This is a genomic window from Kribbella sp. NBC_01505 (assembly GCF_045040285.1).
Lineage (GTDB): Bacteria > Actinomycetota > Actinomycetes > Propionibacteriales > Kribbellaceae > Kribbella.
Genome location: NZ_CP109425.1, coordinates 8,709,039 through 8,765,977, shown reverse-complemented (window position 1 = coordinate 8,765,977; position 56,939 = coordinate 8,709,039). Strand labels below are relative to the sequence as shown.

57 protein-coding genes (1 of these 57 only partly in view) are annotated in these 56,939 nt (G+C 66.2%); 41 read left to right on the top strand and 16 right to left on the bottom strand.

Features of this window, described 5'->3' with window-relative positions:
- A protein-coding gene (locus OG474_RS41205) for a hypothetical protein (RefSeq protein ID WP_405059099.1) crosses the window boundary here: on the bottom strand, positions 1–332 show its 5' portion. It extends 259 nt beyond the left edge of the window; 332 of the gene's 591 nt are visible here — the first part of the coding sequence; its start codon is at positions 330–332; the stop codon falls past the left edge of the window.
- 207 nt (positions 333–539) lie between these two features.
- Here OG474_RS41205 and OG474_RS41200 point away from each other — a divergent pair, with 207 nt between their 5' ends.
- The 5 genes from OG474_RS41200 (at position 540) to OG474_RS41180 (ending at position 6,388) form a co-directional block, all read left to right on the top strand.
- Positions 540–3,116: an ATP-binding protein gene (locus OG474_RS41200; RefSeq protein ID WP_405059098.1), complete on the top strand. Its 2,577-nt coding sequence runs from the start codon at positions 540–542 to the stop codon at positions 3,114–3,116.
- 231 nt (positions 3,117–3,347) lie between these two features.
- Positions 3,348–3,899: an RICIN domain-containing protein gene (locus OG474_RS41195; RefSeq protein ID WP_405059097.1), complete on the top strand. Its 552-nt coding sequence runs from the start codon at positions 3,348–3,350 to the stop codon at positions 3,897–3,899.
- Between the two features lie 104 nt (positions 3,900–4,003).
- Entirely contained in the window at positions 4,004–4,489 is a 486-nt protein-coding gene (locus OG474_RS41190) for an RICIN domain-containing protein (RefSeq protein ID WP_405059096.1), read from the top strand.
- 180 nt (positions 4,490–4,669) lie between these two features.
- Entirely contained in the window at positions 4,670–6,127 is a 1,458-nt protein-coding gene (locus tag OG474_RS41185) for a flavin monoamine oxidase family protein (protein ID WP_405059095.1), read from the top strand.
- Between the two features lie 21 nt (positions 6,128–6,148).
- Positions 6,149–6,388, top strand: coding sequence for a phenolic acid decarboxylase (locus OG474_RS41180; RefSeq protein ID WP_405059094.1), 240 nt, complete (start codon positions 6,149–6,151; stop codon positions 6,386–6,388).
- 8 nt (positions 6,389–6,396) lie between these two features.
- Here the strand turns inward: OG474_RS41180 and OG474_RS41175 are convergent, their stop codons facing one another.
- The gene (locus tag OG474_RS41175; RefSeq protein WP_405059093.1) at positions 6,397–6,735 is read right to left on the bottom strand and encodes a hypothetical protein; all 339 of its coding nucleotides are present in this window, start codon (positions 6,733–6,735) and stop codon (positions 6,397–6,399) included.
- Between the two features lie 504 nt (positions 6,736–7,239).
- Between OG474_RS41175 and OG474_RS41170 the strand changes: the two genes are divergently transcribed.
- From OG474_RS41170 to OG474_RS41160, 3 genes are read left to right on the top strand one after another with little or no spacing between them, the layout of a single operon-like run.
- The gene (locus OG474_RS41170) at positions 7,240–7,551 is read left to right on the top strand and encodes a hypothetical protein (protein WP_405059092.1); all 312 of its coding nucleotides are present in this window, start codon (positions 7,240–7,242) and stop codon (positions 7,549–7,551) included.
- 58 nt (positions 7,552–7,609) lie between these two features.
- Positions 7,610–8,638, top strand: a complete 1,029-nt coding sequence (locus OG474_RS41165; protein ID WP_405059091.1) for a phosphotransferase — start codon at positions 7,610–7,612, stop codon at positions 8,636–8,638.
- 35 nt (positions 8,639–8,673) lie between these two features.
- Complete coding sequence (locus OG474_RS41160) at positions 8,674–10,701, top strand: DUF4157 domain-containing protein (protein ID WP_405059090.1); 2,028 nt, start codon at positions 8,674–8,676, stop codon at positions 10,699–10,701.
- 12 nt (positions 10,702–10,713) lie between these two features.
- Here the strand turns inward: OG474_RS41160 and OG474_RS41155 are convergent, their stop codons facing one another.
- The gene (locus OG474_RS41155) at positions 10,714–11,331 is read right to left on the bottom strand and encodes a hypothetical protein (protein WP_405059089.1); all 618 of its coding nucleotides are present in this window, start codon (positions 11,329–11,331) and stop codon (positions 10,714–10,716) included.
- A 396-nt stretch (positions 11,332–11,727) separates the two neighbouring features.
- On the opposite strand from OG474_RS41155, the gene OG474_RS41150 reads away from it, so the two are divergent.
- The 14 genes from OG474_RS41150 (at position 11,728) to OG474_RS41085 (ending at position 24,454) form a co-directional block, all read left to right on the top strand.
- Positions 11,728–12,324, top strand: coding sequence for a DUF4255 domain-containing protein (locus OG474_RS41150; RefSeq protein WP_405059088.1), 597 nt, complete (start codon positions 11,728–11,730; stop codon positions 12,322–12,324).
- A 123-nt stretch (positions 12,325–12,447) separates the two neighbouring features.
- Positions 12,448–14,004, top strand: coding sequence for a phage tail sheath family protein (locus tag OG474_RS41145; RefSeq protein WP_405059087.1), 1,557 nt, complete (start codon positions 12,448–12,450; stop codon positions 14,002–14,004).
- 29 nt (positions 14,005–14,033) lie between these two features.
- The gene (locus OG474_RS41140) at positions 14,034–14,486 is read left to right on the top strand and encodes a phage tail protein (protein ID WP_405059086.1); all 453 of its coding nucleotides are present in this window, start codon (positions 14,034–14,036) and stop codon (positions 14,484–14,486) included.
- Positions 14,486–14,926, top strand: a complete 441-nt coding sequence (locus OG474_RS41135) for a hypothetical protein (RefSeq protein WP_405059085.1) — start codon at positions 14,486–14,488, stop codon at positions 14,924–14,926. Before OG474_RS41140 ends, OG474_RS41135 begins: the two co-directional genes overlap by 1 nt.
- Positions 14,923–15,081: a DUF6760 family protein gene (locus tag OG474_RS41130; protein WP_405059084.1), complete on the top strand. Its 159-nt coding sequence runs from the start codon at positions 14,923–14,925 to the stop codon at positions 15,079–15,081. Before OG474_RS41135 ends, OG474_RS41130 begins: the two co-directional genes overlap by 4 nt.
- 1,836 nt (positions 15,082–16,917) lie before the next feature.
- Complete coding sequence (locus OG474_RS41125; RefSeq protein WP_405059083.1) at positions 16,918–17,241, top strand: hypothetical protein; 324 nt, start codon at positions 16,918–16,920, stop codon at positions 17,239–17,241.
- Positions 17,242–17,245: 4 nt separating this feature from the next.
- Positions 17,246–17,677 carry a phage tail protein gene (locus OG474_RS41120; RefSeq protein ID WP_405059082.1) on the top strand — a complete coding sequence of 144 codons (432 nt, stop codon included), beginning with the start codon at positions 17,246–17,248 and terminating at the stop codon, positions 17,675–17,677.
- 10 nt (positions 17,678–17,687) lie between these two features.
- Entirely contained in the window at positions 17,688–18,419 is a 732-nt protein-coding gene (locus OG474_RS41115) for a peptidase M23 (RefSeq protein WP_405059081.1), read from the top strand.
- Complete coding sequence (locus OG474_RS41110) at positions 18,419–20,227, top strand: VgrG-related protein (RefSeq protein WP_405059080.1); 1,809 nt, start codon at positions 18,419–18,421, stop codon at positions 20,225–20,227. The genes OG474_RS41115 and OG474_RS41110 overlap by 1 nt, the downstream gene beginning before the upstream one ends.
- Positions 20,227–20,511, top strand: coding sequence for a PAAR domain-containing protein (locus OG474_RS41105; RefSeq protein WP_405059079.1), 285 nt, complete (start codon positions 20,227–20,229; stop codon positions 20,509–20,511). Before OG474_RS41110 ends, OG474_RS41105 begins: the two co-directional genes overlap by 1 nt.
- Before the next feature lie 34 nt (positions 20,512–20,545).
- Complete coding sequence (locus tag OG474_RS41100) at positions 20,546–20,959, top strand: GPW/gp25 family protein (protein ID WP_405059078.1); 414 nt, start codon at positions 20,546–20,548, stop codon at positions 20,957–20,959.
- Positions 20,956–22,905, top strand: a complete 1,950-nt coding sequence (locus tag OG474_RS41095) for a putative baseplate assembly protein (RefSeq protein ID WP_405059077.1) — start codon at positions 20,956–20,958, stop codon at positions 22,903–22,905. The genes OG474_RS41100 and OG474_RS41095 overlap by 4 nt, the downstream gene beginning before the upstream one ends.
- Positions 22,902–23,459 (top strand): phage tail protein, encoded by a 558-nt coding sequence (locus OG474_RS41090; RefSeq protein WP_405059076.1) that lies wholly within the window; start codon positions 22,902–22,904, stop codon positions 23,457–23,459. Before OG474_RS41095 ends, OG474_RS41090 begins: the two co-directional genes overlap by 4 nt.
- Positions 23,456–24,454, top strand: a complete 999-nt coding sequence (locus OG474_RS41085; RefSeq protein ID WP_405059075.1) for a discoidin domain-containing protein — start codon at positions 23,456–23,458, stop codon at positions 24,452–24,454. The genes OG474_RS41090 and OG474_RS41085 overlap by 4 nt, the downstream gene beginning before the upstream one ends.
- Here OG474_RS41085 and OG474_RS41080 read toward each other — a convergent pair.
- On the bottom strand, positions 24,423–25,220 hold the full coding sequence (locus OG474_RS41080) for a BTAD domain-containing putative transcriptional regulator (RefSeq protein ID WP_405059074.1): 798 nt from the start codon (positions 25,218–25,220) through the stop codon (positions 24,423–24,425). The two genes, OG474_RS41085 and OG474_RS41080, sit on opposite strands and share 32 nt — an antisense overlap.
- Positions 25,221–25,398: 178 nt before the next feature.
- Between OG474_RS41080 and OG474_RS41075 the strand changes: the two genes are divergently transcribed.
- The 3 genes from OG474_RS41075 to OG474_RS41065 all read left to right on the top strand — a co-directional run bounded on the left by OG474_RS41075 (position 25,399) and on the right by OG474_RS41065 (position 30,925).
- Positions 25,399–27,474, top strand: coding sequence for an ATP-binding protein (locus tag OG474_RS41075; RefSeq protein WP_405059073.1), 2,076 nt, complete (start codon positions 25,399–25,401; stop codon positions 27,472–27,474).
- Positions 27,475–28,247: 773 nt separating this feature from the next.
- Positions 28,248–30,257 carry a hypothetical protein gene (locus OG474_RS41070; protein WP_405059072.1) on the top strand — a complete coding sequence of 670 codons (2,010 nt, stop codon included), beginning with the start codon at positions 28,248–28,250 and terminating at the stop codon, positions 30,255–30,257.
- Complete coding sequence (locus OG474_RS41065; RefSeq protein ID WP_405059071.1) at positions 30,254–30,925, top strand: hypothetical protein; 672 nt, start codon at positions 30,254–30,256, stop codon at positions 30,923–30,925. The genes OG474_RS41070 and OG474_RS41065 overlap by 4 nt, the downstream gene beginning before the upstream one ends.
- Here the strand turns inward: OG474_RS41065 and OG474_RS41060 are convergent.
- A complete protein-coding gene (locus OG474_RS41060; protein ID WP_405059070.1) occupies positions 30,918–31,553 on the bottom strand; it encodes a response regulator transcription factor in 636 nt (211 codons plus the stop codon). The genes OG474_RS41065 and OG474_RS41060 overlap by 8 nt on opposite strands.
- A 183-nt stretch (positions 31,554–31,736) precedes the next feature.
- Between OG474_RS41060 and OG474_RS41055 the strand changes: the two genes are divergently transcribed.
- Complete coding sequence (locus OG474_RS41055; protein ID WP_405059069.1) at positions 31,737–33,101, top strand: hypothetical protein; 1,365 nt, start codon at positions 31,737–31,739, stop codon at positions 33,099–33,101.
- A 60-nt stretch (positions 33,102–33,161) separates the two neighbouring features.
- Here the strand turns inward: OG474_RS41055 and OG474_RS41050 are convergent, their stop codons facing one another.
- Together OG474_RS41050 and OG474_RS41045 are read right to left on the bottom strand one after the other, a co-directional pair.
- Complete coding sequence (locus OG474_RS41050) at positions 33,162–36,161, bottom strand: choice-of-anchor D domain-containing protein (protein ID WP_405059068.1); 3,000 nt, start codon at positions 36,159–36,161, stop codon at positions 33,162–33,164.
- Positions 36,158–36,664, bottom strand: coding sequence for a VOC family protein (locus OG474_RS41045; RefSeq protein WP_405059067.1), 507 nt, complete (start codon positions 36,662–36,664; stop codon positions 36,158–36,160). The genes OG474_RS41050 and OG474_RS41045 overlap by 4 nt, the downstream gene beginning before the upstream one ends.
- 395 nt (positions 36,665–37,059) lie before the next feature.
- Between OG474_RS41045 and OG474_RS41040 the strand changes: the two genes are divergently transcribed.
- Positions 37,060–37,725 carry a class F sortase gene (locus OG474_RS41040; protein WP_405059066.1) on the top strand — a complete coding sequence of 222 codons (666 nt, stop codon included), beginning with the start codon at positions 37,060–37,062 and terminating at the stop codon, positions 37,723–37,725.
- 57 nt (positions 37,726–37,782) lie between these two features.
- Here OG474_RS41040 and OG474_RS41035 read toward each other — a convergent pair whose 3' ends face one another.
- The 3 genes from OG474_RS41035 to OG474_RS41025 all read right to left on the bottom strand — a co-directional run bounded on the left by OG474_RS41035 (position 37,783) and on the right by OG474_RS41025 (position 40,340).
- A complete protein-coding gene (locus OG474_RS41035; RefSeq protein WP_405059065.1) occupies positions 37,783–38,586 on the bottom strand; it encodes a hypothetical protein in 804 nt (267 codons plus the stop codon).
- Positions 38,587–38,785: 199 nt separating this feature from the next.
- Positions 38,786–39,742: an alpha/beta fold hydrolase gene (locus OG474_RS41030; protein WP_405059064.1), complete on the bottom strand. Its 957-nt coding sequence runs from the start codon at positions 39,740–39,742 to the stop codon at positions 38,786–38,788.
- Entirely contained in the window at positions 39,645–40,340 is a 696-nt protein-coding gene (locus OG474_RS41025) for a hypothetical protein (RefSeq protein ID WP_405059063.1), read from the bottom strand. The genes OG474_RS41030 and OG474_RS41025 overlap by 98 nt, the downstream gene beginning before the upstream one ends.
- Positions 40,341–40,386: 46 nt before the next feature.
- On the opposite strand from OG474_RS41025, the gene OG474_RS41020 reads away from it, so the two are divergent.
- Positions 40,387–40,947, top strand: a complete 561-nt coding sequence (locus OG474_RS41020) for an SRPBCC family protein (protein WP_405059062.1) — start codon at positions 40,387–40,389, stop codon at positions 40,945–40,947.
- 8 nt (positions 40,948–40,955) lie between these two features.
- A complete protein-coding gene (locus OG474_RS41015; RefSeq protein WP_405059061.1) occupies positions 40,956–41,246 on the top strand; it encodes a DUF1330 domain-containing protein in 291 nt (96 codons plus the stop codon).
- On the opposite strand, the gene OG474_RS41010 is transcribed toward OG474_RS41015, so the two are convergent.
- Complete coding sequence (locus OG474_RS41010) at positions 41,231–42,190, bottom strand: DMT family transporter (RefSeq protein WP_405059060.1); 960 nt, start codon at positions 42,188–42,190, stop codon at positions 41,231–41,233. The two genes, OG474_RS41015 and OG474_RS41010, sit on opposite strands and share 16 nt — an antisense overlap.
- Positions 42,191–42,374: 184 nt before the next feature.
- Here OG474_RS41010 and OG474_RS41005 point away from each other — a divergent pair, with 184 nt between their 5' ends.
- The 3 genes from OG474_RS41005 (at position 42,375) to OG474_RS40995 (ending at position 44,155) form a co-directional block, all read left to right on the top strand.
- Entirely contained in the window at positions 42,375–42,986 is a 612-nt protein-coding gene (locus OG474_RS41005) for a DUF6529 family protein (protein ID WP_405059059.1), read from the top strand.
- 74 nt (positions 42,987–43,060) lie between these two features.
- Positions 43,061–43,555 carry a Rieske (2Fe-2S) protein gene (locus OG474_RS41000; RefSeq protein ID WP_405059058.1) on the top strand — a complete coding sequence of 165 codons (495 nt, stop codon included), beginning with the start codon at positions 43,061–43,063 and terminating at the stop codon, positions 43,553–43,555.
- 9 nt (positions 43,556–43,564) lie between these two features.
- Positions 43,565–44,155: a hypothetical protein gene (locus tag OG474_RS40995; RefSeq protein ID WP_405059057.1), complete on the top strand. Its 591-nt coding sequence runs from the start codon at positions 43,565–43,567 to the stop codon at positions 44,153–44,155.
- A 54-nt stretch (positions 44,156–44,209) separates the two neighbouring features.
- On the opposite strand, the gene OG474_RS40990 is transcribed toward OG474_RS40995, so the two are convergent.
- Positions 44,210–44,851: a fibronectin type III domain-containing protein gene (locus OG474_RS40990; protein ID WP_405059056.1), complete on the bottom strand. Its 642-nt coding sequence runs from the start codon at positions 44,849–44,851 to the stop codon at positions 44,210–44,212.
- Positions 44,852–44,934: 83 nt separating this feature from the next.
- Positions 44,935–45,261, bottom strand: a complete 327-nt coding sequence (locus OG474_RS40985) for an acyl-CoA thioesterase (protein ID WP_405059055.1) — start codon at positions 45,259–45,261, stop codon at positions 44,935–44,937.
- A gap of 223 nt (positions 45,262–45,484) precedes the next feature.
- Here OG474_RS40985 and OG474_RS40980 point away from each other — a divergent pair, with 223 nt between their 5' ends.
- The 5 genes from OG474_RS40980 to OG474_RS40960 all read left to right on the top strand — a co-directional run bounded on the left by OG474_RS40980 (position 45,485) and on the right by OG474_RS40960 (position 50,044).
- Complete coding sequence (locus tag OG474_RS40980) at positions 45,485–46,234, top strand: class I SAM-dependent methyltransferase (protein ID WP_405059054.1); 750 nt, start codon at positions 45,485–45,487, stop codon at positions 46,232–46,234.
- A 199-nt stretch (positions 46,235–46,433) separates the two neighbouring features.
- Positions 46,434–47,951, top strand: coding sequence for an alpha/beta hydrolase (locus OG474_RS40975; protein ID WP_405059053.1), 1,518 nt, complete (start codon positions 46,434–46,436; stop codon positions 47,949–47,951).
- A gap of 12 nt (positions 47,952–47,963) precedes the next feature.
- Positions 47,964–48,590 (top strand): anti-sigma factor, encoded by a 627-nt coding sequence (locus OG474_RS40970; protein ID WP_405059052.1) that lies wholly within the window; start codon positions 47,964–47,966, stop codon positions 48,588–48,590.
- Between the two features lie 332 nt (positions 48,591–48,922).
- Positions 48,923–49,114: a sigma-70 family RNA polymerase sigma factor gene (locus OG474_RS40965; RefSeq protein ID WP_405059051.1), complete on the top strand. Its 192-nt coding sequence runs from the start codon at positions 48,923–48,925 to the stop codon at positions 49,112–49,114.
- Between the two features lie 342 nt (positions 49,115–49,456).
- Positions 49,457–50,044 (top strand): hypothetical protein, encoded by a 588-nt coding sequence (locus OG474_RS40960; protein WP_405059050.1) that lies wholly within the window; start codon positions 49,457–49,459, stop codon positions 50,042–50,044.
- A gap of 80 nt (positions 50,045–50,124) precedes the next feature.
- On the opposite strand, the gene OG474_RS40955 is transcribed toward OG474_RS40960, so the two are convergent.
- Positions 50,125–51,117, bottom strand: a complete 993-nt coding sequence (locus OG474_RS40955; RefSeq protein ID WP_405059049.1) for a methyltransferase — start codon at positions 51,115–51,117, stop codon at positions 50,125–50,127.
- A 55-nt stretch (positions 51,118–51,172) separates the two neighbouring features.
- Between OG474_RS40955 and OG474_RS40950 the strand changes: the two genes are divergently transcribed.
- Complete coding sequence (locus OG474_RS40950) at positions 51,173–51,676, top strand: MarR family winged helix-turn-helix transcriptional regulator (RefSeq protein ID WP_405059048.1); 504 nt, start codon at positions 51,173–51,175, stop codon at positions 51,674–51,676.
- Positions 51,677–51,681: 5 nt separating this feature from the next.
- Here the strand turns inward: OG474_RS40950 and OG474_RS40945 are convergent, their stop codons facing one another.
- Positions 51,682–52,389: a hypothetical protein gene (locus OG474_RS40945; protein WP_405059047.1), complete on the bottom strand. Its 708-nt coding sequence runs from the start codon at positions 52,387–52,389 to the stop codon at positions 51,682–51,684.
- Positions 52,390–52,546: 157 nt separating this feature from the next.
- Here OG474_RS40945 and OG474_RS40940 point away from each other — a divergent pair, with 157 nt between their 5' ends.
- The 3 genes from OG474_RS40940 (at position 52,547) to OG474_RS40930 (ending at position 55,739) form a co-directional block, all read left to right on the top strand.
- Positions 52,547–54,514, top strand: coding sequence for a histidine kinase (locus OG474_RS40940; RefSeq protein WP_405059046.1), 1,968 nt, complete (start codon positions 52,547–52,549; stop codon positions 54,512–54,514).
- Positions 54,511–55,152, top strand: coding sequence for a response regulator (locus tag OG474_RS40935; RefSeq protein ID WP_405059045.1), 642 nt, complete (start codon positions 54,511–54,513; stop codon positions 55,150–55,152). Before OG474_RS40940 ends, OG474_RS40935 begins: the two co-directional genes overlap by 4 nt.
- 89 nt (positions 55,153–55,241) lie before the next feature.
- The gene (locus OG474_RS40930) at positions 55,242–55,739 is read left to right on the top strand and encodes a hypothetical protein (RefSeq protein WP_405059044.1); all 498 of its coding nucleotides are present in this window, start codon (positions 55,242–55,244) and stop codon (positions 55,737–55,739) included.
- Between the two features lie 152 nt (positions 55,740–55,891).
- Here OG474_RS40930 and OG474_RS40925 read toward each other — a convergent pair whose 3' ends face one another.
- Entirely contained in the window at positions 55,892–56,866 is a 975-nt protein-coding gene (locus OG474_RS40925; RefSeq protein ID WP_405059043.1) for a hypothetical protein, read from the bottom strand.
- Positions 56,867–56,939: the final 73 nt, after the last annotated feature.

Below are 56,939 nucleotides of genomic sequence, written 5' to 3'. Positions count from 1 at the left end.
AACTCGTCGAAGCCGGCCTTGATCTCCACATTCTCGATGTAGACAACGGGATCGGTGCCCTCGCACAGGGGTTGCCCCAAGTCGTCGATCGCAGGATGGAGCCGCCATCTCTCGTCGCCCGACACGCCGTCCCACTTCGAGCCGCGAGTCACCGAGAACTGGCCCGAGATCTGTCTCTTGAGGAGAGCGGATGCGTCGCTCTCCGGTGTGATCGTATAGAAGATCGCAGTGTCGCCCGGCAGCGGACATCCTGACTGTGCCGTCGCAGCCAGGGAATCCGCTGCCGGCCAAGTCGTAGTCGCGGTGACTCCTATCGCAACGGTGGCTGCCACGAGTGAACGGCGAATCATCTTCCATGTAGACAAGGTCGCTGCCTCCTCGGACTAGTCCTAGGGATAGCTCATGGATCCGAGCATCCCATCGCACTACGCGTCACTGTCGCTGGTCGGTTCGATCCGCCAGGCGAATAGCCAGGTTGACGATCGGGGCACTTATGATTGGGTCGGCGAATTGCCCATGGCAAGGAGGTCGGCCGGACGATGGAGAGAATGCTGCTCGAACGATCGGCCGAGGTCGATCGGCTGGTCCACGCCGTACAGGAGGCGGCGAGTGGCAAAGGCTCGGTCTGTCTGGTTCATGGCGAAGCCGGCATCGGCAAGTCCAGTCTGATCGACGCGGCTCTGGCCCGGATCGGCAGTCAGGTACGGACCTTTCGCGGGCACTGCGACGACCTGTTTGCGCCGGCCGCCATGGGCCCGCTCCGAGAGGCGTTCCGTGGCACCGCATCGTCGCTGAAGGTTGCACTGGACAACAGTGTGATCAGCGACGTGTTGCTCGAACTGCCGTCCGAGCTCGACCAGGAGCTGGTCTCCGTCCTTGTCATCGAGGATCTCCACTGGGCCGACGACGCGACACTCGACGTACTGCGATTCCTCGGCCGGCGCATCGACACGCTGCGGGCAGTACTTGTGCTCAGCTACCGCGACGACACCATCGACGCACGTCATCCACTGCGCCGCCTGCTGTCCGCGGTGACCGCAACCCGGCTACACCGGATCTCCCCGGCCCCGTTGTCTCTTGATGCAGTTGGCGAGATCGCCGAGGGCTCGGGGTGGGAGGCTGCCGAACTTTATGCGCTGACCGCCGGGAATCCGTTCTACATCTGCGAGTTGGTCCCTGAGTCCGGGCGTATCACGGCCAGCGTCACAGACGCGGTACTGGCGCGACTCGTCCCCCTGCAGGCCACCGAAGTGGACGCACTCGAACAGCTGGCGGTTATTCCAGGCCGGGCCGAGATCTCATTTGTGGAGGTCTTGGTGCCGGATCACGACGCGTTGGTGGCGGCAGAGAGCCATGGCTTCGTGGTTACCGGAGGCAGTTCGCTAGGATTCCGGCATGAGATCGTCCGGCGGGCGATCGAGCAGAGTGTCCCGATCACCCGTCGGCGACAGCTGAACAGGGCCGTGCTGCGGCAGCTGGAAACCGATGCCGGAGCGCCCTTGTCCGCCCTCGTTCATCATGCGGTGAGCGCTGGGGACGCGCGGGCGGTGTTGACCTACAGTCCCGGCCTGGCTCGTGCGGCGACGTCCTCCGGGTCACATCGGCAGGCCCTGGCGGCGTACCAGGCAGCACTGCCCTATGCCGGCCAGCTCGCTCCTGCTGAACGGGCGACCTTGTACGAGAGCTGCGCCTCGGAGCTACTCATCGCGGGGCAACTGACCGATGCCGTCGAGCTCGGAGATGAGGCTGTCGATCTCCGCACGCGCGCGGACGAGCCCTCGGCCCTGCTCGGCACGTTACTCAGGCAAGCGCGATTCCTCCAGTTCTTCGGCGACCTCGCCGCTGCCGGCAAGGTGGTCGATCGGGCCGAAGCGGTGGCCTCCTCGCTGGACTCGAAGGCCGCGGCTGCTGTTGCGATCCATCGGGCGATGGTGCTGATCCACGCCGGCCAGGTCGAGGACGGCATCGGTATTCTGCGCCGGGAACGAGCGGGCCTCGATACGTCGCGCAGTGCGGCCGCGGTCAAGGTGAGCCCGTACTACGAGGGCCTGGGCCGGTGTCTGGACGGGGACCTCGGCGGCCTCGACCAGATGCGACAGGGCATCGCGAGTGCCTCACTGGGCGGCGAACACGATGCCATGGTGCGTGGGCAGACCACCTTCGCCGAGGTGCTGTACTTTCTGCAGCGATGGTCCGAGCTCCGCGATTTTCTGGAGACGGCCAGGCGAGTGTCGGTCGATCAGCGCTATTGGTCACGGCTATACACGATCGAGGTGCTGCAGTCATGCCTGGAAGCGCGGGAAGGGCAATGGGAGGTGGCCGAGCAGCGTCTTCGCCGCCTGACCGAGACGTCTGAGGATCCCGCTCTGTTGGCGATCACCTGTTATCCGATCCTCGGACGCATCCTCGCTCGCCGCGGATCAGCAGACGCGGAGCTGATGCTCAAGAGCGCATGGGACCGGCTCGGCGCCTCGCCGCGGCTACTCGTGCTGGTTCACATCGCGACGTCGTACCTGGAGTGGGCCTGGCTGAATGGCCGGACCGACGTGATCGTGACGATCCGCGAGCGGGTTGTACGTGAGATCCCGTCAGCCACCGGCCCGCTGTTCAGCGAGCTTCGCAGGTATCTCGCCCGAACGACAGGTGAGGCAACGACGGGAGTTGAGGCTGATCCGGCCAGCGGCTTCGTACTCGGATTGCAGGGCAACTGGCAGGACGCGGCGCAGTACTGGGACGACCGGTCAGACGACTACGAACGAGCACTCGAGCTCCTTGAGTCCCATGACGAGGCATCGCTGCTCACGGCGCTCGGTCTGTTGGAAGCTCTCGGCGCCGTACCAGCCGCGAACCTGGTCCGGCGCCGCATGCGTGATCTCGGAATGCGGCAGGTGCCGACCCGTGCGACGCTGCGGAACGACAGTACGACGGGCCTCACCCGACGCCAGTCCGAAGTCCTCGACCTGGTGACCGAAGGCCTCACCAACGCCGAGATCGCCGACCGCCTCGTCCTGTCCGTCCGTACGGTCGATCACCATGTCGCCGCCGTACTGGCCAAACTCGGTGCCTCCAACCGCCGCGAAGCCAAAACCATCGCCCGCGCGAATGGAGTCTCGTAGGTCCATCTGCCGTGCTGGGCTTGAGGTTGAGGGATGAGTGGCCGGATGGGTGATTTCGCCCTGCCATCTCCCTCTCCGGCGGATGGATGCGGCGAGCCTGCCAGGGCGCCTGGCACCCGGGGGAGGTGGTCATCACCCACAGTTCCACCCAACATCGCTTCCTGGCGCCGGTGATCCGCTCAGGCCGGATAGTCCGTATCCCAGTCAAACAAACGACTTGAGGAGTCGGCGATGAAGTTCCGACGGGTGGCAACGGTCTTGACGATGCTGGCGACGGCGGCGGCCGCTGCACTGGTGCCGGTTCCTGCCCAGGCTGCGATAGAGCCTGGCTATGCCTTCGTGGTGCGTTCCACCGGGAGTGTGCTGACCGTGGGGCCGGGGTTCACCGCAGCGGTGGACATGATCCAGCGCGCGGATCTCAGCCTGGCAGGTCAGCGGTACGTCTTCATCCATCGAGGCAACGGCTACATCAGCATCCAGGACCGCAATTGGTGGAACGGCTGCGTTGCCGTGGCCTTCCAATCGGCGACGGCCGGGGCCGGGCTCAAGTCGACGGCCTGCAGCCCCGACGACCTGAGCCAGCTGTGGGACCTGGAGGACTATCCGGAGGATCCGACGTACTTCCGTCTGGTCAACGTCAACTCGAACCTCGTCGCCTCCCTGGAGTACCTCTCGATCAACGATGGGGTGAGGTTCGTCCTTCGCCCCCGGACCTCCGGCTCGTGGAGCCAGCTCTTCACCCTTCGCCTCAAAGTCCAAAGCTCAGCGAGGAGTTTCTCTTGATGTCAGCCAGAAGCCCGCTCCTGAGGCGGGCCTTGACGCTTACGGTCGCTGCCGTCTTCAGCGTCAGCGCTGCGGTTACCGCGGTTCGGCCCGCTGCGGCGACTATGGAGCAGCCGCTACCCGATGGAACGTACAAGCTCAACAGCTATCTGCGCGCATTCGTCCTCCAGGCTGGTGTTGCTGTCCCTGGCACTGTGAGCGCCTGGACCACGACCGAGCGCGAGTCCGTGTCGCCCGTGCCGGCCAACCAGCGTTGGCAGGTGTTCAAGGCTCCGACGGGCGTTTACATCTGCAGCCACAGCGTTGGCAGCGGTTTTTCGATCGGGTGTCTGGACGTCTTGCAAAGGTCGACCCAACCTCAGGCGCCGATCGTGGTCCGGGCGTTTGATGGAAGCAGCTCACAGCAGTGGACGCTCCAGCAGACATCAACCACCACGCCTGGGCCATGGAGACTCTTCACTGTGCTGAAGAACGTTCACAGCGGTCTGGTCATGGAGGCGCCGTCGGCGGAGCACGGGCTCGCACGGCAGATGCCCATGAGCAGCGCCAAGCGGCATGTCCAGGAATGGATTCCGACCGTCGTTCACTGACGGCCCGAACAGGCTGCTGGAAGATGGGCTGAATACTCGTGTATTCAGCCCATCTTCCGTTGCCTGCTGAGCTGAAGTGGCGGGCGATTTAGGTAGGCGTCGCCCATGCACCGTGCGTCGGCCTCGCGGCACAGTCGAGGAGCGTTGATCAAACCGCTCTTTCTGTCGCTGGAGGTTCTTGTGCCCACTCGTCGCAAACTGCTCGGTCTCGCCGCCGCGGGCGGTGTCGCCGCCATCGGTGTGTCGCCGCGGCCGGCTCTCGCCCGTCCGAAGCCGAGTCGGGGGAGTGTCGTGGTTCTCGGTGCGGGGCTTGCCGGGTTGGCTGCCGCACATCGGCTGGTAAGGCGCGGGTACGACGTCACCGTGCTGGAGGCGTCTGGCCGCCCCGGTGGCCGCGTTCACACCGTCCACTCGCCGTTCCGTGGCACGGGATACGCGGAGCTGGGAGCTGTTCGGATCCCCGACGTGCATCAGCACACGATGTCGTACGTGCACGAGTTCGGCCTCGCCGGCAAGCTTTTCGAGTACGACGAGCCCGAGAATCGTCTGTGGGTGCTGGACGGACACCGTTTCGCTACGCCGCCGAGCGGGCAGGACTGGCCGTTGCCGCTGATGTCCCCGCAGGAGCGCGAGGACCCGGCCGCCGCGTACTCGACGTACCTGAGTCCCGCGGTTGAGCGCGCCGGCGATGCGGCCTCGCCGCAGTGGCCGAACAGTGGCGGGGATCTCGCCCTCGACAACGACGACTGGGGTTCGTATCCGCGGCGCCAGGGAGCGACACGGGCGTGGAACCGTTTCAGCATCGCGGATGGCGGCAACGCGCTGGGCTACAGCATGCTCGCGATCGCCGGCGACGAGGCGGCGAACACGGGATGGAACAAGACCTACGGCATCCGCGGCGGTAACGACCAGTTGCCGACCGCAATGGCAGCGACCCTGCGCACACAGATCCGGTACGGCGCTCGCGTCTGCCGCATCGAGCGTCGTACCGATCGGGTCGAGGTGGACTACCGCGACGATCGAGGCCGATACCGTCAGATCGTCGCCGACCATTGTGTGTGCACGATTCCCTTCCCTGTACTGCGCAAGCTGGAGCTGCACGGTTTCAGCCCGTGGAAGAAGGATGCGGTTCGGTCGTACGATCTCTACCCGGCGGCGCGCGCGTACCTGCAGACGAGTTCGCAGTTCTGGAAGCACGACGAGGTCGGCAAGCTCGGCGGGCTGCGGATGGTGGGTACCGACACCGTCATCGAACGGATGTGGAACACCAGCCTCGCGATGGGTGGCGGGAACGGTCGCGGCATGCTGCAGGCATATATGTGGGGCGACAATGCGCTCGCCCTCGGGTCGGTGCCGTGCCATCGCAGGCTCGACTGGATCATCGGGCGGGTCGCGAAGCTTCTTCCTGGTATCGAGAAGGAGGTCGTCGGCAGCTATGTGAAGGTCTGGCAAGAAGATCCTCTCGCAGGAGGTGGTTTCGGGATCCTTCGCCCAGGGCAGCTGCACGGGACGTTCCAAGACGCTCGCAGGCCCGATGGACGCGTGCACTTCGCAGGTGAACACACGTCGGTGTCTTCAGGCTGGATGACCGGTGCCCTGGCTTCAGGTGAACGCGCCGCCGACGAGATCAGCACCTGAGCGCGGTCATGGTCAGCGCACATGCGCCATCGTCGTCAACGCGGCGCGGTTCACGAGCACCCGGCCCGCACAGTTCTCTTCCAGAACGAGCATCTGCCACTGATGGAGGCCTACCGCGACGAAGGTCCGACGTACCCGATCGACGTCGTGCCGGAGTTCGCCGAGATCACCTATCTGGAGTACTGCGGACCGCGCGATGACTCCGTCAGTGCCTGTCCACCGTCGCTGCTGCCCGTTGGCTACGTGGAGCGGCGGAACTGACGGTTCCGTCAGATGCGAGCGACGGCCCACTCGTCGTCTGACCGTACGGGCCGCGGTCGTTTTGGGAAGTAGAGGGGCCGACCGTCGTAGGTCAGTTGGAGATAGCCGTCGGCTCGGACGGTGGACGTGACCCTGGCGGAGTCCAGGCCGGAGAGTTCGAGGGCGGGTCCCTTGGTCACTGCAGGCTGCCAGTCCGCGGCACAGGCATCGAAGCAGCGGACCTCGGCGGGGCTATGGCCGTCACCGCGGTAGGTGTAGGCCGGCTGGCCGTCGACCAGGAGAATCGCGGTCTTGCGACCGGACAGATCAACCTGGCCGGCGGCCAGAGCGAACGATCGAGGAGTCACCTGCTCGACCGGACGGTAGGCGGAGGACGTGGGTGTGGGCGACCGCACCGGAATCGTTGCCTGTGACAGCGTCGGTGCCCCGGCCAAACCTGATGCGCTCGGCTCAGCTGCGCATCCTGCCGCGAGGGTGGAGAGTGCTGCCGTCGCCAACAGACCTTGCCATGCTTGGCGACTGGGATTCCGCAGTGCTGTCACATGCAGCGTTACGTTCTGACGGGCCGTGGTGGATCGGTGACAGACACACCACGAACTCGCCCAGCGTCTCCGGTTTCGCTGCGCGAGAAGCCCGAGAACCGATAGATCGCTGAGAGTCGTAGTAATGAATTGGATCCCAGGTCGGGTTGCCCACAGTAGGAGCTGAATGGTGTCAGGATCGGTGGCCGGCGAGATTGTCGACGAGAATCGGCGACGGCTCAGCCGCGAGGAGTCTGTTGCCTTGCTCTCGCGTCCGCTGGTGGGTGTCTTCTCGTCTCTCAGCGCTGGGGCTGGATTCATTCGGTTCCGGTGCACTTCCGCTACGTCGAGGATGAGATCCGGGTTCTCGTGGGCATTGACGCGGTGAAGACCCGCAATGTGATGCAGACCAAGCAGGCGACGTTGTGCGTTGAGGTCACCGAAGGTCCGGTCCGTTCCTTCGTCAGCGTGTCGGGATCGGTAGTGCTGCGCCAGCCTCCGCTGACGGCGGATCTGGTCGCGCTGGATCAGCGCTATTCGCGGACCGATTTCGCCTCTGATTGGGACGAAGCCTCAGCGGCGGCTGCGGCGATGCTGTCGCTGCGACCGCAACGATGGATCGCCTGGGCGGATTGGGACTGATGGCTGGGACGAGGGGCTGAGGATGATCGATTTGCGGGTATTCGCGAGGCTCAGGGACATGTTCGGGCCTGGGCATCTCAGCGATGTCGAGTACGACGCCAACTCGCCGACGACCGCGGGCCTGTATCGGTACCGGACCTCGACGGAGTCGCACTTCGTGAAGGTCATCAACTCGTACCGGCGGTGGCCGATGATCGAGTTCATCGCTGAGGGGTTCCGTCGGATGGCCTTGGAAACCGACCTGTGGCGCTACGAGGCCGACGCCCACCTCAGTGACCTCCGCAGCTCGCTGCCGCGTGGCTTGCGGCTGCCGGAGCTGCACAGCGTCGAGATGCTCGACGACGACCATCTTCTGCTCGTGGTTGAGGACGTACAGATCGTCGACTTTCCCTGGGACGCCGATCGCTACGGCCACGCTGCTGAACTCCTTGGCCGGTTGGCGGCCCGGATCACCCGCGACGACGTCCTCCCGGCGACCGCCTTCCGTACGCCGGGACGCATGACCCCGCTGATGTATGAGGGTTTCGTCAAGGGAGTCGCGATTCCGGCCGTCCTCGATCCGACGGCGTGGGCGCACCCGTTGCTCGCCGGCACCACCGATCTCCACGAGGATCTGCTGACGCTCATTGCCAAGATCCCAGCACTACTTGACGATCTGATCCAGCGCCCGCAGCTGATGGGTCACGGCGACGCTTGCCCGCAGAATCTCTTGGTCGATTCTCCTGACACCTTTGTCGGGATCGACTGGACCCCGAGCGGCCTGGTCGCGGCCGGGGATGATCTCGGCCAGCTACTGATCGGCCGGGCGCACTCGGGGGAACTCGATGTGGCCGGGGTCGCCAACCTGCGCGAGCTGGTGATCGGCCGGTACCACGCGGGCCTGGTCGCCGAAGGACGCTCCGATATCACCGCGGACGACGTACGGGCCGGGATGGACGGAGCACTGGTGATCCGGAGCGCGTTCCTGTCCCTCCCAGTCGACCGACTCACCGAGCCGGTCACGCCCGAGCTGACACAGTTCGTCATCGGCCGGATCGCCCTGACCCGGTACCTGGTCGGGCTCGGGACCGCCAGCCTGACTGCGTAATCGAACGGTTCGTTCGCGGAAGAGGAGGTCAATTGATGCCTTGGCGCAGAACCCAACGGTCGGACGAGGCCGAGCTGAGTTCGGACGAGAAGACCCGCCTGAGCCGGCGCCAGTTTGCGGATGCCGATCAAGAGCTGGCCGGGCTTGATACAGGCTCCCCTGAGGACGCTGTGCGTGAACTCGGCGGGCGGTTCGGCAACGCAGCCGTGGCCAGCGCGCTCAGGGCACGCGAACAGGTCCAGGCGGTTACGGGGTTCGATCTGTCCGGCGCGGATGTCCACGTCGGTAGCGACCTACCGGCGCGCGTCGGCGTCGACGGCCTGACTGTTGGCAATGACGTCCACCTCGCCCCAGGCGTCTCACCGGAAAGCGAGCACGGCCGTCACGTGCTCGCGCACGAGTACGCCCACGTCGTACAACAGGCGACCGGTTCCGATGTGCGGCACGGTAGACAGTTCGAAGCCGACGCGGAACGGGTTGCGCATGAGCAGTCGGCCGATCAGCAGACCGCACTGGCTCCGCTGCCGTCACCGCGCAGTGCCGCCGTCCAGCTCTTCGACCCGCGCTACCACCGAACGTCGGTCGTCCAGGGGCTAGACCATTCAGGCTTCACCCCGGATGAGATAGGACGGATCTACGCAGCGAACTGGGAGCGCGACCTCTCCCAGGTCCCGCCGCAACTAGGTGCGGTGATCCTCACGTGGAAGTCGGTCAAGCTTGCAGCCTACGAACAGCGCCTGACCGCCGGCGAAATCTCGGCATTTCAGGGTGCGTGCCAGAGCGTTCTCGACGGGGCGCTGGCCAATCCCTTCGGATACTTCGACGCGCATTCGTACGGCGGTTACCAGTTCTATGAGCACATGGACAACCCCGGTAAGGCTGAGATCCCGCGACTCAGCTTGGTGGTGGGCAAGCAGAACCACAGCGGACTGCCCGATCACATCTACGTCACTCGTGAGTACATCAAGGAGATGCTGTTCGAGGCATCGGCCCTTTCCCATCCCGATCTCGGTGGTCAATCGGCTGCCGTTGCCAACAACTCGGCGATGATGCGAAGGATGCTCGGAGCAGACCCGGCCGAGGTCATGTCCGGCGGCTTGCCGACCACAGCGATCGCCGCCGAGACCTCTCTTGAGGCCCGGGCCGCCACTCCGGCAGCTCCGGGCGGCGGTGCGGCACTCGATCCACGGGTCTATGACCTGATAGGTCGCGCCTCGCATGCGCTGGAGGACTTCTGGTCCCACTCGAACTTCGTCGAGATCGCGATCGGTGATCCCGAGTTCCAGCTGGAGGGCCTGACAACAGCGACCTTCGGCGACGACGACAAGACCCATGCTCTGGCGCACAAGGTCCGAGCCATGGCTGACGAGATCGATGCGGAGATGCCGCTGATCGATCGGATGACGCAGCGCAGAGTCAACGACGTCGCGCCGTCGGAGGTTCATGTCGGGGACGAGGATCCGGTGCGTCACGAGGATGACTTCACTGACCGAGTCCGGTCGGACGCGGCTGTCCCGTTCATTGCTGCGTCTCTGCCGGGCAATGTGTTCGCGGGTGCTGTCCGTGGATATGAACGAGGCAGCCGAGCAGGTGTTCTGAGAGGCGTCCAGGGTGCTGTGGAAGGTGCGGCCCTCGGTGGCGCGTTGAGCGTCGTCGGCAGCCGTTCTGGCGTCTTTGCGCTGCGGCAGCTCGCCGAGTTCATGGATGAGTCGACCAACAAGAAGCAAGAGGAGAAAGGCGACTTCAAGGCACATGGTCTGCTCGCGAAGGATCAGCCGGGGCATGACGACGATGCCGCGGGTGCGTTGAAGACCGCGAAGTTCGAGTTGGCGCACGCGTTGTCGGTTGCTGCTGACCGGATGGTCACCGCACGGTTGAAGGCTGTGGCAGAAGCTCCGGACGGCGCTGCCGCGGATTCCCTGCTACAGCAGATCTTCGCCGACCTGGATCGCCTGATAGCGGCGCCGAACCCAGGACATCCCTTGTGGTCGATCGTCGAAGCACACCGGGCCTCAGCCGAGAACGCCTTGAACACCGCGATCTGGACGAAACCGCTCAGCTGAGTCGCGATCCGGTCAGGGCTGGGTTCGGCGGGTTGCCAGGGACCCCGCGCATCCGGCGTAGGCGAGGAGTTGAAGGACGTACGCTCCGGTGACGAGCGGCTTGACGGCCGTCGCCGTACCGAGGAACTGCAGAATGGGCCAGGCTATGAGCAGGGCACCGATCCACACCGAGGCCACCCGCCGCCGAATCACCTGGATGCCCAGGACAACGAGGCCGGCCAACTGCAGCAGGAGACCGCCAAACAGGCTGATGGTCATCGGTGCGGATCCAAAGAAGCCGTCGACAGCAGCAATGTCGTTCGCCTCGGCCGCCTGGACGAGGACCACATCGCCGGCCAGCGGTGGTACCTGTAGCAGGCATCCCAGGAACAGCAGTCCAGTACCGACAGCAACGGCGGTGCGAGTCTGCGAGCCGAGCGCCTTTCCGACAAAGAGCCCTGCAGGGATCAGAAGCAGAATGCCCAGATCGACCCAGAGCCCCAGCCTGGCGGCTGGAAGGTGCTGTCTCATCGTCTCCAAGGTGGCATCCGTCGGCTGTCCGGGCAGTACTGGCCAAACGATGGACGACACCAGCTGTGCAAGTGCGCCCCCGACCAACGTGATCACGCCGGCGACAACCACCAATCTCATGTCCCCAACATTCCTGTTGGAGCTACCTGCCGCAGCGCGGCCCTTCGAAGCAATTTGATTCATGGGAGTGACTACGGAAGCGCACAGAAACCCGGATCCCGAGGCCGACTTCGGAGTTGGGTGATCCGTTCAGAGATTGGCGGCCGTATTCATGACAACTCCTTCGTGTGGGTGCGTCTGGCGCTGTACGACGGAGACCATGGATCGTGCCCGCCGTGATTTTCTCCCCCCACCACGGCTGTGAGCTGATCCGATGGGCGTCCGCCACCCGGTCCCACCGATTCCGGGCCGGGTGGCGGACGCAGCAGGGCAGATGCCCGAAAGGGCGGTGGTGGTTCATCCCCGGTTGCCCGATCGGACGGCGAGATCGGAGCCGACGCCGACCATCCTGCGGAGATGATTCCGGAGATCGACGCGGCCCTGAGTGGGCTACTCACTCGTGATGTTCTCGGCAGTTCGCAGGTGTCGGTGACCCTGGATCCGCCGACGAAGGAGTGGGCCGCGCATCGCTCCGGACCGACGATGAATGTGTTCCTCTACGACATCCGCGAGGACATGCGCCGTCGTGGCGCCGGCATGCAGGCCGCGTTCGACGAACGCGGGCGGCCTACGTCGCGGCGACCGCTGCCGCGAGTCTTCAGATTCTCTTATCTGATTACCGCTTGGACGCAGCGACCCGAGGATGAACACCGGTTGCTGTCGACCGCGTTGCGGACACTCCTGCGATACGACGTACTCCCAGCGGACCTGCTTCCCGACGGGCCCCCGGTCAGCCTGACAGTTGGTCTACCTCCTGGTGAGGATCGCTCGTTCGCCGATGTCTGGTCAGCCCTTGGTGGCGAGATGCGGGCCTCGATCGATGTCGTGCTCAGTACCGCGTACGAGACCGGCGTACCGGAGCCTGTCGACACCTTGGTGACCGGTCCGATCCAGGTCGACACCGGATTCCTCGGTGAGGATGCCGTCGGCAACGGTCACGCATCGGTCCGGTAGGGGACATTCGGGCAGCACCATGGTGCACCGGACATTCCCGGTGCTGCGGCCGGTCGGCCATGGTTGCCCACGGCATCGGATCGGCAAGCTGGCACGGCTCAGTAGCGAAGCCGAAGGAGAATCATGCCGACGTACCTGTCGCCCGGTGTCTACGTCGAGGAGGTGGAGGCGGGCTCGCGGCCCATCGAGGGAGTGGGGACGTCGACCGCCGCCTTCGTCGGATTCGCCGCCAAGGGACCCGTCAACACCCCGACCCTGGTCACCAACTGGACCCAGTTCACGCAGGTCTTCGGCGATTTCGTCGAAGGCTCGTACCTGGCACATGCGGTCTACGGGTATATGACCAACGGAGGCTCGGCCTGCTACGTCGTCCGGATCGGGAGCGGCGGTGACAACAAGAGCGTCGGCCAGCGCAGCAAGCAGGTCAGCGCGCCGGCCGAGACCACACTCGGCAGCTACCGGGTCACGGCGATCGGCCGCGGTGCGGCAGCCGGTGAGCTGTCTGTGCAGATTGCTGACAGTACGGCGGCGGAGGCCCCCGAAGGTGCGGTGAAGCTGATCGTCGAGTCTGCGGGGAAGCCTGCCGAGGAGTTCGACCCGGTGGTCTTCGACGGGGCCGGACCGATCAATGTCGCGACTGTCGTGAACGCGAAGTCGAAGCTGATCCGGCTGGAGGAGCAGCAGACAAGCTCCCAGGCTCTGGCCAAGATCGAGAAGGGTGTCAAGGAGCTTGAGGTTCCGGCTCCCTCGTCACCTGCGCAGGCCGGCACGGTCGGGGCGGAGGACTACGTCGGCGACGCCGCACAGCGCACCGGGTTCTCCGGGCTGGAGGCGATCGATGACATCACGATGGTCGCGGTACCGGACCTGATGAGTGCTTACCAGCAAGGCGCGATCGACCTCGAGACCGTGCAGGCGGTGCAGACCGCGGTGATCAACCATTGCGAGTTGATGGGTGATCGGATGGCGATCCTCGACCCGCCGCCGGGGCTGAACGCCCAGCAGATCAAGAGCTGGCGGATGGAGACCACCGGGTACGACTCGAAGTACGCGACCTTGTACTGGCCCTGGGCGAAGGTGCACGATCCCGCGACCGGGCGGAATCTGCAGGTGCCGCCGTCCGGGCATGTCGCCGGTGTCTGGGCCCGGACCGACCAGGAGCGCGGTGTCCACAAGGCCCCGGCCAACGAGGTACTGCGGGGTGCGATCGATCTTGAGACGACGATCACCAAGGCCGAGCACGATCTGCTGAACCCGGTCGGCGTCAACTGCATCCGCGCATTCCCCGGCCGCGGGATCCGGATCTGGGGTGCGCGCACGTTGTCGTCGGACCCGGCGTGGCGGTACGTGAACGTCCGCCGGTTGTTCAACTACCTCGAGGAATCCGTGCTGCAAGGCACGCAGTGGGTTGTCTTCGAGCCGAACGACGACGCGCTGTGGGCCCGGATCCGCCGAACCATCAATGCGTTCCTCGTCAACGAGTGGCGCAAGGGCGCGCTGTTCGGGCTCACCCCGGACGAGGCGTTCTACGTGAAATGCGACCGGGAGACCAACCCGGCCGAGGCGATCGATGCGGGCCAGGTCACCTGCCAGGTGGGGATCGCGCCGGTCAAGCCGGCCGAGTTCGTGGTCTTCCAGCTGTCGCAGATCTCCGGCGGCACCAGCCTCGTCAACGAGTGATCACCCGAGCGGAAAGGTACTGACACACCATGCCACCCCTTGCGGACGCCATGGACATGGCCACCGCGTATGCGTTCAGTGTCGCCATCGACGGCGTACAGATCCCGTACGTCACCGAGGTCACCGGTCTGAAGACCGAGGTCGACATGGTGACCTACCAGGAGCAGACCCAGGACGGGAAGTACGTCGCCCGTCAGGTGATGGGTCGCCCGAAGCCGGGACAGTTCACCGTGACCCGCGGCCTGACCGAGTCCACCACGGTCACCGACTGGCTGAAGTCCGTCATGCAAGGCGACCTGAAGGGCGCCCGGAAGACTGCCGAGGTCTGCGTCTACACCTCGGACGGTCAGCAGCTGAAGAGGATGAACTTCCGCGGTGTCTGGATCAAGGACATCGAGATCGGCTCGTCGTTGAAGGCCGGCTCGACCGATCCGCTGACCGAGAAGTTCACCGTGTGCTGGGACGAGATGGAGTACGCCTGATGCGCCGCACTGTCGCCCGGCCGGTCGGTGAGGCCGAGCAGCCGGTGCCTGGTGAGACAGCGGCACCGGCGCTGCGCACGGAGTTCGACTTCGTGCTTCCGCGCGGCTTCTTGGATGCGGACGGCGTCATGCACCGGGAAGGGAGCATGCGGCTGGCGACAGCGCGCGACGAACTCCTGCCGTTGTACGACGCTCGGGTCCAGGACAACGCGGCGTTCACGACCGTTGTGCTGCTGGCGCGGGTGATCACCCGGCTCGGGTCGGTGGCGCGGATCGACGCGCAGGTCGTGGAGAACATGTTCGCCGCCGATGTCGCGTACCTGCAGGATCTCTACCGCCGGATCAACACCGAGGGGCACACCCGCGCCGGTGTCAGCTGCCCGTCGTGCGGCCACGGCTTCACTGTCGATGTCGCCGGTGGCCGCCTGGGGGAATCGTGACGTACGCGGCCGCCCGGTTGCACGAAGAGGTCGCGTACGTCGCCTATCACTTCCACTGGCCCTTCGACGACATCCTCGACCTGGAACACCCGCTCCGCCGCCGCTACGTGACCGAGATCGCGCGGATCAACGAGCGCATGACCGAAGGCGTCTGAATGCCGGTCTCACCTGCTCACCTGCGTGGCCTCGCGGCTCCCGTCGTCGACGGTGACCCGGGGCCGTCGGGCGTGCCGCCGTTGCCGTCGACCGTCGGCACGATGCCCCGTGCTCTCGGCGACCCCGGCGACTGGATCGGCAGCTGGAAGTCCCCAGGCCTGATGAGCGGACCGCGTCCGATCGTGTCGCCGGACATGCCGACCTCGCTGGCGGGCTCCGATCTGCTCGGCGCACCCGCAGAGCGCTCGGAGTCCGGTGGGCTGCCACTGGCCCGTGCTGCCCGTACGTCGCGTGCCCAACCCGTCACGTGGTCCGACGAGCACGCAGTGGGCGCGGCAGGTGCAAGTCACGAACCCGCTGGTGAGGCAGGTGCACTTGGCGCCGCGCGACCGAATTGGCGTCAGCGTCTTCGCCGTCGCCTGGGCGGGCGGCGGGCTGATCCAACCTCGCTCGTTGCTGGTGCAGAATCGTCCGCTCCGACCGCCGAGGCGTCTGCGGCGTCGGCCGGCGATCGCGTTGTCCGGATGGGACATCTGCCGGCCTTCCCGGGCGTCGGAGCGGCCTCGCTCGCTGCCCTGCGCACCGGGCAGACGCCGCAGCCGCTGAGCTCCGACCGCGCCGCGTCGCCGTCGGCCGAGCCGACTCGATCAGCGCCTGAGCCAGCCTCCGCTCTCTCCTCGCTTCCGGCGACTGCTCCTACTTCTCTTCCCGCGGCTGAGTCAGCGAGTGCTCCCACGCTTCGACCGACTTTCGCGCCTGCCGCCGACGATCCCTCTCAGACCGACGCCGCTCTCAGTGCGGATGCTGCGACCGCGGATGTCGCCGGTACTTCGCTGGACGCGGACACCGTCGGCACGGAGGGCGCCGCGACTGCGGCGGTTGCCGGCCTCGGCCAGCTGACGGACTCTGGCACCCCCGCCGCCGCGAGTGTCGCTGGCGAGGCGAGGGGCGACGGGGAGTCCGTGCCTCAGGCCGAGCTCTCGACGCAGATCGATCCCAGGGGCCCGCTCGATATCCCGACCCAGCTTGATGCGGTCCGTGCGGACCGCGGATCAGTGTCGCCGGACCTAGGTCTCCCCATCGGTCCGCCGCCGGACCAGCTGGACCTTGCGATCCGAGCCGAGCTCCCTCTTGCACCCGACCTGGTGAGCCGGTCCGGGACCACGCGCGAGCCCGAGCTTGTCCCGGACGCCGACGAGGCCGAGGCCGCCAGCCAGCCGGAGAACGGTCGGCCCAGTGCAGACGAGCCATTCGGCCCAACGGGCTCCTGGCCGGTAGCGCAGCCGCCGCTGGCACTGGAGCGGCCACTCAATCGACGCCCGGTCCGCGACGCTCCGGTCCGCGACGCCCCGGCCCCTGAAGCACCGGGCTTTGAGCCACCGGGATCCGGGCCGGCCCCCATCCTTGAAGCCCCACAGGCCTTGCCATTCCGCAGCGCCCCAGATCTGCCGCCGACCACGACACCCACAAACAGTCCATCACCGGAACCATCCGCTGACGCATCAGCCGCCTCCGCGGACGTGATCAGCCTCAGCGGCTACCGATCTCGCCGTACTCCGGCAGCCGAGCCCAGCGGTCCTTCGGAGAGCTCATCGGCTTTGCCGCTCGCAGTTGGCATCCCGCCGATCGCCCGGACCGCCATCGCAGGTCACCGGGCGGCCTTGGCCGCGACGGACGGCCTCCCGCTGGCTGTTGGATTCGGCGCGCTCCCGCAAACAGCGCCCGCTCCGCTTCCGGAGATCCGCCCGATCGAAGCCAGGGCTCTCGCCATCGTCCCGCAGCGCATGAGGAAGCCGGCCACAAGTTCCCCTGAACAATCCACGGAGGTGCCCCGGATGGCTCAATCGGACTCGGCGATGCCCGTTGTCCCGGCCGGAGTCGGCCGGTCGACCTCGGCCCTTTCGGATGCGCCAGACGCCAGTACGACGGCATCGGCAGCACCGGTCCAGTCCGTGCCCGACCAGATCAGCGGCCCGGCGGCCGCCGTACCGGCGATGGCAAGCGCAGCGGCAGCCGCCGCCGTACCGGGTGCAGGCCTGGATGCGGCGGCGCTGGATGCGTTGGCCCGGCAGTTGTACGAGCCGCTGGTACGCCGGTTGCGCGCGGAACTGCGGCTGGATCGCGAGCGCGAGGGCACGCTGATGGACCGGCCGTGGTGACGCGATGACGGTGGAGCAGGTACCGGCGTTCGGCGTTCGGTTCCGCGTGCAGATCGACGACGTCGAACTCGGTTTGTTCACGAGTTGCGAAGGGCTGGGAGTCCAGGTGGTGATGGAGCAGCGGCAGGAGGGCGGGAACAACGGCCTGGTCTGGCAACTGCCGTCGCGAGTCACGTACCCAACGATCAAGCTCACCCGCCCGCTGACCCGCGACACCGAACGGGTAGCGCGCTGGATCGGTGGCCTCGCGACCGGCGTCCGTCGATGCACCGGTCAGATCACCGCGATGTCGACCGACGGAACCGAGGTGGCGAAGTGGAGCCTGCTCGACGTCGTCCCGGTGCGCTGGACCGGACCGTCGATCGCGCCGAACACCAACGCCGTACTGACCGAGACCGTCGAGATCGCCCACCACGGCTTTCTCGCCGCGAACTGAGGGGGGAGAGATGTCGAGAGCGCAGCTCGGCGGTTCGCTGGCGAAGGCGTACCTGGCAGTGCACGAGGCGATGGCGGCTGCCGGTGCGGGCGCCAAGGTGGGTGCCGAGACCGGACGGATCGAGTTCCAGTTCAATCCGAACGAGTTGACGATCGCCAAGGCTGCGAGCTGGAAGTCGGAGCCGGCGCGTGGTGCGAAGAAGGCCGGCCCGCCGGAGTTCCAGGGAGCCGAGCCGGGGGAGTTGAGCCTGGAGATGTTCCTGGACTCGACCGCCACGATGGCCGACGACGTCGCGAAGATCGTGCAGCGGCTGATGGACTGTTGTGTGCCGACCGAGGGCAGTCTGGGCAAGAACAAACCGACTCCGCCACTCGTCGTCTTCCACTGGGGATCGCTGACGAGCTTTCCGGCGTACATCCAGCAGGTCTCGGCGAAGTACACGCTGTTCACGCCCGAAGGGACGCCGGTGCGGGCGGTGTGCACCGTCAAGCTCAAGGAGATGCCGACCGAACCGGCCAAGCAGAATCCGACCTCTGGTGGTCTACGTCCGCACCGGGTCCGGACGGTCCGGACCGGTGAGTCGCTGGCCACCGTCGCCTACCACGAGTACGGCGATGCCGCGTTGTGGCGGAAGCTTGCCCAGGTCAACGAAATCGACGACCCGCTCCGTATGCGTCCCGGAACGACACTGCTGTTGCCGTCCGCCGACGAGCTCGCGATGTGGTCGGCGGAGGCGGTCTGATGGCGGCACCGAGTATCAGCAGCGGTCTGCGCCTGAGCGTCGACGGAGCGCCGTTCCCGGAGGACTCTCTGCAGTTGCTGGCCGATGGCTTCGTCGATGACAACCTGCACCTGCCGGACATGTTCCTGCTCCGCTTCCGCGATCCGGACCGGCTGCTCCTGAGCCGCTGCGGCGTGCGGATCGGCAGCACGATCGTCGTGACCGCGCTGGCCGCCGACAGCGGGACGGCAGTGCCGTTGATGACCGGCGAAGTGACCGCGCTCGAGGCCGAGATCGACGGCAGTGGCACCTTCACGGTCATTCGCGGATTCGACGCCGGCCACCGGCTGCTGCGCGGTACGCGAACCGCCGGCTATCGTCAGGTCACGTACGCCGACATCGCGCGAACCGTTGCCAGTCGCAACGGTATTGCCGTGGACCGGATCGACCCGACTCCCACCGTGCACGAGACGGTGACCCAGGCGAACTGCTCGGACTGGGACTTCCTCCGCGGTCTGGCCGCCGAGGTCGGGTACGACGTGATTGTCGAGAAGGGCAAGCTGAGTTTCTGTGCGCCGACCGAGGCGGCGTCTCAGAGTGCTGGTGACAGTTCGCATTCGCATGTCCTCGAACTCGGCGCTGATCTGCGTCGCCTCCGGGTTTCGGTGACAGCTGGTGGTCAGGTGCCTGAGGTTGAGGTGCGTGGTTGGGACGACCAGACCCAGCGGGCGGTGGTGGCTCGTCGTCCGGCGGAGACCGCGGGCGCGCGGATCGGCGTACAGCCTGCCGATTTGGCACGACAGTTCTCCGCACCAACCTTGGTGACGCCGCACCCCTCGCATCACTTGCAATCGAGTGTCGACCAAGCGGCGACCGCCCTGGCCGATCGGCTGGCCGGCACGTTTGCCGAACTGGAAGGTGTTGCCCGCGGCAACGCGGCCCTTCAGGCAGGGCATGCGGTCACGATCGCCAACCTAGGGACGCCGTTCGACGGTAGCTACGTGCTGACCCGGGCCCGCCATGTCTTCCGGGCCGATGCAGGCTATTCGACCGAGATCACCGTGTCCGGAAAGCAGCAGCGATCCCTGCTGGGGTTGGTGACCGGCGCGATGGGTGCTAGCAGCAACGGTGGTTTGGCGACGGCCGTCGTCGATGACGTCCGGGATCCGGAGCAGCTAGGGCGGGTCCGGTTGCGACTGCCCTGGCTGGATGACACGTTCACCACGCCTTGGGCGAGGGTCGCGCAGAGTGGTGCGGGACCCGATCGCGGGGCAGTCGTCGTACCGGAGTCCGGTGACGAAGTGCTGGTCGGGTTCGCGCACGGCGACCTGTCGCGGCCGTTCGTGATCGGAGGCCTGTACAGCATGACGCGTAAGGCGACGCCCGGTGCGGTGCCGGATATCGACAGTGGCACGGGCGAAGTGACCCGGCGAGCGTTCGTCAGCCGCACGGGGCACCGGCTGGAGTTCCTGGACGGTAAGGATCCGGCCGGGATCCGGATGCGCTCGGCCGGTGACAAGTTGGTCGTCTCGCTCGACGCCGCGGCGACGACGCTGACCCTGCACAGCGATGGCAGGGTGCAGGTCTCTGCGAGCTCCGGCGTTTCGATCGACGCCGGCAGCGGTGGTGTGACGGTTGATGGTGGGCAACGGATCGAGCTGCGGGCCAAGGCCGGTCTCACGTTGGACGGCGGATCGGGGGACGTCGTTGTCAAGGGAAGCAAAGTCGACGTATCCGGGACGACCGAGACGACGATCAGCGCGCCCAACGTCGCTCTGGCCGGTCAAAGCCAGTGCAGCATCCAGGCTCCGATGGTCCGGATCAACTGATGCCACCAGCGGCGCGGGTTGGCGACCCGACAGCACATCCTGGGCTACTGGCCGGCCCAGGGGTCGTCACGGTGCTGATCGAGGGCAGGCCTGCCGCGACTGTCGGGACCCTGCACACCTGCATGTTCCCGCCTCCGGGCGGCCCACATCCGCCGAGCCCGGTGCTACCGCCAGGCTGTCCGACCGTGCTGATCGGCGGTCAGCCGGCCGCCCGGATCGGCGACTTGTCGGCGTGCGGCGCACCGATCCTGGCTGGCGCCGTCAGCGTACTGATCGGCGGCTGAATTCGATGACGTGTAACGAAGAAGGAGGTTCGCGGTGGCGGAAGAATTCGTGGGAGCCGGTTGGGCGTTCCCGCTCCGGACGGATGCGACCGGCTCGATCGCACTGGTTCGTGACGAGCGCGAGATCGCCGAGAGCATCCGTCTGATCCTCGGCACCGCGCCCGGCGAGCGACGGATGCGCCCGGAGTTCGGTTGCGGGATCCACGACCACGTCTTCGCCCCGGCCGATGCGACGACGGCGGGTGCGATCGCCGCCGAGGTGCGGACCGCCCTCGATCGGTGGGAGCCCAGGATCACGGTGCTTGCGGTCGACGTACTGCTGCACGAGGCCGGTCGCGGCATCTTGTACGTCGACCTGCAGTACGCGATCCGCGGTACCAACGATCCGCGCAACCTGGTCTTCCCGTTCTACGTGATTCCGGACCACGCACCGGTGGTGAACAGATGAGCCTGCAGGCGCCACACCTGGACGATCGCGAGTTCCAGGATCTGGTCGACGAGGCCAAGCGTTTCGTGCAGCGCCGGTGCCCGGAATGGACGGATCACAACGTCTCGGATCCGGGCGTGACGCTGATCGAGGCCTTCGCGACGATGGTCGATCAGCTGATCTACCGGCTGAACAGGGTTCCGGAGCGGCACTATCTGCGGTTCCTCGATCTGGCCGGCGTACGGCTCTATGCACCGACCGCGGCGCGAACGCGGGTCACGTTCTGGTTGTCCACGCCACAGCCGGACCCAGTCGCGATCCGGGCTGGGACCGAGGTCGCGACCGTGCGGGACGACGCGACCCGGCCGGTCGTGTTCAGCACGGTCGAGGATCTGGAGGTGCCGCCGGCGAAGCTGGCCGCTGCGGCGACCCAGGCCGCCGGAGCAGCCCCGGCTGATCACACGATGGAGGTGCTCGACGAGCGCCCGTTCGACTGTTTCGCACCCGAGCCGCGGTCGGGCGATGCCTTCTACGTCGGTCTCGACCACCCCGTGCCGTCGTGTGCGGTGCTGCTGCGGTTCGACTGTCAGGTCCGCGGTATCGGCGTCGATCCGACCGATCCGCCGATCAGATGGGATGCCTGGACGGGAGACAGTTGGACCCCGTGCGTCCTCGAGCACGACCAGACCGGTGGCCTGAACCGGTCGGGCGATGTCGTCGTTCACGTGCCGCCCGGCCACCAGAGCTCGGTCATCGCACAGCAGGCGGCGTCCTGGCTGCGCTGCAGCATCGTCGAGTCCGAACCCCAGCAGACCTTCTACAGCCGCTCTCCGCGGATCGAAGGGCTCTACGCGGCCACAGTCGGTGGTAGCACGACCGCCGTACATGCCGAGCTCGTGGAGTCCGAGGAGCTCGGCCAGAGCGACGGCAGTCCTGGCCAGGTGCTCGACCTGAATCGCCCGCCTGTCGTCCGGGTTGATGCCGATGAGGTTCTCGAGGTCGCGGACAGCTCCGGATGGCAAACCTGGACACAGGTCGAGAGCTTCACCGAGTCGACCGCCGCTGACCGGCATTTCGTCCTCGACCGGCATCGTGGGCAGGTAGTGCTCGGCCCGGCGGTCCGGCTGGCCGACGGCAACCTGCAGCAGTACGGCGCGACGCCGCCGAAGGGTGCCACCCTGCGGATCAGCCGCTACCACACCGGCGGTGGGGTCGTCGGCAATGTCGCGGCCAGAACGCTGCAGGTGCTGAAGAGTTCGATCCCGCACGTTGCGACCGTCGGCAACCGGGATCCCGCGGTCGGCGGTGTCAACGGTGAATCGGTGGCCGACGCGATGGTGCGCGGGCCGCTCGAGTTCCGGACGCGGGATCGCGCGGTGACCGCCGCGGACTACGAGTTGCTTGCCCGGAAGGCAGCCCCGGAGCTGGCCCGGGTGCATTGTGTTCCGGCTGGCGTCGGGCAGGGCGAAGCCGGGTTGGCGAGGTTGCTCGTCATACCGAAGCTGACTCATGACCCGGACGCACAGCTAGAGTTCGTGCAGCTGCGGCCGTCCGACGAGGTCCTGGCGCGAGTGGCCGACTTCCTGGAGGAACGTCGCACCCTCGGGACCCGGTTGCTGGTTGAGCCGCCGTTCTTCCGCGGAATCACTGTCGTGGCGCGGTTGACGGCGCAGCGCAACGTGTCGGCCCGCCGGTTGCGCGCGGCCGCGGCTGAGGCGGTGTATCGCTTCCTGGACCCCCTGTACGGCGGATCGCGGGAGACCGGTTGGCCGTTGGGGACCGATGTTCGGGTGGCCGATCTGCACGCCTGTTTCGGTCGGCTGGAGGGCGTTGAATCTGTCGACGACGTCCGGCTGTTCGTCGCGGATCCGGTGCTTGGAACCCGGCAGGCCGAACCTGTGCAGCGGCTCGAACTCGGTCCGACCGAGCTGCCGTTCTCCTACGAGCACCAGGTGCAGGTCCAATGAGTCGCAGAGTGATCGAAGGACTGGCGAGCCCCTATCCGATGCTCGATCTGCTGCCGGGGATCTACGCCGAGGACCGGCTGACCGCCGGTCTGCTGGCCGCGCTCGATGAGGTACTCGCGCCGATCGTGCTCACGCTGGACAACCTGCCGGCGTACCTGGACCCGGCGCTGACTCCTGCTGACTTCCTGCCGGTCCTGGCGTCCTGGGTGGCTGCGTTCAACGATCCGGATCTCGAGGATCACTTCGAGCGGGATCTGGTCACCGGTGCGATCACCATGCACCGCAAGCGCGGGACGGCCGACGGGTTGGCCGGGACCATCGAGCTGGCCTGCGGGATTCGGCCGGAGATCGAGGAGTCCGGCGGTACGGCGTGGTCCGCGGAGCCGGGCGCCGAACCGCCGGGCAGTTCCGAGCCGCGTCTGGTCGTGCGGCTCCAGGTCCCGGAGACCGTTGCCCCAGGCCCTGATCTCGGTGACGTGGTGACCCGGATCGTCGAAGGACTCCGGCCGGCCAATCTACCGGCCCGGGTCGAACTCAGCGGAGGAACCCGATGATCGTCTGTACCCGATGTGGCGAGCACAACGAGGAGGCCGGTACGGCGTTCTGCACCCGCTGCGGCGTCTTCCTCGAATGGGAGGGGGAGACCGCGGTTGCCACACCGACCGTCGACCAGCCCGATTCACCGGTCGTCGCTTTGCCAAAGGCCGAACGGCCCGCCGATATCCAGGGCGACGCGCGGCAGCCGCAGGAGGCGAAGACCCGCCGATCGCCAAGGATCCGGCCGCCGGTCGAAGCGCCGACCGGATCGCAGATCTGTGGCGGCTGCGGGATGCCGAACCAGCCGGATCGGCATTTCTGCGCAGGCTGTGGCTATTCGCTCGCCGAGGCCACCGTCGTCACTCGTCCGGCTTGGTGGCGCCGGATGCTCGGTCGCGAACGCCGCTATGACGTCGGCGCCCGGCTGTCCTCGCCCGGCCGTGTCACGCGGAGGCTTCGAACTGTCTTCCGCGCGGTCCTGGCCGGTGGTGTGATCGCAGGGATCGGCGCCCTCGCGGGCCCGTACCGGAGTGTGGTCGTCAACAGCTATCACTCCGTCCAGAACTCCCTGAGTGGTCCGCAGGTCGTGCGTCCGCAGCAGACCTCGGCGAATTCCACCCGCAAAGGACATCCGGCGAGCTTCGCCTTCGACGGCGCGACCACGACGTACTGGGCGCCGGACAAGGCCAAGGGTCCGGCGGTTCCGTGGGTCCGTGGTGTCTTCGCGAAGCCGGTCAAACTGGTTGCTGTCGGCATCACTCCGGGCGTCTCCGTGCAGACCCCGGTGTTCGTCGCCGCGACCCGGCCGGCCGAGATCGAGGTCATCGTCGCCACGGACGGCGGGGGGAGCGTCGTACGGAAGTTCACGTTGGTCGATGCGGCAGGCTTCCAGCGCCTCGAACTCAAGGTGCCGGCGGCCAAGTCTGTTCAGGTCGCCGTGGTCTCAAGCCTGGGCAAGAGCCCCACCGTGGTGACCGCGATCACCGAGCTCGAGTTCTTCGCGGAGCGCTGACGCCGAGATCGGCCAGGATGTCGGCGTAGCGCTGCCGGGCTTGTGTCTCGGCAGCTGCGTCCGACAGTGACTGGTGCGCCGCGATCAGCAGCCGCCACCCCTGATCCCGGTACGGGTCGGTGTGGACCGCCCGTTCGGCGGCCGCCGCGGCTGCGACACCGTCGCCGGCCCGCAGCTCGAGCTCGGCCAAGCCGATCGCGATCCGGGCGGCCTCACCCGTGAACCAGCTCCGCTCGTCGAGCACCCAGTCGGCCGGGCCGTCGCCCGGCAACAGCTCGCCGCCGTATGTGTCGAGCGCCGTACGCATCAGTCTTCGCCGCTCGTGCAACGGGCCGTCGGAGCGGCGGCGGAGTTGCGTGGCGGCATCACGAAAGACCCTGGTGTCGCAGTAGCTTCCAGCCGGGGCATCGAAGACGTACGCCGAACCTGTCCGGCGGACCAGCTGTGATTGCCCACGGCCCGCATCGGGCTCGAGCAGCTTGCGTACCGTCGAAACGGCGACCTGCAGACTCCGCCGCGCGGCCTCTGGCCGCAACGTCGGCCAGAGCGATTCCATCAGGATCTCTTCGTGCACAGGTCTCCCGGCGTGCGCGGCCAGCAACCGCAACAACTCCCGCGCCTTCGGCCGGATCCCGCTCAACTCGACCGGTGCACCGGCCATCGCGATCCGGAACTCGCCGAGGCAATGCACCTCTACCGGTGGAACCGCACTACTCGAACGCAAGAGAAACACCAGCTCCGAAGACGTCACCTGGGGGGCGGTCATGGTTCCGTCGATCCAATCTCCGGCGAAGCCGGCTCATCAAATCCACCAACACCGACTACTACGTCAAGCGGCCGCTTGACGGTTCCCGCTCACCCCGTCCAACCGGGCAACTCCGTTGCCCCAGACACCGTCCAATGTCCCCTCCGCTGCACACGGTTCCCACCTCGATGCTGTCCCCATGACCGCGTCCACCAGATCGGCCGCCGGTGACGCGTCGACCACCCACTTGCTGCGCCGGATCGAGATCGTCGCCGCCCGGGCCGTGGAATGGGTCTCTGACCGTCGGATGGACGACCCGCGCAGAGACGACCTGATGCGGGGCCTATATCTGACACGGGAGGACGTCCTGCACGTTTCGGAACAGTCGCCGTACCCACCGTCGTTCGCGCAAAGTGGTCGGTCACTCGACGCTCAGTTGGCACGAGTCGAGGCAGAGGCAGACACGCTGGAGGCGGCTGGCGAGGCCCTCCGCATCCGGGGACTGAGCCGGACGTTCGGACTGTCCGCGAGTGAGTGCGACCTGCTGATGATCGTCCTTGCGCCGGAGCTCGATCGGCGCCTGGAGCCATGCTTCGGCTACCTGAACGACGATGTCGGGCGCAGACGGGCAACTCCTTCACTGGCCCTGCCGCTTGCCGGCCTCTCGCTGATTGAGGATCGCGGGCTCTTGGCCCCGGACAGCGCGCTGCTCTCTGGGGGACTGATCGTCATGGAGGACTCTGGCCGGCCGTTCCTGAGTCGGGAGATGAGAGTGCCGGATCGTGTCTGCCGGCATCTGCTCGGAGACGATCGTCCCGAAGCGGCGGTTGCGGATCTCCTGTCCACTGAGCTACCCCACCTCGTCGGTGATTCCTCGTCGCTGGCGCAGATCCTCGGAAATACCTCTCGGCTGTGCTATCTGCGGGGGGAGTTCAGCGCCGGAAGTGGATGGGCGCGGGCCGCGTTTGCGGCCCTAGGCTCTCCCGCCTTGGTACTTGACCTCGGACGGTCGAGCAGTCTGGCGGGGATCGACGAGATCGCATCAGCAGCACTGCTGGAAGCGCGTCTGTCGGCACGCGGGCTTGTCGTAGGTCCGATCGACGGCCTTGAGTCGCCTGCAGCCGTGCGGAAGATCGCTGAGCTGCCCTGGCCAGTTGTTCTCCTGGGCAGCAGATCCTGGGATTCACGGTGGGCCCGCGACACCCCGTTGGTTCTCGATGTGCCTCCTTTGGTCGAGGAGACCCGACGCAACTTGTGGCGGACGTTGCTCGCTGGTCGTTGTGCCGACGATGTCGATCCCGGCCTGGCGGCCGACATGTTCGCGCTAAGCCCTGATGGCGTGGCGCGGGCAGCGCTCGGGGCCTGGCTCAGAGCGTCCTTCGACGGACGGCTCGTCGAATCTGAGGATGTGAGACACGGCGCCCGGAGCCAGAACAGCTCCGGACTGGAGCAACTTGCCTACCGGATCACGCCCGAGGTTTCTTTGGCCGAGCTCGTGCTGCCGGACGAGGAACGCGACCTGGTGGCCGAACTGGTGATCCGAGCGCGGCAACGCTCGACCGTCCTCGACAACTGGGGCCTGCGGCAGACCGGGCGCCGCGGCGACGGAATTTCGGCGTTGTTCTCCGGACCACCCGGCACCGGGAAGACCATGGCGGCGGAAGCGGTAGCCGGCGAGCTGGGACTCGAGCTGTACGCGGTCGAGCTCGCGACCGTGGTTGACAAGTACATCGGCGAGACCGAGAAGAACCTCGAAAGAATCTTCCAGCAGGCCCAGAGTGTTAACGGGATCCTCTTGTTCGACGAGGCCGATGCTCTGTTCGGCAAGCGGTCCGAGGTGAACGATGCCCGCGACCGTTACGCCAACGTGGAGGTTGCCTACCTCCTGCAACGCATGGAAGCCTTCGACGGCCTTGCAATCCTCGCGACCAACTTGCGGATGAATCTCGACGAGGCATTCACTCGCCGCCTCGACGTCATCGTCGACTTCCCCCTGCCCGATGTCGACCAACGACTGCGCCTGTGGAGGCGCAGTTTCGGCACGGCCACGCCCCTGGCAGCGGACGTCGATCTCGAATACTGTGCGGCCACATTCGAATTGTCCGGTGGCGACATCCGGAATGTAACGCTTTCTGCCGCCTACCTGGCGGCTGATGCGCGACGTTCGGTGCTCATGAGCGACATACAGCGAGCGGTCGAGCGGGAGTACCGCAAGCTGGGACGGCTGTTCATCGCCGCCGACGTGCACGCGGACCCGGCCTTGGTACGTGGTTGATGTCCGAACCAGCGCTCGATCAGGCGAAGCAGAGAGCAGAACGTGCTAAGGAGAGGGCGGGCACGGCGTCGCAGGTCCAGTCGGGGACCGCCGCACCCGCCGGCCAGTTGCGCAGCTTGCAGTCCACCGCGGGCAATGCCGCCGTAACCTCGGCCATGGATGCTCGGTGGGATGGTGAACTCGACGGCGGGATGTCTGGCGGGGACGACTTCGTCGGACCGGACCCGGACCTGGCCCCGACTGCCAGCCAACCAAGCGGCAACGAATCTGGCGCCGAGTCGTTCCCAGACCCCGCTGCGGCGACTGGACGGGATGTCACCGCCCCTGCCGGTCTCAATCCCCCGTCGGGGTCACCGCCTGACGGTTCGGCGATGTCGACCGATCCAGGGAATACCGGTCCGGGAGCGACCTCGTCGGTCGAGTCTGCCGTGACTTCATCAGGTCCGGACAGCAGCGCCGCAACGGACTCCGCGGCGCCTGGTCCGCAGACGAGTGTCGAGGACCCAGCGTTGAGTTCGAGCGATGCCGGTGCGGGCTCCGCTGCAGACGCGGTGTCGGTCCTGTTGGAGCTGGACGAGCATCAACGATGGGGTGCAGCGGCGCAGGAAGTCGGTGCCGCTGGATCGGCGTCGCGAGCTGCGTTTGTCGGCAAGGCCATTTTCGGATCCGATGGATTGTCAGGCGGTCTCCTTGAAGGCGCAGCGGGCGGCGCGGCACTGACTCTGGGTTCTCGGGTTTTGATCCGGCTCCTCTCCCGCAAGGTTCCGGTCGACGTGATCCAATCATTGATCGGTGGCACGCTGGGGCTGGTCGGCACCGGTCAGGGAATCTTCGGCTCTGAGGTTGCCGACAAACTGTCTGGCATGGGCAAGGGCGAGGGATACGACTACGCCGCGAACATCGTCGAGGGTCTGGTGTCGATACTCGACATGGCCGGCAACCTGTCCGATGTGGTCGGCCTGGTGGCGGCGGCCATCGCAGCGATCGCCTGGGCGTCTGCGCCGCCGACGTTCGGTGGGACCGCGCCCGGTGCGGCCGGTGCGACCTCAGTGATGACAACAGCCGGCACAGTCTCAGCTGTGCTCGGGCTGGCGAAGATGGCACTCACACCGGTGGCCGCCGTACTGCGGGCATTGCACACCTTCACCGATACGTCTGACCCGCGCAGCGTTCAGGCGAAGGGAGCCCAGTTGTCCAACGCGGCGAAGGGTGTCGGCAGCATCCTCGGCAGCCTCGCCGGGACCAAGGCCGCGGGTAAACTCGCCGACGTTACCCCGGCGGGCAGGAATAAGAAGTTCGTGGCGAATCCTGCCGGCGCGGTACGGCGGGCCGATCCACCCGCGATGCCACAGGTTGTCGCGGTGCCACCCGCGCAGGGCCTGGACGTGCACAATCTCGCTGGCCCGATTGAGGTTGGTCCGCGCGTGTTCGTCAGCGGAGATACCGGCGATCTGGCTGGCCCGATCAAGGTCGGCCCCGAGATCAGACCGGGGGCACGTAGCCCCAGTACGTCCGACCTTCCAGTACCACAGCCCGTACGGCCGGGACCGGATGCGGTCAGTCCGATCGAGGTCAAGACAGCGCCCGGTCGCGGCGCCGCGAGTACGCGGACGGCCTCGGTCGACCACAGCACTGGGTCTGGCGCGGCGCCCGAGTTCGGACCCGGGGGCGTGCCGTGGGGCCTGCCAGCTGAAGACATTCGGTCCCGAGCACAGCTGAAGAGCTCCGAGATCATGGAACGGAAGCCGCTCGGCGGGCCGTCGGTCGAAGACTGGGACGCCACCAACGATGGAACCAGCGCTGGCGGTCTGCTCAGCAAACTGTGGACCAAGGACGACCCCGCAGCAGAGCCGGCGACCGATGAGGCGCATGCTCACGTAGATGGGGCGCTGCAGTCTCGAGCCGGTACTTTCGTCGAGCGGGTCAATCCCCAGTACGAGGATCCACCGGGCACGCCGGAGCAAGTCGAAGCGATGCGGGCCGAGATCAATCAGCTTGCCGCACATCGCGAAATCGCAGTCCAGGACGCGCGGGACGCCACCGGCGACGAGGCTAAGGCTGCCGGTCAGCTGAGTCAGATGGCGACGCTCGACACTGCCCTCGGAAACGCCCAAGTGGCGACCGGAGCGCACCTGTCGGATGTTTCTGGGACCACTGCACAGAACCGATCACAGCAAGGCCGGCAAACCGAGGCGAATCAGAAGATTCAGGAGTCCGCGGGCAGCATGTCCGGCCTCGGTGGCGGTATCGCGATGCTCGGCGGATGGGAGTCAGGAGCGAACATGCTCGCGAGCGTCCTGCGCATGGCGGCAACTGTCGTCCCGTCGGCCGAGAGCTGGGCCGTAAAGTGTGCTCAATCGGCGAACGACGCGAAGTCCCTGGGGGCACAGCTGGGAAAGGCCCAGACGACTGTCACCGGACTCCAACAGCAGGGACCGCAGCAGTTGAATCAACTGAAGGCGCATGAGGATGCGCTGACGGCGGAAGCGCGGCGGGGTGCCGAGTCGACAGCTGGATTCGAGGCAGGCAAGGCTCAGTTGGCCGCGAAGGCGGCGGAGGTTCAGGACGTGCACGCCACAGCTACGGTGAACAAGGGGAAGGCCGAGGCAGATGCCGCCGAAGCCGCGGAGGCGGCGCAACTCCGACAGCAACAACACGACACCCTCGCGGCTGAGCTGCAGGCGTGGGCCGGACGCCATCATGAAGCTCGAGTCAGAGCCGTGCACGAGACTGCGGCCAGACTCGAAGCCGAGGGATACCAGATCGTGGAAACCAGCGCATGACGGTCGACTTCGATCGGGCTGGCGACCTCGTCGTCGCTGGACAGCTCAAGTTGGCGCTACAACTCCTCGACGACGGCGCATTCGCTCATCGTCTCGATGACCCGGCCGAGGCTGCTGACGCCTACTACCTGGCCGCCGGACTCTGTCGACTGCTTGGCGACAATCCCGGAGCGATCGATCGCGCGCGGGCAGCGATCGGTGTCGACGCGGATCCAATCATCACCTTGCGCGCAACGATGCTTGTTGCGTCGGCGGCAGTCGCCTCGGGCGACCGCTCGGAGGTCCTGGCGGCGCTGCCGCCGGCCAAGGCCGGGGAGGACGTCGTACAGCGCGCACTGTTGACCGCGCACACCGCGCTCGAAGACGGAGCACTCAAGGAAGCGGTTCGGGCCGCGGTCGTCGCGCGTCGTCAAGCTCTTCAGGATGTCGAGCCGCTGGGCTACCTTACGGCGGTGCTGATTGCCGCTCAGGCCACCGAACGCCTGGGCGATCGGCTCAGCGTCTACCGTCTGCTCGCGACTGCAAAGGCCACCCTCACCGATCTGCTCGGCGCCGAGGCGGCGGCCGCGCTGGTCGAGCCGGAACTGGTGGCGTTGCGCAGCAAGTGGGGCGCTGACGAGTTCGGGCGGGTCAAGGCTGCCCAGGTGCGGCATGGCGGGGTCAGATGAGGCCTTCTCGGACTGCGTAGGCGACTGCGTGGCAGCGGTTGCGGAGTTGGAGACGGTTGAGGAGGTCGTGGAGGACGTTCTTGACGGTGCGTTCGGAGTAGGCGAGTTCGCGGGCGATCTCGTGGGTGGGGAGGCCGTCGGCCATCAGGCGGAGGACGTTTGTTTCGCGGGTGGTGAGTCCGGTGTGGCCGATGCCGCGGGGGGTGAGGACGTTGCGTTGCAGGCGGGAGACCTGGTTGAGGAGTAGGCCGAGGACGTCGGGTGGGAGGCTGCCTTGGCCGGTGGCGGCGGCTCTCAGGACGGAGACGATGCGTTCGGGGGACGCCTCGGCGCGGGGGACCAGGCCGCAGACGCCTGCTTCGACTGCGACGAGGAGCTGTTGGTCGTCGATCTTGGGGACGACGAGGACGATCCTGCGGCGGCCGAAGTCGTGGAGAGTCCGGATCCGTTCGGCCACGTCGGCATCGAAATACTCGGCGACGGCCAGGGCGACCACTTCGGCCGGATCTGCGGCGGGGTCACCGGCCACCTGCATTGACAGCTCGGGGCGGTACCGCAGCGTCTGGAACATGCCGGCCTCGGACAAGGCATCGGTGGAGTGGATCCGGACGGACACGCGCTCGGACATGATCTACCTTCTGATCGGCGGCGAATGGGCGGAGGGCCGTTTGGTTGCCTCATCGACCAGTTTCCGTCGCCCACTTCGCCTGCACTCAACGTGCACTCATCGCCGTGGCGGGTATCCGGGCTGCCCCAACGGTTGCCCGTTCCGCCGGGGTCGGCGACCGGCCCGGATCCCTAGCGTTCGCCTGTGTCTACTACTGCCTATCTGGATCAAACCGACCTGGCCATCCGGCCCGGCGGAACTGTCGCATGCCTGGTGCAAGTTACCAACCACAATTCGGTCGTCGAGTCGTACACGTTGACGGTCGGCGGTGACCTGGCGCCGTACTCGACCATCGAACCTGCCACCCTGTCCCTCTACCCGGGCACCGAGGATTCGGCCACCGTGCTGATCACGTTGCCTGAGGACACGGCGATCGCGGCCGGGGAGGTGCCGCTGGCCGTCGTCGTCCAATCCACCGAAACCGGCGAGGTCGTCGTACCGGAAGCCGTCGTTCTCGTCGAGCCCCTCGATGCGGTCACCGCCGAGCTGACCCCGCGGACGTCGCACGGCCGCCGACGTGCCCGGCACCGGCTGGCGATCGACAACAGGGGCAACCGCCCGGTCGACGTCACCTTCGCCGGCAAGGACCCCGAAGCGGTGATCGACTTCAAATTCACCCCGTCGTCGCTTCGGGTCGCGCCCGGTACGGCGGCGTTCGTCAAGGTCCGTGTTCATCCGTTGGAACGGCATTGGCGGGGACCGGCGATCACCCGGCAGTTCTCGCTGTCGGCGCTCGCTGTCGGACGGGCCGGTACGCCGACGCGTCCGGATCAGGGGCCGTTGGCAACCGTCGACGGGGCGATGGTCCAGGACGCCACGTTACCCAGTTCCTTGGGGAAGACGGTGGGCGCGCTCGTCGCCACGGCCGCCGCTGTGGCTGCCGCGTGGCTGTTCGTCCTGAAGCCGGCTATCAAGTCGACCGCGGAAGAGGCCGTCAGCAAGCCGGTCAGCCAGATCGGGCAGCAGGCATCGCAGGCCAAAGACGCAGCCGACAAGGCGCAGCAGGCGGCGGGGGAGGCCGGGAAGAAGACTGTCCCGACTGTCGACCCCTCGAAGCAGAAGGCCGAGGACGAGGCCCAGCGCCAGCGTGACGAGCTTGAAAAGGCGCAACAGCAGGCCCTGCAAGGGACGCCGTTCGACAAGCATATCTCGGTGACCGCCAATGCGGCGCAGGTGAAGACGGGGACGTTGTTCACGGTGCCGAAGGGCAAGATCCTGCGGATCACCGACCTGGTGTACGAATCGCCCGGTGACGTCGGCATCATCGAGGTGCTCCGCGACGAGCAGATTCTGTTCAGCCTGCAGACGCAGACCTTCCGGGACGGGTTCGATCAGCACGTCGTCTCGCCGATCATCTTCACCGAGGGCCAGAAGCTGCTGATCCGGCTTCGCTGCACCACGCCCGCACCCGGCGACTCCCAGTGCCGCAACGGGGCGTACGTCGGTGGTTCCCTCGCCGCCACGCCGCCTCCGGTACCGAAGCCCACATCCACTCCGACCCCTGGCTGAACCAGTCAGCAAAGAAAGGGCGGCTCCCCGAGGGGAACCGCCCTTTCTTGTTGCGCCGAATCAGCCGCGGCTGAGGAAGGCCGGTGGTTGACCTGTCCGTGGAATCACCAGTACCGGCGTGCTGCGGACCTCGGACGCACCGGCCGGACTCGCGATCAGCTCTCGCGAGCCCAGGACGTCCCGGCGAACCACCAGGACCGGGACGGTGAAGTTGCCGGCGGCATCGGTCCGAACGGTGCTGGTCCCGTTGCCCTGGGACCAGACCAGCTTGACCTCGGTGTTCGGCGCGAAGCCGGTCCCGGTCGCGGCCGCCGTACGCCCTGGCCGGATCATGAACGGTTCTACCGTCAGCACCGGCACCGCTGTTGCCCCGGTCACCGTCACAGTCGCCGCCGCGGGATCGCGTACGCCGGCTTGTGTTGCCTGCCCGCGGATCTGAACTGCACCGCTGCGTTCGCCGACGACGTTCGGCTTGAACCGCACGTCGACCGAACACGATGCTCCTGCGGGCAGCAGTCCGCACCGCGAGGACACCGGGAACTCGGCCGACGTACCGCTGGCGGAGATCCGCAGCGGGACCGATCCGACATTTCGTACGACGGCCTGCTGCACCGGACTGATACTCGCCAACGCCTGCTCCGCAAACGCGATCCGCGGTGGCGAGACCGACAAGGCCGCAACTCCCGGGGCCGGTGGCTGACCCGGTCCCGGCGGCTCGGTCGGATCCAGGCCGGACCCGGACAATGCCACGGCCACCGGCTCCTGGACAGCAAATCCCTGTCGCGTCGCAATGCTGAGTGTTCCCGGTGCCGCTCCACCCTTCGTCGGCCGGAACGAGACCGTCACAGTGCAGGACTCCCCGCGCCGCAACAGATCGCAGTCACTCGACTCGACCTTGTACGGCGCCGGCGCCGCTGCCGGTGCAACCTGAATCGCACCGCGGCCAGTGTTGCTCACGGCAACCGCCAACGGTCCGCCGGTGACTCCCAGCGGCAGGCGGCCGAACTCCAGCGATGCGGGATCGACACCAGCGTTGCCGGCCCGGCGTACGACGTAGCTTCCCAGCGTGCCGTCAGCGACCAACGCACCCGTCGACTGGAAGGCGACGTACGCGCCGAACTCATCCACAGTCGGGCTGAAACTCTGAACGTCAGGCGCTGTGGACCCGTCCTGGCGAACCGACACAAGTTCGTTGCCCCGCTCGCCGACCCCGGTGAAGTCCGCCTCGACGTTCCGGACATACATCTGCTCACCTGTGGTTTCGTCAGCTGTCAGGTCGCTCCCACGCGATGTGAAGGCGACTGTGGTGCCATCGCCTGACAGTGCTGGCTGGCTGCTTCGTGCTCTCGCCTCCTGCTGTGGGTCGTTCGCCCGTGCCGACGCGAGCACGGTTCGTCCGAGATCGAGATCTCGAACCCGCACCTGCGAGTTGTCCGCGGAGTTCGGCGTGACGAACGCGACGCGTTGACCACTACGCGACAAGGACGGTGCGACCGCATCACCATTCGGCGGCTTCCCATTGTCGAGCAGCCCGACTTCCTCGACCGCGCCGGTACTGCGGTCCAATCGCAGAACCCTGTCCCGGCCGTCATTGTCTTCTCTGGTCTGGAAGGCTACGTAGCGGCCGTCCCCGCTGACAGACGGGCTGACGGCCTCGATGATCGAGCCGTCGATGTCGAGATTGACGATGCCCGGACCTGGGTTGCTGGGATTGGCGAAGTCACCGGTCCCCGTGCTGTCTGTGCGGGCGAGCCAGACGTCCTGGATGGCTAATGCTTCGAAGCGGTACGACTGGCCGAGGGCGGTGCCGTTCTCGCGGAACAGTTGCATGTCGGCCATGAAGGCGCCGACGTTCGGTCCACGGAAGGCGACGTACGCCGTGCACTGGGCGCCGGGGTTGAGCAGGCCGGTGGGGTTGCAGGGGGGTGGGCCGGCGTCGGGCTGGTCCGGAGTCACGAGGTCGAAGGTGCAGTCGGGTGAGTTGAGGGCGAGGCCGACGGAGGTCTCGGTGTCGGTGTTGGTCACGACGATGCTGGTGAAGCCGCTACGGCCGACAGGTACGCTCATTCCAGGGGCGCCCAGGTTCCCGGCGTTCGTGACGGAGGACGATCCGAAGCCGGCGCGCTGGCCGGGCACGAGGTCGGAGCAGGCCGCCGCCGCGGACTCGCGCCGCGGTGGCTGTGGAGCGGGGCATGCCACCTCGGCGATCATCGGCACGAGAGTCCGGGCATCGGGAGTCGCGCCTTGGGTCTGCAGGGTCGCGAAGAACGTCGTACAAGTCGGTGCCGGGAAGGTCAGCGTCACGTCGACAGTGCATGTCGCGCCGGCGGCCAGTTTGCCGGTGCAGGTACTGGTCGAGGAGAACGCCGTGGCCTGAGGGCCACCAATCGTGGGTGGGCCGGAGAAAGTCACGTCCCGATTGGCGGTCACCGTCAGGTGGGCCTGGGACGTATCGCCCGGCGTACCGCGGGTGTCGAAGTCGACGAACGGGTGGTCGCGATCCACGCTCGACCCGTCGACCGCGATCCGGAGCGCCGGCGAGTGCGGGTCGAGGCGGGCGGGAAACACGATGGTCTTGCCGTCTCGAGCCATCGCACCAGGACCACACTCGAACGTGATGCCCTCGCCGCGGCACTGCAACATCCGCTGGAACTCAAGGTCGCTCGGCGTGCCGGTGACCTGATGGGGCGGTCCCGGCTTGGACCGGTCGGCGACGAAGATCTGGCTGGTTTTGTTGACCCCCGCAAACCCGACCAGCCGTCCGTCGGAAGACATCACCGGCTGACTGTTGGCTTGGAAATCGGAGACCACCTCGTCCTTGTCGGTGAGCTGGTCGTGCATCACGATCCGGTCGTTCGCCCCGTTGAGCGTCGTCTCCAGTTGAGCGGCCACGAAGCGACCGTCCCCGGAGATCACCGGCCCGGCCGTCGACGTGGACACCTGACGGATGTCGATGGGTTCGGCCGCGACGGAGCGGCGTGGAAGCAGAACGATCAACGCGGTGGTCGCGACGGCCGCGGCGGTCACGACAGCGATAAGGCGGAAGCGCACAGAGTTCACCGCCCGAGTGAACTGCCCGATGTGCGGTTGGGGGCAGAGTGCGTTGGCCCCCCAACGGGGCAACTTGCCTGCCCGATCGGTCGTCTCGACCAGGGCGTGGCGGCGTAGTAGTACGGGTCGTGGTGGACGATCTCGATCATGATGCGGTCGGGATCTTCGAAGGCGAGCGTGTAGTAGCCACGCCGATAGCCGAGCTCGACCAGACCGTCACCCAGCAGGTCGATGCCGAGAGCATCGAGACGGGCAGCCATGTCGTCGACAAGTTGCCTGCCGGCTACCGCGAGCGCGAGGTGCCCGAGGCCGATCCCGCGCCGGTGGTAGCCGCGATCCTCGTACGCCGCGCTGACCGGACAGAGCACGATGACCGCGTCCCTGCAGTTGGACAGTCTGGCGTACTCCTCGCTGCTGTCCGCTGCCACGAACCCCAACGGCGCAAGCGCTGTCTGGTAGAAGCTGACGGATCTCTGGAGGTTCGACACGTTCAACTCGACATGACTGATCACTTCAAGAACGTAGCCCAGCTGCCTAGCCGATGTCGTTTGAATCCGATCGTCGAGTCCGCTACATACCAATCGAGCCGGCACCATGCTGGGGGCACCTGATGCGGTCGGCAACGATAGGTACCTTGATCTTGCGCTTCGGGCGGCATAGATGTTGCAGGCGGTCACGATCGAAGATCGGGATTCCGCGAACTGGCCGGCACAGACGGGGAATAGCCGTAGCTACGCACGTTGGTGCAACGGATCCGCTGTGGCGTTTCCTACGCGAACTGGAGAACCGGGCGATGGCGACCTCGCGTACTTGATGGTGCCGGCTGCCATGTCGGTAGGCGGCGTCCTCGTTATGACAAGAGGCGGGGACGCCGCCCTGACCGGACTCGTGGCAGGGCGGTGTTTGCATGAAGCGCGGTCGGCATCGCCGCCCAAGCTCACTGCCTCGGTCCCGCGGATGGACCGCCGCGATCAGCGCCCTCGTGCTGTCGGTGGGGCCGGCCGCCGCATCCGGGGAGGACCTGACTCGGGCTGACCCCAGCTCGCTGGAAGTCCTGCCTACGTCACCGCGTCCCCTTGGGCCGCCTCTCAAGCCCTCGCCTTCGCTCGCGAAACCGAAGCCTCAGGCCACGACAGGACCGGGCCTCCCGCGCCAGATCGCCGTACCGCAGCTCTCGGTGGTTGCTCCGGTCATCGATATCGGAGTACGCGGTGGGGCGCTGATTCCGCCTTCTGATCCACGAACTGTCGGATGGTGGTCGGCGGGGTCGAGGCCAGGCGCGGCGCGTGGTTCCGCCGTCCTCACCGGGCACACGGTGCACAACGGTGGAGGGGCCTTCGACGATCTCGAGTCACTCCGGCCGGGCGCCGAGATCGTACTGACGACATCTCGAGGTGAGCTCCGCTACCGGGTTACGAGCTCGGCGATCTATCGCAAGCAGGCGCTGGCGGATCACGCAGCGATGCTCTTCGACCAGACGGTCGCAGGCAGGCTCGTGCTGGTGACATGCGAAGACTGGAACGGAACCACATACCTCAGCAACGTCGTGGTGACTGCTCGCCTTGTCCAGTAGTTTCGAGCGGAAGCGCCGGCCCCTGCTGCGTGAGCGGGACCGGCGCCGAGTCACTACCTAGCTGGTGTGTTTGCCGCGCCGACGCAAGGCAAGCGCGCCGCTGGCGGCAAGCAGGCCTGCTCCGCCCACGAGGAGTCCGATGCCGATCGGTGCCGGCGAGTCGTCCTCAATCGAGGACTTCGCCAAGCCTGCATCGACCACGGTCGGAATGGCCGGGGCGGACGGCGCCGGGACACCCGGTGCACTCTGGGATGCCGTCGGCTGTGGCTCTGCAGGGGTCGAAGGTGATTCAGTAGAAGGAGTGGACGGCTCCTCGGTTGGCTGTGTGGTCGGGGGAGTACTGGGCGGCTCGGTCGGAGGCGAGGTGGGTGGTGTGGTCGGTGTCGTGTACTTGCATCCGTTCACCAAGAATCGTTGGCTCTTGGAGTCCGACCCGGCGGAGCCATCGGCCCGCACAGTGATGTCCAGCTGGAAGGTTTCATAGGCGGGGTCCGCCAGGATGACTCGATAGGTCGCGCGGCCGTCACGATCACCCTGGCCGAGTGCCTCGTCTTCTCCGATGGCTGGGTTGAGCTGGCCCCTGACCCCTCGGATTCCATCTCCGTCGAAGCGAACCGTGGCGTTGTCCACCCGGCCGTAGTTGAAGAACGTGATGGTGAAGTCGCAGCCTCGGTGATCTCGCCGCTCTGGCTCTCCATCCACCATCGGTACGCCGTCGATCTTGATAGTGCCCGTCTCGGGCGGTCGGGCCTTGCCGGTCGTCGTTGTCGTCGATCCAGCGGTCGCCGACGCCGGGAGAGCCAACGCGGCTCCCCCGAAGACCATCGACAAGGCTCCGGTGCCGGCCAGGAGACCGGCCACACGGGAGCGAGTACGTGACTTTGACATCTTTTCCCTTAGCTACGAAGTGGACCCGAGTGCGGCGAGTGATGCCCAGTCCGCAGTCGGCCGCGTGCGCAGGAAGCGCACCTGCCTATCACCTGCTAGTACGGACCCAACCAGCGGTCCGGTTTCCTGGGGACGGGGCCTGCGCCACCGCCATCGCCGTACCGCAACTCCACTAGTTCCAGCCTCGGGCGAGGTCGTTCGAGGTCGTGCCTAGGTCGTCGGCCCCGGTCAGCGTCGAATCATCTGCGGGGCACGTCGCGCCGGTGGCCGGTACGGCGAGGTCCATCAAGTAGCGGTCGCCAGCTGCCTGGGTGCAGGACGTTCGCCGGTAGACCACGTGACCTGAGCCGAGATAGGTGAGCAGGCTCGCGGCGCCGCCGAGTTGAGCCTTGGCGTTGAGTGCCCAGGAGTAGCCGGTCTGGGGGTCGTGGATCCCGTTCATCATCAGGATCGTCGGGGTGTGGGTGACGTGCAGTTTGTGTTGAGGATTGTTCACAAGCCCAGGCCAACCGAAGCATTGGGTCACCGCGGACAGAGCCGTGACCGAGGCACGCATCCGCGGTGCCGCGTCAAGACTCAGCTTGTAGGCGCGGGAGAGTTCGTCGAAGGTCTGATAAGGAACCGCCCAGTCCTGACAGAAGTGTGGGCGCACGTCCGCCACGAGACCAGCAGGGGTGTTGGCTGCCCCTGCCCTCGACGTACGGCGGATCGGCTGGCCGGCCCCCGCGTCGCCGCTGTTGAGCGAACTGAGCAGCTGCCCGAGCTCGACCCAGCGAGGCCTGCTGAAGCGGAATTGCGTGGCGTCCAACAGGAGCCATTCGTCGACGAGGGTGCCGTCGGAAGGGTCCACCAGTACGCCTGCCTGCGCTTTCCTGAGGAGCTGGGCGAAGACTGCCTCGACGTTCTGGCCATGCACAGCGCAGTTGGTGCTTTGCGCGCACCACTGCAGGAATTGCTGGTACGAATCCTCGACGAAGCCGGCCTCGCTGAGCAGAAAGCGGTTGGCGTCGAGGCTGTGGTCCATGTTGCCGTCATTGATCATCGACCGGATCCGGTGCGGAAACAGCTCCGCGTACATCTGCCCCGTTAGAGAACCGTACGAGGCGCCGTACCAGTTGATCTTCTCCAAGCCGAGAGCCGCCCTGACCGCATCGAGATCGCGCGCTTACCGAGATCGAGTCGACATGGTCGAAGAGCGGGCCCGTCTGCTGGCGGCAGTCGGCCGCCAGCAGACGGTTGTAGAGCACGAGCGCATCGAACTCGGACCGGCTCCGTGGCATGACCGTGTAGCCGGGCAGCTCAAGGGCTTCGCTCGAACACACGACCTGGTTGCTGCGTGCCACGCCGCGCGGGTCGATACCGATCAGATCGAAGTTCTCCAGAATGGTGGAGCTGAAGGTGCTTGAGGCACTGAACGTCATATTGACGCCCGAGCCTCCCGGACCGCCAGGATTGATGAAGAGCGCGCCCCTTGAGGTCGTGGGATTGTCGGCCGGCCGCCGGGCGAAGCTCAACTCGAAGGTCGCTCCGTTCGGTGCGGCCCAATCGACTGGCAGCCGTAGCTTGCCGCAAAGGACGGTCGGCACCTCGGGGCAAGGTTGCCAGTCGATCTGCTGCCCGGCAGCGGTGGCGGTGGCGGTGGCGGTGGCGGTAAGACCCGAGCCGATCGCGGAAATGGCCATCGCGCTCATGAGGACTTTGCGAAAGAGGGAACGCTGCATGCTCATCGAACTCCTATCGCGTCAGGATTCGGCAGACACTGAGCCCTGATACGTGGTTGAGCCGGCGAACGGATCGCATGTCGCGGTGCCGGTACGGCGAACCGGCGGCCGGCTCGGCGTCGTACTGGCGGTCGTGACAACTCATGTGCTGAATGGCTGGTTGCTGCAGGGGGAGACGAGTGTTGAGATCGCAGTCCCGCCTGAGGTTGTCTATGGGTTGGTCTCGGATGTGACGCGGACTGGCGAGTGGAGTCCGGAGTGTGTGCGGTGCCGGTGGGAGCCGGGTAGTTCGGGTAGGCCTGGTGACTTGTTCCGGGGGTGGAACCAGAACGGACGGAACCGCTGGTCCCGACTCTGTGAGGTGCTGGAAGCGACGCCCGCCGACGTCTTCGCGTTTCGGACGGTCGCCACCAAGTTCAAGCCCGATTCGACGACCTGGCGCTACTCGCTACAGCCCACAGCCACGGGGACCCGGCTGACCGAGTCCTTCCACATCACGAAGCCGCTGCCGCGCCCGATGGCCTGGCTCGCTGAACGCATGATGCCGGGCCACACCGACGTCCGCCCCGAGATGCAGAGCTCACTGGCCATGATCAAGGGCATCCTCGAGTAAGGACCACGATGTCTGTTTATGTGATGGCACAGATCTCGATCGTCGACCGGGCGCGGTACGAGCGGTACCAAGCGGCGTTCATGGACGTCTTGATCCAGTACGGCGGGACGCTGCTGGCGGCCGATGAGCAGCCGCGGGTCGAAGAGGGCGAGTGGCAGTACGAGAAGGTCATCCTACTCTCGTTTCCTGATCATGAGGCCTTCCGTTCCTGGGCGGACTCGCCGCAGTACCGGCAGATCGCGGTCGACCGACATGCGGGATCCACCGGCGTCGTACTGGTGGTTCAGGGGATTCGCTGAGAGCGGTCCGGGTAGACGAGCCAGAGCAGGCCGACTCCTAGGACGGCCAGTCCGAGCCAGGAGAGCAGCGGCAGCCGCTCGTCCAGGACGCAGACGCCGAGCATGGCGGCGACTGCTGGTTCGGCCAGGGCTAGTGAGGTGGCGACGTGGGGGCCTGTGTGCCGGAGGCCGCTGCCGTAGAGCCGGTAGGCGAGGAAGGTCGCAAACCCTGCGAGGTAGAGCGCGATGCTCAGCCCGCGCGCATCTGCCAGGTTGTCAACGCCGGCGAAGAGCAGGACCGTCAGCGCAACCACACCTCCGCCGCCGAACATCGCTGCCATCACTTGAGCGGAAGCATGCCCGCGGCTGATGAATTGGCTTCCGATGAACGAGTAGGTCGCGAAGAACAGGCCTGCCAGCACAGCGAGGAGCATCCCAAGATCGTCTTGACTCGAGCCACCGGCTGTCGGGCGTCCCAGGACCAGGGTCACGCAGCCGATGACAGCGGCGAGGGTGGCTACACACCAGCGATTGGTTGGGCGTGATCGGTGGATGAAGCAGCTCAGTAGACCGGCGAACAGCGGGGCACTGCCCATGGCAAGGGCGGTTGGTACGGCGACGCCGGCGCGCGCGACGGCCGGGTAGAAGAAGACCGGGAACCCGGCCACAGCGACCGCGCCGACTGCGAGGTGGAGTCGATCACGGCGGCTGCACGAGGAGACGAACCTGGTTGTGCCTCGGGTCGTGGCGAAGAGCAGCAGGCCGCCGATCGCCATTCCGGCGGCGCCGAGCGCGAGAGCCGACGTGCCTGGTGATGCCTGTGAACTCACCAGCCCGTTCGAGCCCCACAACAGCGCGGCGGCGAAGACCAGCAGCGTGCCCTTCACCGCCGACCGGTCGGGCGGATGAAATGACTCTGGCTCGCTCCTGCTGACCACTTGGCCGGCCATCTCGTTGCTAGCCACGTGGACCCCCGATCAGCAGAAATGACGACTTCGGCTGATCCAGCAGAAGTCGAACGATGGAGCAGCGCCTCCGCACAGGTACGCCCGGCGACGGAGGCGCGGTTCTCTGAGACGGCACAGGAACCGAAAGCGGTGGAGCGTACGTAAGAACCGCGACGCCATCGCTAGTGAAAGGGACTACGCCGTGGATGCGGATGCGACTGCTGAGCGGGACGAGAGTGAGAAGGATGCCGAGGGCAAAGCCGGCAAGGCCGGCACGGCGGGGCTGGCGTTGCTGGGCTTCGCGGTCGTCGGCGCACTGGTCGCGTTGTCGCTGGGTATCTACGGCCGCACCCACGTCCCCACCGGTCGGCCGCTGGCGTTGATCATCGGTTTCACCGACATGAGCCCGATGAAGGCATGGCTGGCCACCGCCGCCCTGCTGCTGGCGTTGTTCCAGATCGGCTCGGCCGCCTGGATGTGGGACAAGCTGCCGACGAGCAAACCGGCGCCGGCCTCCTTGGGGCTGCTGCACCGGTGGAGCGGAGCGGTGGCTTTCTTGGCGACCCTGCCTGTGGCATATCACTGCCTCTGGAGCTTGGGATACAGCACGTTCGACGTCCGGACCGCTCTGCATTCCTTCTTCGGCTGCGCGTTCTACGGAGTCTTCACGACCAAGATGCTGACTCTGCGAGCCAAGAGCATGCCGGGCTGGTCGCTCCCGATCACTGGCGGCCTGCTGTTTGCGCTTCTTGTCACCGTCTGGGTGACGGCCGCCCTCTGGTACTTCACGCAGCCAGGCGTCCCGCTGCGCTGAACGGAAACCTTTCCACCTGCGGGAGTGCTGACGTTCGCACTGCCGCGAGCACCGATTTCATTGAGGAGATTTTGATGGTCACCCCAGCTGACGGCGTTGTCCGCCGAACCGTTTTGGTCGCCGGAGGCGCAGTGGCGGGCGCCACGATGCTGAATGCTTGCATCGTCGAGCAGGCGGCCCCGCCCACGGCCAGTGCGCCGCCACCCGCGCCACCCAGGGCCCCAGCATCGAGCCAGCCGCCCGCAGCCACCGGCAGTGTGCCTACGACCAGCGCGCCTGGCGAGCCGCCGCTGGCCAAGGTCGATGAGATTCCGGCGGGCGGTGGGGTTGTGCTGGCTGAGCAGCAGATCGTCCTGACCAAGGATGGAGGCGGCAAGATCGCCGCGTTCTCGGCAATCTGCACGCACCGCGGATGCACGGTGACCGAGGTGAGCGGAGGGACGATCAATTGCCCTTGCCACCAGAGCAAGTTCGACGTCGGCAGCGGCCGACCGGTGGCAGGCCCGGCGAAGAACCCGCTGCCGCCGGTTGCAGTTCAGCAGCGCGACGGCGCTGTCTTCAAGGCGTAGGGACCCCCGATGCTGAAGAGTCTGCCGACGATGATCTGGGTGATCGGCGCGACAGTAGCTGTTGCCGCGCTGAGCCCCGTCGTCGGCAATACCGTCACCGCGGCTCCAGCCCCGGCGCCAGTCGCGCCTGCGGCTCCTCAATCACCAGAACCGGTGGTTCCGAGCCCGCCTCCGGCGCAGTCGCCGCCGCCTCAACCCACTCAGAGTGTCGTGCCGCCCGCGAATGACGAGGTCGTCATCAAGGCCGGTACGACGAATCTCGGGCCGACCGCCGTCGACGCGAACGGATTCACGTTGTACCTGTCGGTGCTCGACGGGACAGATCCGCCGAAGTCGGTGTGCAACACCCAAACCTGCCTATCCGCGTGGGTGCCCGTCTATGTGAAGTCCGGCCAGCCCCTCGCGGGCGCCGGCGTCGACCAGGCCAAGCTCGGCACAGTCATCCGCAAGGACAAGGATGTGCAGGCAACTCTCGGCGGATGGCCGCTGTACAGATTCTCCAAGGATACGAAGCCAGGCGACGTGCTCGGGGAAGGTCTGAAAGGTACCTGGCACGCCATCAGCCCGGAGGGCAAGAAGGTCGGCGCTGAAGCGGGGTAGCGGCAAAGAAGGGCCTGGCCATCTTGTGATGGCCAGGCCCGCCGTGTTGAGGTGCTAGAGGGCAGGGATCGTGAATGTGAGCTGAGCGCTGTGAGCTGACTGGTAGTTGTCGTAATCGATGGCCTGGACTTCAAAGCTGTAGGTGCTGCCGGGCTCGAGACAATGGATCTCTACAAGGTCGGAGACCTTGATGTGCGGCTCGGTTGTCGCCGTGACGACCTCTGTACCGGCGTACACCCAGTACATGACCGGAGAGGTGTGTTGCGATGGATCCCAGACGAGACTGTCGGCGTGGCCGTTGAGCGTGGTGACACGGAGGTTGGTCGGTGTGCTTGGGGGCGGGCCGACGCGGGGTCGGGTGGTGAACGTGAGCGTGGTCGGCGTCGACAAGTTGCCGGTAGCATCGATTGTGCGCACGGACGCCTCGTACGTCGTACCGGCCTGGAGTCCGCCGAATGACTTGTTGGCGCTCAAGGCGGTGGCTTGCCAACCACCTGGTTCGATGCGGACGTCGTAGCGGGGTGCTGCTGTTCCTCCGGTGGGAGGAGGGTCCCAGATGAACTCGACCCAGGTGAAGCTGAGCTGCGACAGATGCAGGTTGGATGGTGGGCTCGGGACGTTGGTAGCCATGGCTGTGCCGCTGATAGCGGACAGCCCAAGGACCAATGCCAGGAACCAGCGAAGTCGGGCAGGCATAGACACCTCCAGTGGACGGACGAGGCGGAGTGCTCGCGCTGTTACTACGCGCAATGAGCCGCGATCGGATGCACCAGAGGTAGTTACCGCAAAGGTGACGCCTGTAGGTTGCCTGACAGCCTGCGGATGTCCGCAGGGAGATCGCAAGGTTGTCGACTGACGAGATCGATGTGAACACCGGTCATCTCGGCTGTGGCCACAAGCTGGCCGTCGGCTCTCATCATGCGGTGCAGCATGTTGAGCGATCTTGTTCCGACTCCGACGATCTCGGAGTAGATGGAGAGAGAGTCGCCGGCACGAACCTCATGCCGGAAGACGAGCTCCTGTCGAGCTGCGACCATACCGCGCTCGTTGTCCCGCGGCGAGGCATAGCCGTGGAATGTCAGAAGGGGATCTCGGCCGCCGGTCATCCTGGTAGTGCTTCCTTCGCGTATCGGATCGATTCCCCATGGACTACGCAGAGGCTTGCCGACCGGTTCTCGGCCAGCTGTGTTGACCGCTCGACGCAGAGTTGGGCAGTGGCTACCGATGACATCGAACGAGTCGGATAGCCAGACTGCTCCTATGGACGAACGCAGCACGTACCTCGAGGTCAACAAGAAGCTATGGGACCGGCTGACTGAGGTTCATCGGTTGACGGACGAGACCGGGCACTACGACGTTGACGGTTTCCTCGGGGGTTCGTCGGCGCTGACGACGACGATTCGATCAGAAGTGAGGCCAGTCGACGGCCTGGACTTGCTGCACCTGCAGTGCCATTTCGGTCTTGAATCGCTGTCGTTCGCCAGGGAGGGAGCGCGGGTGACCGGTGTGGACTTCTCGCCGGCCGCGATTGAACACGCGCGGTTGCTCGCCGCCCAGGCCGGTATCCCCGCGACCTTCGTCGAGGCTGACACGCAAGAGCTGCCAACGAGTCTGGACGGACAGTTCGACTTGGTGTTCGCCTCGTATGGCACCCTTTGCTGGGTCGCTTCGCTGGATGCTTGGTTCCAGGGCGCCTTCCGAGCTCTGCGTCCCAACGGCAAACTCATCCTGCTCGAGATCCACCCCTTGATGTTGATGACGGATTCGGCGTCGCCGTTGGTCTTCGGCTCGGTGTACCTCGGGGGTGCGGCGCAGGTGTTCCAGTGGGAGGGAACCTATGCCGGGGGCGCAGCATCGGTCTCGCAGCCCGCCGTGGGATATCCGCACGGAGTGGGGGAGGTGGTCACTGCAGCTGCCAGGGCAGGTTTCGTGATCGAAGACCTCACCGAGCACCTCCGAGACGACAAGGAACATCGACCGGATGTTCTGGTGCGTGATCCCGACGGTTGGTACAGGCTGTCGGTTGCCGGTCAAGATCTGCCAGTTGCCTACTCGCTGCGGGCGACAAGAGCCGCATAGCGTGCGATGCCGCTCGGCGGATGTCGTCAACCCAAGCTGCGATGGGTCGTCCCCACCTGCGTCTGTCTATCGGATACCGAATAGACGGCGACACGTCCGGCGCCGGTCCGACGGTTCCATTGTCCTGGAACCGGTCGTCCGCCGCGCGTCGTAGTACTCGGGAGATCACAGAGCGGTGGCGAACTGGAGGACTCTTTCGATGAAAAGGCTCGGCATTGCTGTTGGATTGGCTGCGCTGATGGCGGGACTGCTATCGCCTGGACCGGCCAACGGTGCATCGGCAGGGCTGGTGTGGGGCGCGTGCGAGGGCGACGTACCGGTGGTCTATCAGTGTGCGACCGCGACCGTGCCACTCGACTTCCGCCAACCGCACGGCAAAAAAATCGAATTGGCGCTGATCAGGCAGCCCGCCTCCGATGTGGAGCACAAGATCGGCAGCATGTTCCTGGCGCATCCGCTCGGGACCTTTGATCTGATGGTTGACGCGCCACCCGGTGCCTTCGCCGCGTTCAGCCGGTTCGACGTTATCGGGTACGACGGGCGCGGGGCAGCCAGGGCAAAGCCCGCGGTTGACTGCAAGACGCCCCGGTCGCTATGGGACCCATTCACGACCAAGGCGACGGCGCCTGGCCGAGTCGATGTAGACAAGATGGTCAGGGCCGCCGATCGATACGGTCAGGACTGCCTCAAACGGAACGCTGACTTGCTGCCCTACCTGACCAGCGCTGCTATGGCCCGCGACCTTGATCTCCTGCGAGCGATGGTGGGTGATGAAAGGCTGACCTACGTCGGTATGTCGCAGGGAACCATCATCGGCGCGACCTACGCGAGCATGTTTCCGGCCCGTGTCCGGGCGATGGTCTTGGACTCACCGGCCGATCCGGCAAAATGGAGAGATCAGCCGTTGCGCGCCTTCCGCGAGCAGATGGCCGAGACCGAGGACGTTATCGGCCGGTTCCTGAAGGCATGCGCGACGGCACCGGCGTGTGGATTCGGTGCCGGCGGGCCGAAGGCAGCCCTCGACCGGCTGATCAAGAATCTTGACAGCAGGCCGCTGCCATCGGCGGATCCGGCCGATTCGTTGCCGATCGACGGCGACGACGTCCGAGCGGCCCTGAACAACGCCACCTACAGCCCGGCATTCTGGGCCGACTTGGCAGATGCTTTGGCCAAGGCCGAGCGAGGCGATGGATCCGCGATCCGACACGCTGCCCGCTTCGGTTTCGGCGACGGGCCCGGTAACGACCCCGTCTCGGTCGAGAACAACCTTTGGGAGGCGAGTCTCGCAGCCGACTCCAAGTTCCCCTCCACGATCGGACCCTATTTGCGGTCCGGTCGCGAAGGAGCACGGGACTTCCCCTACGCCGGCACGAATGCAACGTCGACGGGATACGGCCTGCTCATTCCCGGTCGCTGGCCGGTCAAGGGCAAGGATGCCTATCGCGGGCCGTTCCACAATCCGTCGTGGGCCGCGCCGATTCTCGTGATCGGTGGCACGCACGACGCGGCAACGCCGTACAAGTGGGCGAAGACCCTGACGAAGGATCTCGGCAACGCACGACTGATGACGTACGAGTCGGATGGGCATGGTGCGCTCAACGACGGCAATCTGTGCTTGCTGATTCCGGCGCTCAGCTATCTGACCGACGGCAGGACGCTGCCTCCGCAGGGAACGGTCTGCCAGCAGGATTTCGACCCCTTTCCTGAGACGGGTTAGTACCGACGGTGTATGTACCACGTGTCGGGCATGGGCGAGACCGAGAAGGCAGGGCGGACATCGATGGCTGAAGACCAGGAGCTGGCGATGGTCGACAGTCTGTTGCGGAGGAGCGAGGTCTGGGCCGAGCCTCCTGAGAGGTTGGAGCAGCGCATCCACGGTGAGCTGTTCGGCACCAAGGTCGTACCGCCGCCGATCCAACTGAGTCGCCGTCGCAGGCGGTCGGTTGTGCAGGTGGCGGCGGGTGCGCTCGTGGTCGCGTCGATCCCCGGTATCGCCGCCATCTTCAGTGACTCGTCTCGTGAGATGCAGCTCGAAGGCACTGCATTGCGGCCAGGAGGCAGCGCCGTCGCAGCCCTCAAGGAGACGTCGTCCGGCGTTGAGATCACCTTGAAGGTGAAGGGACTGCCGCCGGCCGCGGTGGGACAGTTCTACGAAGCATGGGTCAAGGGTGACCGAGGTAGCGTGGCGATCGGCACGTTCCACCTTCGGCGGGGCACGGACGCCGTTGTGTTGTGGTCGGGTGTCGCACTCGCGGACTATCCGAAGATCACCGTCACCACTCAGCTCGAGGGTGCGGGACCGGCATCATCCGGCCAGGTCGTACTCACCGGCGACGTGCCCGAGCGCTACCGATAGCGCGCACCTCCAGATAGGCAGCCGGTACCGATGAATCCGTTGCGGTGCCGTTCGACCATGTGGGGACCATCCCGCTTGGTTTGGAGTGCCAAATGATCGAGCAGCGAACGTCTGTCGGCTCCGAGGGTGACGACCCTGACCCCGATGTGCGCCTGGATTGTGCTTGTCCCGACTGCGGGGGGCCCGCGAGGATCGCCGACCGCTTCATCCTGTACCGCGAAAGTGGGCCCGAACTCCATCTGCGGAGTGTGTGCCGCGCTGGTAAGCACTTCGAATTGCCGGAGCACGCGGACGAGTAGGTAGTGCCGCCGCCCGAATAGGAGCAATGGCAGGTGCGGGAAGCGCTCGACCAGCTCTCCGAGGACGAGCGCAGGGTCCTGCAGTTGGCCTATTACGACGGCCTCTCGCAGACCGAGATAGCCGGCCTCCTCGGGATCCCTCTCGGAACAGTGAAGAGCCGCACCTCGCGGGCCCAACACCGCCTGAGCCAACTCCTGTCGCACCTCGGTTCGCTGACCGACTAGGCAGCGGCAGCGAACGTGCGGATGGGCAACGTCCACCGATGTGGGCCCCGCCTCCTCCGCGACGTCCGCGATCCTGCTCCAGCCGAAGACGGCACGTTCAGCAAATCTGCCTGGCGACGCTTCCTTGAACACGGCTAGCAACAGGCGAACCGTGCCAGGCGGCATCGCCGTACTGCCTAGATGACTGTAGATGCAGGGAACAATCCCGCCAGAGCCTGAGGCATGACACCAGCATCGGTGGATCCCCTGCAGGCCTGGCATCGGATCACTGAAGGTTTCGTTGTCTATCTGCGCTGCGTCGCTGGTGCGACCAATCAACGAACTACCAATGGAGCAATACGCATGAAGCATGTAGAGCACGGAAGAAGCAGGAAGCGGCGACTGGTCGCCGTGCTGGGTGTGCTGTCGGCGCTGGTGACGACGTTGCTCGCCGGTCCGTTGAATGGGCAGGCCGAGGCGGCGGGGCGCAACGGGTTTCTGATTCGCACTGACATGTCGACGTACGCGGGCTACATCCTGCGTTCGCAGGTGGGCGGATTTCCGGTGACCTACCAGAGCTTCGACCCCGCCGAGCCGTTCGGGGCGTACTGGCATTGGGGGACGGAGTCGTACATCGGTCACGGTGGTCGCCCGATCGCGCAGTTGATCAATGAGAACGGCACTAGTTGCTTGAGTCATAAGGGAGCCGGCGTGGTGTCGGCGGCGTGCAACGTCGATGACTTCAGTCAATGGTGGTCGGTCGAGCAGCGCTTCTATAAGTTCGGCAGTTGCGAGTTCTGCTCACAGGTCTACTACGTGATGCGGCCGTTCGACCTTCCGAACCATGCACTCGATGTCAACAGCAACAACAACTCGCTCCGGGTGACGCCGTTCACGGACGCTCCGGGGCAGCGACAGTACGACGTTCCGCTGCCTCCGGCGCCGCGCTGATGTGGGTATTACGGTCCAGGGGGATCTCTGGAGAGAGCGGGGGACCCCCGCAATACCATCAGAAGTAACCATCCGGTTGGTTAGGTCGGAATCGCCTCCAGCAGCGAGAACCTGTCGTTGCAGCTGACCACCCGGCGGGCTTCGAAGCCGGCCGCGGTGGTGAGGGCGATCCACTCGGCCTCGGTCCGGTCCGCGCCGCCGGCGATCACCATCATCTCGACGTCGTCGAACTTCGAGTAGTGCGGCTCGTTGCCAGCCGGGATCATCGTCTCCACGATCAACGCCGGCGCCTGGCCGCGTCGTACCACTCGGAGTAGGTCGATCGCCTGCTGATCGTCGAAGTTGTGCAGGTTGCTCTTCACCAGATACGCATCCCCTGCGGGCACCTCTGCGAAGAAGTCGCCGGCCACGAGCTCGACCCGATCCAGCATCCCGGCCTCGCGGAACGCCTGCTCGGCGGTCGGCAGCACGGACTCCAGCTCCAGCAGCACACCGCGCGTCGCCGGAGCAGTTCGCAGTACCTCGACAAGTAGCGCACCGGACCCGCCGCCGACATCGACAATGCGCTCGTACGCCGAGAAGTCGTGTGCTGCCGCGATAGCCGCCATGGACTCGCCGTGGAACCCGGCAGCGGCCGCACCGAAGGTCTCCGCGGTTGAGGGATTCTCCTGGAGGTACTGGTAGATGCTGTGGCCGTAGACCTGGTCGAAGGCCGGTTCCCCGGTCCGAACGGTGTGGGCGATCCGCGCGTACGGCGACCAGAACGGCTCCAGCCCGAACATCATCGCGGCCGACCGCAACGACCCCGGTACGCCGGTGCGCAGCAGCTCGGCCGTCGGGGTCAATCCGAACCGGCCCTCGTCGTCCGCCGCGAAGACGCCCACGGATGCCGCGGCCCGCAGCACGCGGTAGAGGGCAGTGGCGTGGACGCCGAGACGCTCGGCCAACTCGTCGGCGGCCAAGGGCTTCTCGGCCACTTCGTCCGCGACGCCCAGCTCGGCCAGTACACCCAGCACGGGCGGCACCCACTTCCCGGTCAGGAATCCCATCAGCTGCTCGGCCGGCTCGGACATCTCACTCCTTCATGGTCAGGCTTCCTGACCATGACGGTAAGGTAGCCTGACCTTCGTGTCAACCGAGATCCCCCGGTACTTCGGCCTGCTGCGGCTCGCCTTCGACCAAGCCCTGACCGCCATCCTCGACGACGTCGGTCCACACCATCCCGCGCTCCGGTCCGCCCACCTGCAGCTGTTCCGGTTCGGCGGTATCGACGGCTCGCACACCGCCGAGTTGGCCGCGCACGCCGGCATGACGAAGCAGTCGATGCACGAACTGGTCACGCACCTCGAGCGAAACGGCTACCTGGTTCGCGAGGTCGATCCCGCCGACAGCAGAGCCAGGCTGGTTCGGTTGACCGCGACGGGTCGCAAGCTCGAACACCAGATCAGCAATGCGATCGCAGCCACCCTGGATGCCTGGGAGGAGCGCCTCGGCACCGACCGCTTCGACGCCCTGTGGACCACCCTCCAAGAGCTGACCGGCTCGACCACCCCACTACCTGACCGCAGCCTGATCAGAACCGAGCCCGGACAGCAGAGAACCGGTCGGGGTGGCGGACACGTAGTGCCGTAGAGGGGTTACTGCTGCGGGGCGAGATCCCATTGATCGTTGGGTGTCCGCAGTACGACGGCGGCGCAGACCGTCAGGCCGACACCGGTCAGCGCCCACGAGGTCATGTCGAGCGCCTGGTTCTGAAGGATGACGAAGGCAACGAAATGCAGCGGTTGCGAGATGATCAGGACGATGCTGGCCCAGCGGGGGATGATCCGCCACAGGGCGATCCCGAGCAGGACTGCTCCGACGATGTGGCCGATCACGAACAGCCCGATGCCGAGGCCGAAGACGCCGTGGCTGCTGGCGGCATCGAGGAATCCTGCCAGCACGTCCCGATCGAAGCCGGGCTTCGCCGCGGTTTCGAGGTAGATGTCCGCGGCGGCGAGCCCCAGGCCGCTGCCGAGGTAGGCGGCCATGTTGACGAGCGCAGCTACCGCTGCGAGCAGCGGCCGCCGTTGACGCGCGAGTCGTGCAGCTGCAAGGAACGCCGGTACCAGGGTCAGCATCGCGACCGCGCCGACCCACACCACCAGGTGCTTCGCGCCGAGATGAGCACCGATGACATCCAGCGCGGCTTGCGTATCGGCCGCGCCGTACTCGGGCGGCTGGCCGAAGGCGATGCAGAACGCCGGGATCGGCAGCACGATCGCCGCCGCCACCCGGCGAGCAGTTCGAACGTCTCGAGGTCGCGTACGGCGAACCTGGTCGGTAGGAATTGTTGGAGTACTCATCATGAAGCCCTTTCTCATGGTTGACCATCCCAACGCTGCACGCGGCAACGCCCAGCCCGCCACGGCATCGAGGTGCTCTGGGTCAGGCGGATTTCCTGGGTCTTCTGGGGGCCGGCTCCCTGTGCCACTGGGTGTTCGCGCGGCGATGATCGGCGCTATGACGACGCGTGCGCATCTGCTGTTCGGCCTGCTCCTGGCGGAGCTGCTGGTCGCAGTGGGAGGGGCCTGGATCGCCGGCCTCGAACCAGGCGACGCCGTCGCCAGCTACTTCGTCCCGAACGTCGCGATCGGCGCTTCGTTCGGTGTCTGCGGCTGGCTGATCGCGCGGTCCCGTCCGCAGAATCCCGTCGGCTGGTTGTTCCTCGTGCTCGGTCTGGCTCCGCTGACGACAGCCGCAACGGTTCCGGCGCTCCAGTACGGGCTCGACCACGGGTGGTCCAGACTCGTCTTGGACACCTTGGCCACAATCTTCGCGGCGGCCTGGCCTTGGGGAACAGACCTCTGCTTGCCGCTGGCGCTGCAACTCGTGCCGACCGGCCAGCCTGTCTCACCGCGCTGGCGATTGTTGATCTGGGCAACGTTGCTGATCGGGACGCTGAACATGCTGGTCGGCGCCTTCACTGCCGACCTGGCGCTGAAGTCGCCCGGTAGACAGCCGATGACGTTGCTCGCGCCGTACTGGCCGTCGGTTCTGTCGCCGTTGATCGGTGTGCTGCCGGTGCTGGTCACTCTGGTCATGCTGGCGTCGGTGGCCAGTCTGGTCGTTCGTTATGTGTACGGCGGCGAGGTGGTACGGCGTCAGCTGCTGTGGCTCGTCATGGCGGTTGTCGTTGCGGTCAGCATCAATCTGCCGACCAGCTTCGGGACGGAGTTCGGCAACGCGACCATCCTGCTGTTCCTCGCCGTACCGCTCATACCGGCCGCGATCACCGTGGGGATCCTGCGGTACCAGCTGTTCGACATCAGGCTCGTTCTCGCCCGCACGCTGCAGTACGTGGTCCTGACTGCCGGCGTCACTCTCCTCTATCTCGCCTTCGTCGCCCTGCTGGATCGCGCTTTTCGTGGCATCGGAGCCCCGGTCCTGGCGACCTTCGCCATCGCGCTGGCCTTCAATCCGATCCGGACGTGGCTGCAGCGGCTGGTCGATCGGATGCTGTACGGCGCGCGCCGGGATCCGGTCCGCGCTGTGTCGGCCGTCGGGCGGCTGCTGGCCGATGACGACCTCACCGTCGTACTGCAAGGCATTCGATCTGTACTGCGGCTCCCGTTCGCGGCGGTTCGTTCGAACGGAAGCGAGCTCGCGGCCACCGGCGTCCCCGCGACCGGCCTTCAGGTCGTCGCCATGACCTTTCGAGGTGAGCGCGTGGGCGAACTGGTCGTCGGTGCGAGAGCGGGTGAGCGTCGGCTCGCGAGCGCCGATCTGGAGGCGTTGAACCTGCTCGCCACGCCGCTGGCGATTGCCGTCCATGCGACTCGGCTGTCCGACGACCTCAAGGTGTCACGCCAACGGCTCGTGACGGCCGCCGAGGAGGAACGGCGGCGGCTCCATCGCGAACTCCATGACAGCCTCGGGCCAGCGCTGACCGGTGCCGCGTTCAAGGTCCAGGCCGTGAGTCACTTCATCGACGCCGATCCAGCCACCGCCACCAGACTGAACGGGGAGCTCGGCGACCAGATCCGCGATGCCATCGACGACATCCGCCGGCTGGTCTACGGACTGCGACCGCCGGCCCTGGACGAGGTCGGTCTGGTCGGCGCGATCCGTCGGGTGGCCGCTCAGTTCGACACGCTCAAGGTCGAGGTCGACATCTCCGGGGCGATGCCGACTCTTCCCGCCGCCGTCGAGGTCGCCGCCTATCGGATCGTCTCGGAAGCGCTGACCAACGCTGTCCGGCACTCGACCGGACGGCTCGCCTTCGTGCGGTTGCGGGCGACGGCCGCCGACCTCCACCTGACGATCACCGACAGCGGCACCACCGACGAACCGAACGGGGAGTGGCAGGCCGGCGTCGGGCTGCGATCGATGCGGGAACGCGCCGAGGAGCTTGGCGGGACACTCGTCGCGCAGCCGGCCCAGGACGGCGGACAGGTGCTCGCAACTCTCCCGCTGGGCGGGTTGTCGTGATCCGGGTCGCGGTCGCGGACGATCACCCGATGGTCCGGGACGGCCTGCGGTGGTTGCTGGAGGCAACCGAAGGGATCGAGCTCGTCGCGGAGGCGGCCAACGGCCACGAGGCCGTTCGCTGCGCGGTGCTGGAGCATCCCGACGTACTCGTGATGGATCTGCACATGCCCGATCTGGACGGCATCGCTGCCACTGCCGAGATCGCCAGAACGGCGCCGTCCGTCGCGGTCCTGGTGCTGACGATGCTCGACGACGACGAGTCGGTCTTCGCCGCGATGCGCGCGGGCGCCCGCGGCTACCTGGTCAAAGGCGCCGGCCAGCTGGAGATCGTCCGCGCGCTGACCGCGGTCGCGGCGGGGGAGGCCATCTTCGGCCCCGGGGTGGCGCAGCGCGTCTGGCAGCACTTCGCCAATCCGCCGACGCAGGCCCCGCCGTTTCCGGAGCTGACCCCACGCGAGCGTGAGGTGCTGGAAATGATGGCGGCCGGGTCTTTGAACGCAGCCATCGCCCGTCACCTCGGACTCACCGTCAAGACCGTCAACAACCACATCTCGGCGATCTTCGCCAAGCTCCAGGTCGCGGGCCGCCCCGAAGCCATCGCCCGCGCCCGCGACGCCGGACTAGGACGGGGCCGCTAGTCCCTGGATCCGCAGCCGCGTTGGCCCATCCTCGACAGATCTATCTGAGGGAGGATGCGGTTCTGCGGCCGCTCAACCGATGGGTTGGGATGTTGTTCGATCCGATGCATCGGGACGCGACGATCGAGGCGCTGCTGGCCGAGGATGACCTTGAGGACGGTCGAGACGCGCGTGTCGAGGAATTGCGTGGGCGTGTCCGTGCGGCAAAGGTCACGATGGATCGGGCTCGGAAGGCGCTTGAGGCGGGATGGGATCCGGTGGAATTGCGGGATCAGTACAACGCGGCGGCGGCTGAGAAGCAGGTTGCCGAGCGGGCGTTGGCGGTGGTGCCGGAGCAGGAGCTTCTGAGTCGTGACCAACTAGTTACGTATGTGGACGAGTTGGGTGATGTGGGGCGGGCGCTCGACGCGGCGGGGCCTGCGGAGCTGAGTGGGTTGTATGAGGGTTTGAGATTGTCCCTGACATACAACTACGCCGACCAGATGGTCGGCGTAGAGATTGATCCGCTGGGGGATCGTGTGGCTAAGTATCGTGTCCGAGGGGGGACACCAACACAATCTCGTCGCATACCTGCGAGATGCAGGTAGTCATAGGCGAGAGGCTAGCAGCGGATACGACGGCTTGCGAGAACCCCATGCCTGATTGAACGCGTCCATCGGACGGACAGGACTCGATCAGAGGAGGAGCTTCGCGCTCTCGGCGATGACAGCGGGTGTCGCCCATGCAGGGAGTCACGTCGCTAGTCGCCGGCCATCACCGCATCCCAACAGTTGGAGCAGACCAAGGTCTCATCGCCGTGGACTAGTTCGCCGCAGCGGGTACACGAGTCGAAGTTGCCAGGAAGATCGGCGAGGTCGCAGTTGAAGCACACGTTCATGTCGCCCTTTCCGCGCACTTCGACCAGTTGGACCAGTGCTTCGAGTTCACACTCGGGACAAGTTCGAACCGGAAGCTCGGCGCCGTCCGTGATGGCCTCGTACCAGGAGCGTCCGAGCACGTTCTCAGCTACCGCGGATGCCAGGTCGGTGCCGGACTCCCAGTGGGGCGGCCAGTGTCGATCGCAGAACAAGCATTCGGGATCGTCCTTCTCGATGCTCAGTGTCAACTGCAGGCAGTCCGGGCAGTTGATGATGAAACGGGTGTCCAGAGAGGGTTCGATCCTGGCAAGGCGGGCGTGGATCAGCAGGGTCAACTCCTTCAGCGCGGCGGCTATAAGCTCCTCCGCCTCCCCGAGTCTGGTGGCCTGGTCGACCGGTGCGTCTGGGATGAGATAGCTCCGGATGAAGACAGCAAGGACGTCGAGGGCTTTGCCTGCGACGCTCTCGATCGCGAGTATGCTGCCGCTGCCCCCGTAGTGCTGCAGCTTGTTCCTCTCGGCTTCGAGGCGTTCAAGAGCCTTACGGTGGGAACGTGGCAGGTGGATGTCGGCGTGTTCCCTGAGACGGCGGATCGCTTGTCCTAGCGTGACGCTGCGAAACTGGCCTCGTTGGTAGGCGGCGAAGTCCACTGGTTCGTCTGCGACGATGTGCGCCCAACTGACCCTTTCGAGTCGAACCTTTACTAGGACCTCGGCTGCGGCATGCAGGTTCAGTACGGCGTGTTTCAGGGAACTCGGGTCCGAAGCCGGCAGATATTCGATGGCCTTCGCGAGGAAGTCGACACCATTTGCAACGGGTTCGAAGTCGAACTCGTCCGCTGCGTTGCTTTTGCTCACGCCACGATCATAAAGACGAAGATGGCGTGCCCGAACTGGATTCTTGGTGTCATGTGGAACGACGCCGAGCACT

Coding starts and splice junctions, on each gene's coding strand:
- OG474_RS41135 (WP_405059085.1), top strand. CDS start 14,486: ATGCGCCGCACTGTCGCCCGGCCGGTCGGTGAGGCCGAGCAGCCGGTG.
- OG474_RS41120 (WP_405059082.1), top strand. CDS start 17,246: ATGACGGTGGAGCAGGTACCGGCGTTCGGCGTTCGGTTCCGCGTGCAG.
- OG474_RS41065 (WP_405059071.1), top strand. CDS start 30,254: ATGACGGTCGACTTCGATCGGGCTGGCGACCTCGTCGTCGCTGGACAG.
- OG474_RS40985 (WP_405059055.1), bottom strand. CDS start 45,261: ATGACCGGCGGCCGAGATCCCCTTCTGACATTCCACGGCTATGCCTCG.
- OG474_RS41160 (WP_405059090.1), top strand. CDS start 8,674: ATGCCTTGGCGCAGAACCCAACGGTCGGACGAGGCCGAGCTGAGTTCG.
- OG474_RS40955 (WP_405059049.1), bottom strand. CDS start 51,117: ATGTCCGAGCCGGCCGAGCAGCTGATGGGATTCCTGACCGGGAAGTGG.
- OG474_RS40975 (WP_405059053.1), top strand. CDS start 46,434: ATGAAAAGGCTCGGCATTGCTGTTGGATTGGCTGCGCTGATGGCGGGA.
- OG474_RS41110 (WP_405059080.1), top strand. CDS start 18,419: ATGGCGGCACCGAGTATCAGCAGCGGTCTGCGCCTGAGCGTCGACGGA.
- OG474_RS41060 (WP_405059070.1), bottom strand. CDS start 31,553: ATGTCCGAGCGCGTGTCCGTCCGGATCCACTCCACCGATGCCTTGTCC.
- OG474_RS41080 (WP_405059074.1), bottom strand. CDS start 25,220: ATGACCGCCCCCCAGGTGACGTCTTCGGAGCTGGTGTTTCTCTTGCGT.
- OG474_RS40995 (WP_405059057.1), top strand. CDS start 43,565: ATGCTGAAGAGTCTGCCGACGATGATCTGGGTGATCGGCGCGACAGTA.
- OG474_RS41180 (WP_405059094.1), top strand. CDS start 6,149: ATGCGCCATCGTCGTCAACGCGGCGCGGTTCACGAGCACCCGGCCCGC.
- OG474_RS40990 (WP_405059056.1), bottom strand. CDS start 44,851: ATGCCTGCCCGACTTCGCTGGTTCCTGGCATTGGTCCTTGGGCTGTCC.
- OG474_RS41165 (WP_405059091.1), top strand. CDS start 7,610: ATGTTCGGGCCTGGGCATCTCAGCGATGTCGAGTACGACGCCAACTCG.
- OG474_RS41040 (WP_405059066.1), top strand. CDS start 37,060: ATGAAGCGCGGTCGGCATCGCCGCCCAAGCTCACTGCCTCGGTCCCGC.
- OG474_RS40940 (WP_405059046.1), top strand. CDS start 52,547: ATGACGACGCGTGCGCATCTGCTGTTCGGCCTGCTCCTGGCGGAGCTG.
- OG474_RS40960 (WP_405059050.1), top strand. CDS start 49,457: ATGAAGCATGTAGAGCACGGAAGAAGCAGGAAGCGGCGACTGGTCGCC.
- OG474_RS40945 (WP_405059047.1), bottom strand. CDS start 52,389: ATGAGTACTCCAACAATTCCTACCGACCAGGTTCGCCGTACGCGACCT.
- OG474_RS41150 (WP_405059088.1), top strand. CDS start 11,728: ATGATTCCGGAGATCGACGCGGCCCTGAGTGGGCTACTCACTCGTGAT.
- OG474_RS41075 (WP_405059073.1), top strand. CDS start 25,399: ATGACCGCGTCCACCAGATCGGCCGCCGGTGACGCGTCGACCACCCAC.
- OG474_RS41090 (WP_405059076.1), top strand. CDS start 22,902: ATGAGTCGCAGAGTGATCGAAGGACTGGCGAGCCCCTATCCGATGCTC.
- OG474_RS41115 (WP_405059081.1), top strand. CDS start 17,688: ATGTCGAGAGCGCAGCTCGGCGGTTCGCTGGCGAAGGCGTACCTGGCA.
- OG474_RS41000 (WP_405059058.1), top strand. CDS start 43,061: ATGGTCACCCCAGCTGACGGCGTTGTCCGCCGAACCGTTTTGGTCGCC.
- OG474_RS40930 (WP_405059044.1), top strand. CDS start 55,242: ATGTTGTTCGATCCGATGCATCGGGACGCGACGATCGAGGCGCTGCTG.
- OG474_RS41200 (WP_405059098.1), top strand. CDS start 540: ATGGAGAGAATGCTGCTCGAACGATCGGCCGAGGTCGATCGGCTGGTC.
- OG474_RS41155 (WP_405059089.1), bottom strand. CDS start 11,331: ATGAGATTGGTGGTTGTCGCCGGCGTGATCACGTTGGTCGGGGGCGCA.
- OG474_RS41105 (WP_405059079.1), top strand. CDS start 20,227: ATGCCACCAGCGGCGCGGGTTGGCGACCCGACAGCACATCCTGGGCTA.
- OG474_RS41125 (WP_405059083.1), top strand. CDS start 16,918: ATGGCTCAATCGGACTCGGCGATGCCCGTTGTCCCGGCCGGAGTCGGC.
- OG474_RS40970 (WP_405059052.1), top strand. CDS start 47,964: ATGTACCACGTGTCGGGCATGGGCGAGACCGAGAAGGCAGGGCGGACA.
- OG474_RS41095 (WP_405059077.1), top strand. CDS start 20,956: ATGAGCCTGCAGGCGCCACACCTGGACGATCGCGAGTTCCAGGATCTG.
- OG474_RS41025 (WP_405059063.1), bottom strand. CDS start 40,340: ATGAGCATGCAGCGTTCCCTCTTTCGCAAAGTCCTCATGAGCGCGATG.
- OG474_RS41195 (WP_405059097.1), top strand. CDS start 3,348: ATGAAGTTCCGACGGGTGGCAACGGTCTTGACGATGCTGGCGACGGCG.
- OG474_RS41015 (WP_405059061.1), top strand. CDS start 40,956: ATGTCTGTTTATGTGATGGCACAGATCTCGATCGTCGACCGGGCGCGG.
- OG474_RS41190 (WP_405059096.1), top strand. CDS start 4,004: ATGGAGCAGCCGCTACCCGATGGAACGTACAAGCTCAACAGCTATCTG.
- OG474_RS41140 (WP_405059086.1), top strand. CDS start 14,034: ATGCCACCCCTTGCGGACGCCATGGACATGGCCACCGCGTATGCGTTC.
- OG474_RS41145 (WP_405059087.1), top strand. CDS start 12,448: ATGCCGACGTACCTGTCGCCCGGTGTCTACGTCGAGGAGGTGGAGGCG.
- OG474_RS41085 (WP_405059075.1), top strand. CDS start 23,456: ATGATCGTCTGTACCCGATGTGGCGAGCACAACGAGGAGGCCGGTACG.